Here is a 57,671-nt window from a genome sequence, read left to right as displayed (position 1 = left end):
GTTTAATGTGTTTAGGGTTTAAGATGTTTTATACATTCAAGGGCGCGGGGATTAAGATCATTTTAAAAGGTTAAGAGAGACAATCCTATTTAAAAATCATGGAATTATCCCTGCCAAACTTCCCAAACCTTCTAAACCTCCCAGCCTAACCTACCCTACCCCTCTTAAACTATTAAACCCTTAAACCCTTAAACTATTAAACTTTTTTCCTCCTTCCTCCAAACGTTAAAATTAGAAACCTCTAAGAGACTTTCCCGCCAGCTGCACCTTTTGACACCTTTAAGTTTTAATTTTGCACCTTTCTTTCATTTCCCCAAAGGACCACACCGAGGAGAAGACATAAACCAAACACGTGCATGTGATGCACAGATAATGGCTGCCAAATTCAAATTCATCCTGATCTATTTTATTAGCTGGGTCTTCTTTTTCGACCTCATGCGGGTGGTGTTCCTGTTATACCATTTCAGCAAAACCAAACAATTGCCTTTCCGTACCATTCTCGGCAGCCTTTGCTACGGATTAAAGATGGACATGTCCGTTGCAGCTTACGTTACGGCTCCGGTTTGCCTTTTTGTGCTTCTGAGTCTCTGGATCCGTTTTTTCAAACGGCTGCCCGTTTACAGGATCTATACGGTTATTGTACTGCTGATCGTCTGTGTCATCTGTTTGGCTGATCTCGAGATCTATTCCTCCTGGGGTGTCCGTTTGGATATGACGCCGCTCCGGTTCGTGGTTACCCCTAAAGAAGCTTACGCGTCGATCAGCCATATTCCGCTTGTATTTGTTGGTCTGACCTTCGCTGTGGCCTATGCATTGTTCTATTTCTGCTTTGTCTTTATCCTCAAGCGCGTCTTCTTCCAGGAGCAAAACAGATACAAGCCACATACTGCTGTAGCATTGCTGTTGTTTACCGGCGCACTGATCATCCCTATCAGAGGAGGACTGCAGCAAACGCCATTGAACCAAAGCAGTGTTTACTTCTCAACGCATAACTATGCGAACCAGGCGGCCATCAATCCGGTATGGAACCTGCTGCGTAGTGCGATGAGTAAAGCCGCCGCATCTCATAACCCTTACCTGTATCTGTCTGAAGAAACGGTAAAGAAGGTCACGGACAGTCTGTATCAGCAAGGACCGTTGACGGAATCTGTTCTTCGTTCATCCGATTCCGCTATTAACGTGTTGGTAGTTGTATGGGAAAGTTTTACTGAAAAAGCATTGCATGTATCGATCCGTGATCAGCAGGTAACACCTCGTTTCAATCAATTGAGAAAAGAAGGGATCTATTTTAATAACATGTACGCGAGTGGTGATCGTACCTACAAAGGCCTGCCTGCGATATTCAGTGGTTATCCCGCCATGCCAAATGGCACCATCATTCATTCGCCGGCGAAGTCGATCAAGCTGCAGGTGCTTGCACATTTGTTTTCAGAAAAAGGGTACACAACGCCTTTCTTTTATGGGGGAGAACCTGAGTTTGCCAACATTAAATCTTACCTGTTGCAGGGAGGGTTTAATCCCATCATCGGCAAAAGTGATTTCGATGCGAAGGACATGAACTCAAAATGGGGGGCTCATGATGGAGTTGTAATGAAAAGGGTATTGCACGACCTGGATAAGGAAAAGCAGCCGTTCTTCGCAGCGTGGCTTACGCTCACAAGCCATGAACCATTTGAAACGCCTGTTCCCGTTGTATTTCCGGGGATGGATACAAAAGCAAAATTCATGAACTCGCTGCATTATACAGATGCGGTGATTGGAGAGTTTATTGACTCATGTAAAACTCAGCCCTGGTGGAAGAATACGCTGGTCATTATTACGGGTGATCATGGACATATTCTTCCCGACTCAGATCATCGTGCAGATGATTTCCGCACGCCCATGTTATGGCTTGGTGGAGCATTGAACCGGGAAGGGGTGGTGATCGAAAAGAACGTTTCTCAGCTCGATATTGCCGCAACTATTTCTGCTCAGTTTGGATTAGATAAAACCAAATTCCCATTCAGCAAAAATGTATTTGACCCGGCTGTAAAACCCTGGGCATTTTTCACCTACAATGATGCATTCGGATTTGTGGACAGCACGGGAAGGCTGGTTTTTGACAATATCGGCAAACGCCCTATTGAACGGGAGGGTACGACGGGCGCCAAGCAGATCGAAGCAGGTAAGGCGATGATGCAATCCGTGTATGATGATTTTTTAAAGAAATGATCCTCTGGTTGTGAAGGGAACGACATTTTTCTACTACCGGCAATTGATCAATTTCAGGCCCACCCTGGTCATCTGCCGTTAGGTTACATCTTTTGAACGGACCTGCATAGGTTCAAAGAGGTATCCCAAAAGCGTTGCCCTGGATGTCTCCTCGCAACACGCAGCAAACCAGGTAGTTGCTATATCAAATACAGGTGCCTAAGATTTTTGCCCAAACTCTTCCGGAAATCCCTTAATCTACCTACCTTTGCAGCCCCAAAGAGTTCTTTAAGAGTACCCGGTAAAACGGGGAGACCCCGGATCAAGTCCGGGGGGACAATGGGAGACCCAGTAAGCCACCGAAGGTGGAAGAACAGTCGTTAACACCAAAAAGTATTTTAAAATGGCAAAAGAAATCTCAGGCTTTGTAAAGCTTCAGTGCAAAGGTGGCCAGGCCAACCCTGCACCTCCAATCGGTCCGGCATTGGGTTCCAAAGGTGTGAACATCATGGAATTCTGCAAACAATTCAATGCCCGCACACAAGACAAAATGGGAAAAGTACTCCCGGTCTTGATCACAGTTTATTCTGACAAGAGTTTTGAGTTTGTAATTAAAACTCCTCCTGCTGCTATCCAGCTGATGGAAGCTGCTAAAATCCAGAAAGGTTCAAAAGAGAGCAATCGCGCGAAAGTTGGTAAAGTATCCTGGGATCAGGTTGAAGCTATCGCGAAAGACAAGATGCCTGACCTGAACTGCTTTACTGTAGAAAGCGCTATGAAAATGGTTGCTGGTACAGCTCGCAGCATGGGCCTGAACGTGGACGGTAAAGCTCCATGGGAGAACTAATTAATCAAACCCAAATTCGGAACGTAAGCGGCTTGTCCGGCAAAGCGTAGCGAAGGAGGAAAACTAAACTCGAATCAAAATGGCATTCATCCCTAAAAAAAGAAAAGCTGTCAACGGTAAAGTCGATGGCAATAAACAATATAGCTTAAAAGACGCATCTGCACTGGTAAAATCAATCACTACCTGCAAATTCGATGCTTCTGTTGACCTGCACGTTCGTCTTGGTGTAGACCCTAAGAAGGCTGACCAGGCTATCCGTGGTACGGTTATTTTACCTCATGGTACTGGTAAAACTAAAAAAGTGTTGGTACTCTGTACTCCTGATAAAGAAGCTGAAGCAAAGAACGCCGGTGCTGACTATGTTGGTCTGGACGAATTCGTTGCTAAGATCGAAGGCGGCTGGGTAGACGTTGATGTGATCATCGCTACTCCGTCTGTAATGCCTAAGATCGGTAAGCTGGGTAAAGTGTTAGGCCCACGTAACCTGATGCCAAACCCTAAAACAGGTACGGTAACCAACGATGTGGCAACAGCTATCAATGATGTTAAAGGTGGTAAGATCGCTTTCAAAGTTGACAAAGTGGGTATCATCCACGCTTCTATCGGCCGTATCAGCTTTGCTCCTGAAAAAATTGCTGAAAACAGCCAGGAACTGCTTAATGCTATCATTAAAGCAAAACCTGCTACAGCAAAAGGAACTTACCTGAAAGGCATCAGCATGGCCAGCTCTATGAGCCCTGGTGTTGCGATCGATACAAAAGCATTTGTTCACTAATCTTAAGTGGTTTAAAAACTTATTATCATGACTAAAGATCAAAAAAACGAAGTGATTGAACTGCTGAAAGGTAAGTTCTCCCAATATAACAACTTCTATATCGCCGATACAGAATCACTGTCTGTTGAGCAGGTTGGCAAACTCCGCCGCGAATGCTTCAGCAAGCAAGTGGAAATGAAAGTAGCTAAGAACACCCTGATCAAAAAAGCACTGGAATCTCTGGATGCTGAAAAATATTCAGGTGTTTACGAAGCGCTGAATAAAGTAACTGCGCTGATGTTCTCTGAGAACCCTAAAGAACCAGCTCTGATCATCAGCTCTTTCCGTAAAGCAAACAATGGTGAAAAACCAGTATTGAAAGCTGCCTTCATCAATGGTGATGTGTACACTGGCGACAACCAACTGAAAGCACTGACTCAGATCAAAACGAAGAACGAGCTCATCGGCGAAGTTATCGGATTGCTGCAGTCTCCTGCAAAACGTGTACTGGCTGCTTTGTTGCACCATCACGAGCAGAAAGCTGGCGGAGCGGAAGCGACACCTGCTGCTGCAGAATAAGTAAAAATTCAAAAGTAAAAAGTAAAAAAAGCCTGTTTCTTTATTCAGCTTTTCCTTTTTATTCCGAGTTAATAACAGCACTCTCCGTAGTGTCTAAAAAACGGAAAAACAATTTTTTTAAACTCCGTCGGACTCCTTGTAAGGGGAATGAAGACGGGAAAAATTTCAAACAATGGCAGACATTAAAGCATTAGCAGAGAGCCTGGTGGCCCTGACTGTAAAAGACGTACAAGAATTAGCAGATTTCCTGAAATCTGAGTATGGCATCGAGCCAGCTGCAGCAGCAGTAGTAGTAGCTGCTGATGGCGGTGGTGCTGCAAAAGCAGAAGAGAAAACTGCTTTCGACGTTATCCTGAAAAGCGGTGGTGCTTCTAAACTGAACGTAGTTAAGATCGTTAAAGATCTGACTGGCCTCGGTCTGAAAGAAGCGAAAGACCTCGTTGACGGTGCTCCAAAACCAGTTAAAGAAGGTGTTTCTAAAGCAGAAGCTGACGAAATCGCTGCTAAACTGAAAGAAGCAGGTGCTGACGTAGAAGTTGCTTAATTCTTGTAATAAAGAATATTCTCCCGGTTCAGAGCCGGGATAAAGCCCCGGTTTTGAACCGGGGTTTTTTTGTGCTGCCAGAGCACGACATGCGGGCAAGCGACCGGATTCATTCATTGAAAAATCAATCGATTTGCACTTTCTGGTGGCGTTATTATATTTGTCATATCATGCCAATGAGCCAATTTACTCACCTGACACCGTTACTCCGTCTTTGCCTGTTTATCATTCTTGTACCAATATCTTTTTCATGTTCTGGTGATAATGATCTTCCACCACCGGTTTCCGACCCGCTATTAATGGATAAGGAGACAAAGTTGCTTGAGCTGGCAACGTCCTATTCAACTGCAGGAAGTTCAGCAAAGAATATATGCATTATTACAGAAGATGCAGCGAACAGAACAGTTACCGAATGGTTTAGCCTGTCTGATAAAAACTTCCGTCGACACCATTATGACAATGATGGAAACCTGGTGAAGATCGTGATCAGCTTTTCTGATGGAACATCACGGTCATTGGATTCTGTAATCATTAAAAGACCGGCAGCAGGTCAATTCGAGATCTGGAAAAATGATAAAATCCTTTTACAAAAAGCAAACAGGTCAGTATCTCCGGACGGAGGTGAGAAAATATTGGTTGAATCGACTGACAATTCCGCAGTATTCCTCACGCTTACTTTCAACCGGGATGCCTTGTTGGTTTCCCAGCGTGAGCAATTGATGAGCTTGGGTCTTGACGGGCATAACATTGCGTACACGTATGACGCCAGTCATAAACTGACGGGAATGAGCGATACTGTTCATTCCCTTGTCGCAGGCAACCGCTTAGTACATCATTATAACGTATCAACAGATAATGCTTCCAACAGTTATCTCATCTATGTTTTAGAAAAACTGGTCGGCAGGGATATGCGTTGGAGATTATATTATGCAGATCAGAGTCCGGGTTATTTTACACCATCGGTATTAAGCATTCCAGAGAGGTTTGAGCAAACCCTGATGCTAGCGAAAGGATCTGTAACTAAACTTAAGCTGCAGCATTTTACTGCGCAACCTGATGGATCATTTGTTGAATCTCCTGTTAATGGAGAAAATGCTCTTTTATATAACTGGCAGTATGACGACAGAGGCAGGGCGATAAATTGCAAAACTGCGAATACGAACAGTGCGGATTATCGCGGAGAGTTACAGATAAAATATTTCGACTAAATAAAAAGCAAGAAGACCGGACTGTAAAAGTACACCAGGATCAAAACAACGCCCCACTGTTGTCAGACTCAAAGCCGGGGGAAGCTGGGAGAAGTGAAGTTTCAGGTATCCCGACTGATCGGATACGCAACATAATAGTTTCCGTTAAGTTATTCGATAGTACAAATGTTTTGAAATGACCGTTAACCTGATTTGGGTATAATATTTGATCCATCAGCAGCACCAAAAACAAAACGTTTCTCAATGAAAAAATCACTCATTGTATTGTCATTGCTTCTGACAACATTCTTCGCCAAAGCAGATCAGCTTGCTGCGTTAACACGCGAACAGGCGGAAAAAGCAGTTGCTTATTTAAAGAAAGAGTCTACGATCATTTTATGGTGCAGCTGTTGCGAGAACGAAACAATGGCGAGGATAACTGTTAACGAGGTTTTCATGAAAGCAGATAAGAACGGCAAATATTATTCAGTAGTTGTTAAAGGCCGTAATGAAGAAGGTAAAGAAGTAGAGGAGTATGTTGACCTCGCTTATGTTTTCGTAAAGAAAGGTAAGAAAGCTCAGTCTCTTGGAAAAGTATTAAAATTCAAATGTGATCCCTGTACTGATCCGTTCAGCTGGGATCATTCAGCAGCTGGTTAAATTACAAAGGGCTTCGGCCCTTTTTTTATTGGACATCGTGCACCGGAAATGGTGGCCTGGAAGCGGGGCCTGGGTAAAGTTGAGTGGCGTAGGAGTATCGCAAAGGGCGCAGAGATCCCGCAAAGGCCGCTAAGTTCTTCTTTGCGCTCTTAGCGGAACCTTTGCGCTCTTTGCGTAGCTCCTTTGTCACTCAGGCACTCGGGGCAGTGGTTTATTTGGTATAGTCTTTAAAAAACTTGAATAAAATTTAAAAAATGTACTCCGTACGATATTTTATCTATTCTTTTAACATATGTTATGTTTTGTCAACGAATCCTATATCTTAGTCTCAGGTCAAGGCCAGATCATATCAATCTCCCCCAAGATCAAGTCATGCCCTCCTTCTTATCCCTGATGAAATTCCTTTTCGATTGCCTGCATAAGTGAGAATATACCTTATCCATTATTTCTTTCTAAACTTTCAAAACTAATTTTCGCATGAGAAAACTTCCTGTGATGTTTTCTTTGCTGCTGCTTTGCGCTTCAGGGATCATCGCTCAGCAAAGACAAATTACCGGTAAAGTCCCTGACAAAGCCGGATCTTCAATTAGTGGTACCACCATCACGATCAAAGGCACTTCTTCAGGTACTACTGCATGAACAGATGATTGCTTCTTACTTTCAGCCAAGGACAGGCGATATTCTTGAAATTTCAGTAGTGAACGATGTCTGCATATGATTTCAGCAAAACTGTGGCTCCGGCTCGTATAACAAATACCACCTACGGAAAATTAAGTGGTTTACCATGTGATGACCCAGGGAGATGCGGAAACCTCACGTACCTGCTTCCACGAGAAGTTCACTTATAAGAGAGCGGGTAATAAATTATGTAGTTCTTTTGTTGTTAATAATCAAGGGTCATCTCTTCATTGAGGTGGCCCTGTTTTATGATGATCTGTTACGGTTGATTTTTCTAGTTAGAAGAGGATTACCTGAGGTAAAAGCAGATTATTCACGTTTTGTTATAACCTACATTTTCCCGGATGCGTTTTTTTTGCAATACAGTAGCAGGTCGCTGATCCGTTTGGAATTGAGGCGGCCCGTTTCAAGAAACATGCTGTAGGCATCCGTTGTTTTTTCGCAGACAGTTATCGCACTCATCAGCCGGTCTTCGAATTGCGTACTCAGGTTGATGGTACGTTAGCACTATAGCGGAGATATAGTGACACTATACAGATGCTGGATATGTGTCTCGTTAAGGTCTCGTAAACATCAGGAGAAAGTCAGGTCAACATCAGGTCAACTTCAGGCCAACTTCAGGTAAACTTCAGGCCAACTTCAGGCCTTTATACTGACGATTGAGTAACCTCATACCCTGTGACTGGATGAACAGTACCAGCCGGATGATCCTGTTGCAATTTACAAAAATCATCGTTCATAAGGGGCTAAAATACTGCTAATAAACTTACCCGGGCTACAGGTAGTAGCCGTTAATTACAGTTCTTTTTTTACTATCAATGAGCACCTCTGATTGAGACAACTGATGTTCGCGCCGGGTGTAGCCAGAATCATTGACTGAAATTGAAATACGGGATAAGTTTTTCATACAACACTTCATCAATTGCAAGAACATGTTTTAGTTTTTCTGCTGAAGTGAACATTCCATGTTGTGTGCGATAATTAATAATAGCTGTTGCGACATCGTATTTTATATATGGATGTTTTCTCAGCCCGTTCAGATCAATTGAATTGATATCGATTTTTTGCAGGAGATCAAGTTCGCTTATCTGTAGATATGGTTTGATAACCGAGAATAAGGAATCACTGATCCCGAATGTTTCTCTCACCTGGACGATGGAGAAGAAACCTCCCAGTTTTTCCCTGAAACGGATGATGCGGGATGCCAGTACGGGGCCAATGCCTGGCAGGCTTTCAAAGGCAAGACTGTCACCTTTATTTATATCGACAGGTCTGATACTGCGTGAACCCCGGAAGTTGTCACGTTCCCGGCTTGTTTCTGCTCCGGGAAGAATGGGAGAGGGATGAGCGCTGCTGATCCGTATGTATGGGATCAGGCGCTCTATTTGGTCCGGCTGGAGGCCGTAGATCTTCCGCAGGTCGCCGGCCTGCCTGAATTTCCCGCCTTTCTCAAGATATTTATGGATCGTCCCGATCGTCTTTTCCCTGACACCCAGCCTTGCCCAGCCGGCTTTGTCGAGGGTGTTCGGGTCGAAAATGAACAATTCGGCTTGATGCCCGTTATTATACCTGTCTGCAAGCGGCTGCGCATTATACTTTCCATTTGAGTTTTCCTCGTTCCTTTCATACAGCCCGGTTACTGCTGCCGGCCTTTCCAGCTTTTTCAGGGCTGCGATCCAGGCGGTGTCTCTGGGAACTTTGCTTTCTGGCAGGGATGCGGAATGTTCAAGAAGGGAGGGCAGTAAGAAAGCGGTCAGGAGGATGGAGGCAATTATTATTATTGCGATCCGGTCTTTTTTTGAAAACTGCAGGTAGTCGCCAAAATTTTGTTTCGTTTTCATAATGAACTGATTTATCCCCAATTTATTTTTCCGTGGAAACATAACAGCGTGTTTTTCACAGCTTTTTGGCGGGGTTTTTGTCAGGTCATTTTTTTTGTAGGATGGTTATTTATCCTTACTTTTGCAGTCCTTTATTTTGGCCAAATATATTTTGACATCCCGAATCATGGTTAACTAGTTGAAAATCACAGTCTTTCGTTTTTTCTAAAATGAGAGCTGGGCGTGATTTGTATGTCATTACCTTTTTTAAACCGGTTATTATACATATGTCTTCAACAAAATTGAATCCAAGGGTAAGTTTTGGTAAGATCAAGCATCTGGCTGAGACTCCCGATCTTCTCGAAGTCCAGATTCAGTCTTTCAAAGAGTTTTTCCAATTAGAAACAACTCCGGACAAGCGTAATATAGAAGGTTTGTTCCGGGTGTTCAAAGACAATTTCCCGATCACTGATACGAGGAACATCTTTGTGCTGGAATTCCTGGATTACTTCATCGATCCGCCCCGTTACACCATCGAAGAGTGTATGGAGCGTGGTCTGACCTACGCTGTGCCCCTGAAAGCAAAGTTGCGCCTGAGCTGTAATGATGAGGAGCACGTGGATTTCCAAACTATCGTTCAGGACGTATTCCTGGGTAACATCCCTTACATGACTCCCCGTGGTACGTTTGTGATCAACGGTGCTGAGCGTGTGGTTGTTTCCCAGCTGCACCGTTCTCCCGGCGTATTCTTTGGACAGTCAGTTCACCCTAACGGAACCAAGATCTACTCCGCCCGTGTGATTCCTTTCAAAGGTGCCTGGATGGAGTTTGCTACTGATATCAATAACGTGATGTACGCTTACATCGATCGTAAGAAGAAATTCCCGGTAACCACCCTGCTTCGTTCTATCGGATACGAAACAGATAAGGACATCCTGGAACTCTTCGGTATGGCGGATGAAGTGAACACCGACAAGAAGACACTGGAAAAATACCTTGGACGCCGTCTGGCTGCACGTGTTCTCAGAACATGGGTGGAAGACTTCGTGGATGAGGATACCGGTGAGGTGGTTTCTATCGAGCGTAACGAGATCGTAATGGAGCGTGATACAGTTCTGGATGACGAAGCCGTTGAAACGATCTCAGAAATGGATGTGAAAAGCGTATTCATCCAGCGTGAAGACGTTGGCGGTGATTATGCGATCATCTATAACACGCTTAATAAAGATACTTCGAACTCCGAGCTGGAAGCGGTTCAGTTCATCTACCGCCAGTTGCGCGGTGCGGATGCTCCTGATAACGAAACAGCGCGTGGTATCATCGATAAATTATTCTTCAGCGACAAGCGTTATGATCTCGGCGAAGTAGGCCGTTACAAGATCAACCGCAAGCTGAACCGTGATGCTCCTCTGGATCAGAAAACACTGACCCGTGATGACATCATCCTGATCATTAAATACCTGGTCAAACTGACCAACGGTAAAGCAGAGATCGATGATATCGATCACCTGTCCAACCGTCGTGTACGTACCGTGGGCGAACAGCTCTATGCTCAGTTCGGTGTTGGTCTCGCGCGTATGGCGCGTACCATCCGTGAGCGTATGAACGTACGTGACAACGAGGTGTTTACTCCTGTTGACCTGATCAATGCAAGAACACTTTCTTCTGTGATCAACTCGTTCTTCGGAACCTCACAGTTGTCCCAGTTCCTTGATCAGACCAACCCACTTTCCGAGATCACCCACAAGCGTCGTATCTCCGCACTCGGACCAGGCGGTCTGAGCCGTGAGCGTGCGGGCTTTGAGGTTCGTGACGTACACTACTCCCACTACGGCCGTCTGTGTACGATCGAAACACCGGAAGGACCGAACATCGGTCTGATCTCTACTCTTTGCGTACACGCGAAGATCAATGACATGGGCTTTATCGAAACTCCTTACCGCAAGGTAACAGAAGGTAAAGTGAACATGAAAGAACTGGAATTCCTGAGTGCAGAAGAGGAAGATCTGGCGAAGATCGCGCAGGCGAATACGCCACTCGATGATAAAGGAAACTTCGTTGAAGAGAAGATCATCAGCCGCGAAACAGGCGACTTCCCGATCCTCGATAAAAGCGATGTGGAATTCATGGACGTTGCACCTAACCAGATCGTAGGTTTGAGTGCTTCCCTGATCCCGTTCCTTGAGCATGATGACGCCAACCGTGCGCTCATGGGATCAAACATGCAACGCCAGGCTGTGCCGCTGATCCGTCCTGACGAACCAATCGTTGGTACCGGTCTCGAAGGCAAAGCTGCGCGCGATGCACGTATCCAGATCCACGCAGAAGGTAATGGTATTGTTGAATTCGTTGATGCTAATGAGATCCATGTACGTTATGATCGTGATGAAGCAGAGAAACTGGTGAGCTTCGAAGAAGATCTGCGTGTGTACAGGCTCACTAAATTCATCAAAACGAACCAGGAAACCTGTATCAACCTGAAACCAGCCGTGAAGAAAGGCCAGAACGTTGTGAAAGGCGATTTCTTAACGGAAGGTTATGCTACACAGAATGGCGAACTCGCTCTTGGTAAGAACCTGAAAGTGGCATTCATGCCATGGAAAGGTTACAACTTCGAGGATGCGATCGTGATCAGCGAAAGGGTTGTAAAAGAAGATATGTATACTTCCGTTCACATCTCTGAATATGAACTGGAAGTGCGTGATACAAAACTGGGTGAAGAAGAACTGACCCCGGATATCCCGAACGTTTCGGAAGAAGCGACCAAAGATCTGGATGAGAACGGTATTATCCGTATCGGCGCCACGATCAAGGAAGGTGATATCCTGATCGGTAAGATCACTCCGAAAGGTGAAAGCGATCCTACTCCGGAAGAGAAACTGCTCCGCGCGATCTTCGGTGATAAAGCCGGTGACGCTAAAGACGCTTCTCTGAAAGCACCAAATGGTGTGGAAGGTATCGTGATCGGTAAGAAACTTTTCCAACGCGCGAAGAAAGACAAGAATGCAAAAGTACGCGAGAAAGCTGCGATCGAGAAACTCGAGAAAGTTCACGAAAAGAACGAAGCAGACCTGCTCGAAGTATTGCTGGAGAAACTGACCACACTGCTGAGAGACCACGTTTCTACAGGTGTAAGCAACAACTTCGGTGAAGTGCAGATCGGTAAAGGCGCGAAATTCACCAATAAGAACCTTGCAGGTCTTGATTATGCAAATATCAACCCGCTTGGCTGGACTGGTGATGCGAAAGTGGACGACCAGATCAACATCCTGTTGCACAACTATAACATCAAATACAACGAAGAACTCGGACGTTACAAACGCGAGAAGTTCAATATTTCTATCGGTGACGAACTGCCTGCCGGTGTACTGAAACTGGCAAAAGTTTATCTCGCTGTTAAGCGTAAGCTGAAAGTGGGTGATAAAATGGCGGGACGCCACGGTAATAAAGGTATCGTTGCGAAGATCGTTCGTGCTGAAGACATGCCATTCCTCGAAGACGGAACGCCGGTTGACGTGGTATTGAACCCACTCGGTGTACCTTCCCGTATGAACCTTGGACAGATCTATGAGACTGTACTGGGTTGGGCTGGTGAGAAGTTGAAACTGAAGTTCGCAACGCCGATCTTCGATGGAGCTTCTACGGAAGAGATCGAGAATTACTGTGCTGAAGCAGGCATTCCGAAATTTGGTCACACTTACCTGTATGATGGTGAGACCGGTGAACGTTTCCACCAGAGAGCAACGGTGGGTATCATCTATGTGATCAAACTGCACCACATGGTGGATGATAAAATGCACGCACGTTCTATCGGGCCATACAGCTTGATCACTCAGCAGCCGCTTGGTGGTAAAGCCCAGTTCGGTGGTCAGCGTTTCGGTGAGATGGAGGTTTGGGCACTGGAAGCATATGGTGCATCCAACATCCTGCAGGAATTGCTTACGATCAAATCGGATGATATCATCGGCCGTGCGAAAACATACGAATCGATCGTGAAAGGTGATAACGTTCCAAGAGCGGGCATCCCTGAATCGTTCAACGTATTGGTGCATGAGCTGCGTGGACTCGGTCTGGACTTGAAGTTTGAATAAGTTTAAAAGTTTAAAGGTTTAAAAGTTTGAAAGTTGGTTCCGGCGAAAGCCCACAGCTTTTAAACTTTTAAACTCTTAAACTTTAAAACGTTTAAACTTCTGACTCATTCAACTTTAAAATTTAGAAACTCAAATATGGCTATCAAAAAAGACAATCGTCCCCGGCCAGCATTCTCCAAGATCACTATTGGTCTGGCTTCTCCGGATACCATCCTGGAAAGAAGTTATGGTGAGGTGTTGAAGCCTGAAACGATTAACTACCGGACTTACAAACCGGAGCGTGATGGTTTATTCTGCGAAAGGATCTTCGGTCCTGTAAAAGATTACGAGTGTGCTTGCGGTAAATACAAACGTATCCGTTACAAGGGTATCGTGTGTGACCGTTGCGGTGTGGAAGTAACAGAGAAAAAAGTTCGTCGTGAAAGAATGGGCCACATCAAACTGGTGGTGCCTGTTGTACATATCTGGTATTTTAAATCTCTTCCTAACAAAATCGGTTATCTGCTTGGGGTAAGCTCCAAGAAACTGGAAACGATCATCTACTATGAAAGATTCGTGGTGATCCAGACTGGTATCCGTGCAGAGAAAGGTCAGAATGTAGGTGATCTTCTTACGGAAGAAGAATATCTTGACATTCTTGACGCATTGCCAAAAGACAACCAGTATCTGCCTGATGATGATCCGAACAAGTTCATCGCGAAGATGGGTGCTGAAGCGGTACATGACATGCTGCAACGCATCGATCTTGACCAGTTGTCATTCGATCTGCGTAATGCTGCTGCTACAGAAACATCACAGCAACGTAAAGCGGATGCCCTGAAACGTCTTTCAGTGGTAGAAGCTTTCCGTGATGCAAATACACGTATCACGAACCGCCCTGAGTGGATGGTGATGCAATATATTCCTGTTATTCCACCGGAACTGCGTCCGCTCGTTCCACTGGATGGTGGCCGTTTCGCGTCTTCTGACCTGAATGACCTCTATCGCCGTGTGATCATCCGTAACAACCGTCTGAAACGTTTGTTGGAGATCAAAGCGCCTGAGGTGATCCTGCGTAACGAAAAACGTATGCTGCAGGAAGCGATCGACAGCTTGTTTGACAATAGCCGTAAATCGAATGCTGTTAAAGCAGAAGGTGGACGTGCATTGAAATCACTGTCTGATGTACTGAAAGGTAAACAAGGGCGTTTCCGTCAGAACCTCCTCGGTAAACGTGTTGACTACTCTGGTCGTTCTGTAATCGTTGTAGGACCTGAAATGAAACTGCATGAGTGCGGTCTGCCAAAAGATATGGCTGCCGAGCTCTTCAAGCCGTTCATCATCCGTAAATTGATTGAAAGAGGTATCGTTAAAACCGTGAAGTCTGCACGTAAACTGGTAGACAAGAAGGAAGCGGTGGTTTGGGATATCCTCGAGAACATATTGAAAGGGCACCCGATCATGCTGAACCGTGCCCCAACGCTTCACCGTCTTTCTATCCAGGCATTCCAGCCTAAACTGATCGAAGGTAAAGCGATCCAGCTGCACCCGCTTGTAACCTCTGCGTTCAACGCCGACTTTGACGGTGACCAGATGGCGGTGCACGTACCGCTCAGCAATGCGGCCGTTCTGGAAGCGCAATTGCTGATGCTCGCTTCTCATAACATTTTGAACCCGCAGAATGGTACGCCGATCACCCTGCCTTCACAGGACATGGTACTCGGTCTGTATTACATCACCAAGGGTAAGAAAACAAACGATAAGGAAACCATCCGTGGAGAAGGCAAAGCTTTCTATTCAGCGGAGGAGGTTATTATCGCTTATAATGAAAAAGTAATTGACCTGCATGCATGGATCAAGGTGAAAGCCAATATCCGTAACAATGATGGTCTGCTGGAACATAAACTGATCGAGACTACGGTTGGTCGTGTGATCTTCAACCAGCACGTTCCTGCGGAAGTAGGTTTCGTGAATGCATTGCTGACTAAAAAGAACCTGCGTGATATCATCGGTGACATCATCGAGATCACCAACGTTCCTAAAACGGCGAAGTTCCTGGATGATATCAAACAGCTTGGTTTCCGCACAGCCTTCCAGGGTGGTCTGTCGTTCAACATCAATGACCTGATCATCCCTGATGTGAAGGAAGAGTTGCTTGACAACGCCAAAGTGGAAGTAGAGGAGGTGTGGGAGAACTACAACATGGGTCTGATCACCAATAACGAACGTTATAACCAGATCGTTGACATCTGGAGCCGTGTCGATACCCGTATCACAGAAACATTGATCCGCGAGCTGGCCAGCGATAAGCAGGGCTTTAACTCGGTATATATGATGCTTGATTCAGGTGCGCGTGGTTCAAAACAGCAGATCAAACAGCTGGCAGGTATCAGGGGTCTGATGGCGAAGCCAAGGAAATCAGGTTCTACAGGATCTGAGATCATTGAGAACCCGATCCTTTCCAACTTTAAAGGTGGTCTGAACGTACTTGACTACTTCATCTCAACGCACGGTGCGCGTAAAGGTCTTGCGGATACCGCCCTTAAAACGGCAGATGCGGGTTACCTGACCCGTCGTCTTGTAGACGTTGCCCAGGATGTGGTGATCACTGAAGAAGATTGCGGAACACTCCGTGGTATTGCAACTTCTGCATTGAAAGATAATGAAGACATTATCGAGCCATTATCAGACCGTATCATGGGGCGTACTTCATTGCACGATATCTACAATCCTGCAACAGAAGAACTGATCATTGCTGCTGGTGATGAGATCTCTGAAATACTGGCTAAGCGTATTGAAGATGCAGGTATCGAAACGGTAGAGATCCGTTCTGTACTGACCTGCGAAAGCAAACGCGGATGCTGCGTGAAGTGTTATGGTAAGAACCTTGCTTCCGGTATACTTGCACAAAGAGGTGATGCTGTAGGTATCATCGCTGCACAGTCGATCGGTGAGCCTGGTACACAGCTTACACTCCGTACCTTCCACGTGGGTGGTGTGGCTGGTTCTGCTTCGGTTGACTCAACATTGCTGGCTAAATTCGAAGGAACTATCCAGTTCGATGGTCTGCGTACTGTAACAACTGAAAATAACGAAGGCGATAAAGTTCAGATCGTAATCGGCCGTACAGGTGAGGTTCGTATCATTGATACGAAGAATGACCGTCTGCTGATCACAAACAACATTCCTTACGGTTCTACCCTGATGGTGAAAGACGGTCAGAAGATCAATAAAGGTGATGTGATCTGTACATGGGATCCGTTCAACAACGTTATCGTTGCTGAGATCAACGGTGAACTGAAATTCGAGAACGTGATCGAGGGTGTAACTTATCGTGAGGAATCCGATGAGCAAACCGGTCACCGTGAGAAAGTGGTTATTGAAACCCGTGATAAAACGAAGATCCCTTCAATCGTTGTAGAAGGCAAAGAGCTGAAATCATATAACCTTCCTACCGGTTCACATATCATCCCGGATGCGGGCGATCAGGTGAAAGCCGGCCAGGTCCTGGTGAAGATCCCACGTGTACTCGGAAAGCTGCGTGATATCACCGGTGGTCTGCCTCGTGTAACGGAGTTGTTCGAGGCTCGTAACCCAAGCAATCCTGCTGTGGTTTCAGAGATCGATGGTGTGGTGTCTATGGGAGCTGTTAAACGTGGTAACCGTGAGATCGTGATCGAAGCAAAAGATGGTGTAACCAAGAAATACCTGGTTCCGTTGACACGCCAGATCCTGGCGCAGGACGGTGACTTCGTAAAAGCTGGTTCTCCGCTTTCTGATGGTCAGACATCTCCGCAGGATATCCTTTCTATCCAGGGACCATTCGCTGTACAACAGTACGTTGTGAATGAGATCCAGGAAGTATACCGTTTGCAGGGTGTAAAGATCAACGATAAACACATCGAGGTGATCGTTCGCCAGATGATGCGTAAAGTAAACATCGTTGACCCAGGTGATACCAAGTTCCTCGAAGATGATTCAACTGATAAATTTGAATTCATCGAAGAGAACGATTACATCTTTGATAAGAAAGTTGTAACAGAGCCGGGAGAATCTTCCAAACTGCGTGCTGGCCAGATCGTAAGCCTGCGTGACGTTCGCGAAGAGAACTCTATCCTGCGCCGTTCAGATAAAGCACTGGTTGAATATCGTGATGCGAAACCTGCTACATCAGCACCAACGCTCCTCGGTATCACTAAAGCTTCTCTGGGTGTACAAAGCTGGATCTCTGCTGCATCATTCCAGGAAACAACCAAAGTACTGTCTTCAGCAGCCATTCATGGTAAAACTGATGACATGCTCGGTCTGAAAGAGAACGTAATCACTGGTCACCCGATCCCTGCTGGTACAGGTCTGCGTGAGTTCGAGAACATGATCGTAGGTAGCAAGGAAGAATATGAATTGCTGCAGACGACACGTGAGGCGATGACTTTCGATGACGACGAGTAATAGTATTTGAAAACTCTATATAAGGAGTCCGCGATCTGCGGACTCCTTTTTTATTTAATTGCGACACTTTTTGCACTGCTTGGCGTAGGAGTATCGCAAAGAGCGCGAAGAAAACGCAAAGTGCGCAAAGGATCTTTGCGTTCTTTGCGTCATCTCAGCGTTCTTTGCGATACTCTTACGCCAGTGAAAGTGCAGATGGGTTAAGAGTTTCATAAAGTACCCGTATTCCTTATATTTGCCCGGCCAAGACTATTCGGTTTTCCAGAAATAAGTCCTTGTTTTGCAAAAGGACGATTTACTAAAACAAAAGCAGACACTCATGAAAAATGGTATCGTGATATGGAATGTAGTTTTAACGCTTCTTGCAGGCTATCTTCTTTTTGCTCAGTTCAATAAGAAAGAAGGTGGTTCAGCTGCTAAACGAGCGACTACAGATTCCCTTTCATCCGGAGCGCCATTCCGTATTGCATATTTTGAAATGGATTCCATAGAAGCTCATTTTGATATGGTAAGAGATGTAAAATCAGAGATCGAAGGAAAAGAAAAGGAATACAGCAACAATCTTTCCCAGCTTGATCTTACTTACCGTAAAAAGATCCAGGAGTATCAGGCAAAACAATCGACCATGACGCAAGCCGATTATGAAAAGGCTCAAATGGATCTAAAACAGCTGGAAGATGTTCTGAAAGGCCGCAAGCAGGACCTCGATCAGCGTTACCAGGAATTTGTGACCCATCAGAATCTCTCGCTGAAAAAGGAGATTGAGAAGTTCATCGCAGATTATAATAAGGACCGGGCATATGCATATATTGTAGCAAATGATCCGGGGGTGTTCTATTACAAAGACACTGCATACGATGTCACACAGGATGTGATCAAAGGGCTCAATGAAAGCTATAAAAAAGGAAAGAAGTAAGCAATATTCCAGCGAAGCTGACATAGCTTCTCACAGGATCAGGGAGAGAAAGGAAAGCAGGGAAAGTTCACGGGAAAAAGCGTGACTTTCCCTGTTTTCCTTTCTCTCTTTTTTGTCCCTTTTTTCTCTTAGCTTTAGTCCAAATCACAAACTGCATGAGTCAGGAACAATCTTCCTTCAAACCAACACTGGGATTATTCGACGGTACTATGATCGTTGCCGGGTCCATGATCGGGTCCGGTATTTTTATTGTCAGCGCTGACATTACACGTAATACGGGCAGTGCCGGCTGGCTGATCGTTGTATGGCTGCTGACAGGGTTTATGACCCTTACCGCAGCGCTGAGCTATGGTGAGCTGAGCGGCATGTTTCCCAAAGCCGGTGGTCAGTATGTTTATCTCAAAGAAGCTTATAACCCGCTGATGGCCTTCCTGTACGGCTGGAGCTTTTTTGCCGTGATACAAACAGCCACGATCGCTGCGGTTGGTGTGGCATTTTCCAAGTTCCTGGCCTATATGGTTCCGGAATTAGGTAATGAGTATTTACTTTTTAATGTTGCAGGGCTTAACATTTATTCCGGGCAGCTGGTAGCGATAGCGATCGTGATCCTGCTGACCTATATCAATTCACGCGGGGTGAAAGAGGGAAAGTTCATCCAGACTGTTTTTACCTCAGCAAAGCTTCTTGCCTTATTCGGTCTGATCGTTTTTGGATTTGTACTGGTGAAAGAAAGTTTCTGGGCTGAGAATTGGGAAACCGGTTTTACCGCACGCACGCTGACACAGGGGGCTGATGGCGGCTTTATTCCCGGCGCATGGGAAGGGATTGCGGGTGCTGCATTGCTGGGGGCTATAGCATCATCGATGGTGGGCTCAATATTCAGCAGCGATGCATGGAATAACGTGACGTTTATCGCAGGTGAAATGAAGAACCCGAAGCGTAATATCGGATTGAGCTTGTTTCTCGGCACATTGATCGTTACGGTCATTTATGTATGTGCAAATCTGATGTATCTGAATGCGCTTCCTTTGAATGAGCTGGCTTTGCCGCAGGACGATCGTGTAGCGGTAGCTGCCGCGAACAGGATCTTTCCTTCATTTGGCACGATCCTGATCGCCGTACTGATCATGGTATCGACGTTCGGCTGCAATAACGGTCTGATCCTGGCGGGTGCGCGCGTTTACTACACGATGGCAAAAGACGGGTTGTTCTTCAGAAAAGTAGGAACGCTAAATCAGCATTCCGTTCCGCAGTTCGCACTGTGGATCCAATGCCTGGTAGCCTCTGCATGGTGTTTGAGCGGTAAATACGGTCAGCTGTTGGATATGATCTCCTTTGTTGTCGTTTTATTCTATATCCTTACGATCATTGGCATATTTATCCTTCGTAAGAAACGTCCGGACGCAGACCGCCCTTATAAAGCATTCGGGTACCCGTTTCTGCCATTGCTTTATATTTTGATGGGATCGGCATTTTGTTTGTTGCTGATCATCTATAAACCTCAATTTACCTGGCCGGGTCTGATCATAGTATTGTTGGGAGTACCGCTCTATTACATCGCGATCTCATCCAATAAGAAAGCTGCCAGGGAACAATAGTTCAAATACGAGACTGATGAATAAACAGACACTGGTAATACATGGCGGGGCGGGAACAATTCTGCGGGAGAATATGACACCGGAGATGGAGCAGGCATACCGCCAGGGCCTTGAAGACGCATTGAAAGCCGGGTATCAGTTATTGGAAAAAGGCGGCACCGCAATAGATGCTGTAAAGGCTGCGGTTGTTTCCCTGGAAGATAATGTCCTGTTCAATGCCGGTCGCGGATCTGTTTTTGCCAGCGATGGCAGCCAGGAAATGGATGCGTCGATCATGGATGGAAGTAATCTCATGGCTGGTGCCGTAAGCGGAGTGAAGAATATCCGCAACCCGGTTGAACTGGCGCATGTGGTAATGGTGAACAGTGGCCACGTAATGCTTACCGGCGATGGTGCGAATGCGTTTGCCGCATCCAGCGGAATTCAAACAGAGCCGGATGAATATTTCTTTTCACAACTACGGTATGATCAATGGATGCAGGTACGCGGTACAACGAACGCGGCACTCGATCATAACGTGCAGGTAAAGGATAAAAAGTTCGGAACAGTTGGCGCCGCGGCCTGTGATCAGTTTGGCAATATCGCTGCCGCAACCAGCACTGGAGGGATGACAAACAAACAATGGGGAAGAGTAGGGGATAGTCCCATTATCGGAGCTGGTACCTATGCTAACAATAACACCTGCGCGATCAGTTGTACCGGTCATGGAGAAATATTTATCCGCGCCGTTGCTGCTTATGATGTAAGCTGTCTGATGGAATACCGCGGTATGTCATTACAGGAAGCGATGGACAAAGTTGTATTGGACAAGTTGGTGAAGATGGAAGGCGAGGGTGGTATGATCGGCGTAGACGCGAAAGGAAACGCGGCACTGGTATTCAATAGCGCGGGAATGTATCGCGGCATCTGGAATAATGCGGGAGTAAAGCAAGTGAACATTTATAAGTCATGAAGAATATTTTCGTACTGTTTTTACTGATTTGCAGCAGCCAGCTATGTTTTGCCCAGGCCGGGGAAGATTCCTGCGGTATTACTCCAAAATATGCTGCAGGCTTTGACGGCATTACGGCAAAAGGAATGTTGTCTCCGGAAGATGTGCTGAAGATCAAAAAACTGAAGTCAGAAGATTCCGGTGTAAAGATCATCCGCTTCACTTATCTCATTGATTGCGGCGAAGACTGTGAAGGTGGGGAACGAACGGTTGAAGGGGATACATTTTCAGAAGAGGACCTGAAACTCCTTCAGGGAATGAAGAGCCGGAATGTGTTGTCATTGTACTGTCTTCTTGGAAAAGATAAGAAAGGAGAATTGGTCGCATTCAAACCGTTTTTATATTATATCCGCTGATTCAATTACGGCGGTATCTGATGGCTTCCGTTATGATCCCCGCAAAGGCAGAACGCAGTGATATTTTAAAGGGGAAGGATGCTATTCGTGCTAATTCGAACTCTCATTCGTGTTACATTTGTGTCTATGAAAAAATATGCAATAATCGTGGCTGGTGGATCCGGCAGCAGGATGGGAGGAAGTGTTCCAAAGCAGTTCATGCTTCTTAAAGACAAGCCCGTTCTGTATTACTCCATAAAAACTTTTCTGGAAACTTATATAGATCTCCAGGTGATACTGGTATTGCCCGTGGAGTATACTGATATGGGACAGGAGATCATTGATGCATACTTTGATAAAGACCGCATCCGTATCACGGCTGGTGGCGATTCACGTTTTCAGTCTGTAAAAAACGGACTCAGCCTGGTTGAAGAAGATTCCGTTGTATTTGTGCATGATGGCGTTCGTTGCCTGATCTCGTCTGATCTTATTCGCCGCTGCTATGCCATGGCGACAGAAACAGGCAGTGCTGTGCCTGTTGTGCCGAGCAAAGACAGCATTCGTGTGCTGACCGAAGATGGGAATGAAGCAGCTGACAGGAATACGATCATGCTTGTGCAAACGCCACAGGTTTTTCATAGCAAAATACTGATCCCTGCGTTTCAGATCGACTATAAAGATAAATTTACTGATGAGGCAACGGTTGTGGAGGCTTTCGGCTTAAAGATCTCGCTGGTAGAAGGTGAAGAACGGAATATTAAAATTACAAAGCCCGTGGATATGCTCGTGGCGGAAAAGTTATTGGTTGAGGGGGCATAGAAGTGTTAGGTTCAATAATTTCAATGTTTAATGTTCCGTAGCGATAAATAAAACTGAAGGGTATCGTTCTTGAAAGCTGCAGAGAGTGCAGCTTTTTTGTGTTTAATTGGGAGGAGATGAATGGATAGAATTGTCATTCTGAAAATACCTCATTGATTAACTATGGATCTGAAGCAAAGTTGAGAGGACGAGTTTCTTCCCCTTATATTGCCGGTTGTCTATTCACCGTTATACTCCCGTTATTTTCCCCGGAGATGTTGTGTTTTTCCCATGGATTCACTTTTGCGTACAGCGATATTTACAACAGAGAAATTTCTTAGTCACCGTCATTTTCAGGACTGGTGGAGGAGGGCAGTCCTGAAAAGGGCGGTGCGTTTTTTTTATTGCATCTATGATCAAAAAAAGGAAGAATGAGATAGGAAATGTGGAATGATACAATTGAAAAGTGGGCGACGACAGTCAAACGCAGCAATGCGATTGCTGTCGTATGCCCATTTCTGGCCTGCGCGCGCGGCGAATGAATCTGCGCGTGGGGAAGTGAACGTGTTGTGGCGTGCGCAGCGGCCAAAGGATCGTAGCGAACGACGGGTATATTAACCCGCCCCAGGGAAAGTATAGAGCCCCGGGACTTATTAAACCTTCTGCGATGTACTACCCTTTGTAACCTTTAAACTTTCAAACTTTTACTTACTAAACCTACCAAACCTTCCCATCCCTCCATTCCCACCTCTTCCTCCTGATCCCACACTACTCCTTCTTTGCCCATCTAAGATAGAAAGGCAGCCTGTTTAACCGTAGAGCTGAATAATTTTCTTCTACGGCTCCGAAGCTGCTATAGAAAAAAGCAAGATTTCTTACATCTGAGCCTTCGAAATCAAGTAGCAGATCCCTGCCCGCGTGGTCCTGTATAAATGCGTCGATCAGGGCATGGGATGCTCCAAGGGTTCTTCCGTCAGGATGATTACCAACGAGGATGTAATAAGCCCGGTTGTGCGAAAAGAAAAAAATGCATGATGCGATCAATATATCTTTTGCGGAAAGGATCCCGTAGCAAATAGCCTGCTTCCGCTGATGAAGCTGATCATACAGCATTTTAAAACGCTCTATATTGTCCGTTGATTCTTTGGTATAATGACGCATTTGCGCAACGGCCAGTTCAATCACACGGTCGGCTTCGATATCCTTTATAGCTCTGCAACCAAACTGTTTGGATTTCTTTATGTTCCGTTGTGTATTCTCCCGGTATGCATTGTACAGTTGTTCATAAGATTGATTCAAGGGCAATACGAAGTTTTTGCGGATGTATAGGGGGTAGTTCTCTACCGGAAGTAGATTGTGGTGATTGAGGTAAATGTCCCAGTGACGGAATCTCGAAGGAACGGCATCGAAAAAAGATCTAAGGAGATCACTGCTCAGATCATTCCCAAATACACCCAGCTGTGCGGCAAGGAATGGCTGATACAGGTAAGCGATACCATATTTCTTATTCCAGGTAAGCGGCATTACTGCGTCGTAGTCGCCGAATACAAGGCCGTCCCAGTGAATGGCCATCTGGTTTAAATAGTAGGAGTAACCATATATCACTCCATTCTTCGCACCGGCAATACACCGGTCCCACTTCTGCTGGTCAATCTCTTTATTCGTAAGATATTTTATCGGGTAATGTCTGCTCATTCAAGCGCTAAGTTACGGTTGATCTTGCGCAGACTGAAATGAGAAATATCGATGGAGAAGGAGATCTTTTTCCAGAATTTCTTATCTGCGATCGTTGAATTGATATAATCCTTGTATACGGAGCTGTACAGGAGGGGAATGTAGATATTCACGGTCTCATTCAGCAAAGGGATCTGTAAACCCGCATCGTAAAGAAAACGGTCTTCATTGGAATTTCTTTTCCAGGCATCTGCATAGGTTCCGATGTCAAGAAAGAACTTCAGCGGGATCTTAATGGGTAGCAGGCTGAGAGGATTGATAGATGACGGTATACTCGAGCTCAGATTGATCGCGGCAAGCCAGTTATCTGTTTTACCTATCTTATCAGCAAGCAGATCTGTTCTGACTTTGAAAGCACCGTCCCTCACCATGATCTGCTGACTGGCTGTTCCTTCGAAGGCATTGCGTCCGGCGAAGTAATCGCTATAGGTATAGTCTTCTCTTCCGTTAGCGCCAGTCATGTTAAGATGGTAGCGGTCCGTCTGAATTTGTTTGGAAAACGTTTTTGAGGAAGTATAGAAAAACTTACCGGCAAACAAGCGAAGATCCAGGCCTCCGCCTTTTGCATAGTTAAAGAAGTAATTTCCGGTAAATCCGGCGCGAACAAAATCTGTTCCCTGCTCGATCTTTAATTCTCCCCGGTAGGGATATAATGCCCGGTTGTTTTCCCAAACAAGCATCAGCTGGTTGAGCGTTCTGTTATTGTTTATGACCCGATACTTGCTGGCAACAGAGGTATCTGTACCGACGATCGTAGTATCATTATAGAACTGTAAAGCATCTTCCGAGATCATAAAGGTTTTGAACTGTATGTAACGGTTCATGGTGCTTTTAGGATTCTTTTCCGTCAGTACAAATCTTACCGAAGGAACGATCTTGTGAAAAGACAGGGAAGTCGTTTTCCCGCTGTCTTTAAATTCATTTATACCAAATGCGGAAGCACTAACACCAATCCTGATCTTTCTGAATGCTCCATTATCCGGGTGAAAGGAGTAATTAACAAGGCCCGTACCGGCCAGCTTTTTAATACCTGTGCTGTACATTGGGGCTACAAAGAACTGAAGGGGAGAGGGAGGGAATTTATAATTGGTAAAAAATAATCCAAGAGCGATATTATCATATTTGTTTGTTCCGATAGCCGGACCGATACTGATGAGATTTTTTACGGGAGACGAAATGTAATTTGCGATAGATCGTGGGCTGGTAAATACAACGCGCGTACCTCCCGGAATAGAATTAGGTAATGGCCCTGTCTTATCAAGGTAAGAAAATAAACTATCCTGGGGAACCCCCAAACTTTTTGAGATGCTTTCTTTCAGATCCGCTGGTTGAGGATGCCTGAATTTCCACTGTTCGTAATATGCCTGTATTGCATTATCCAATTTGTCACGACCGTATTTTGCTTCGAGATAAGATAACCAATCTGCGGTTTTGAGATAAGCCATTAACGCATAATTGATCTCCGATAAGCTGTCGCTTGGCGTATTGATGGGTTGGTCTTTTTTTAGTGCGACAACAGTATTTACGAAAAGTGTTGCCATGTCTTTCGAATGATAAGATGTATTCCCGAATTTAGCATCTCCGGCAGGGTACTTCAATTGGCTATGCCGGTTTTCATAGTAGGAATTCAGTCCCTCATCCATCCATGGATATTGCCTTTCATTGCTGCCGAGGATCCCATAGAACCAGTTGTGGCCAATTTCGTGTTCGATCACTTTGTCAAGTGCGATCTCACTTTCTGCAGGGGGGATCAGTGTGATTGTCGGGTATTCCATTCCGGCGCCATATCCCTTCGGCCCCTGTACCACGCTGACATTTTTGTAAGGATATTCGCCGATCCAGCGGCTCCTGTTCCTTACAGCAGTTTTTGCATAGGCTACACTATGCTGCCACTGGGATTTTTCCTCCGGAAGATAATAGCTCGCCACATCCACAAGTTTTCCTGAAGGGAGGCGACACGTGTCCATATCAACAATAAAACGTTTATCAGCAAACCATGCGAAATCATGAATACGGCTTTCTTTGAACGTAAGCGTTTTTGTTTTTACTGCTGAGGAGGGATATTGCTGGTACGTAGTCTTATAAGATCCTGCTTTTGTTTTGATCTTTATCTTTTCAGGTTTCCAGTCAAAAGAAGATCTTGTACGCAGCCAGTTCTTCTCAGCGTCATCCTGAAGTTCTCCCGTTGCTGCAACAACATAGTTTTCAGGAACCGTTACGCGGACTTCAAAGCTTCCGAATTCGCTGTAGAATTCTCCCTGATCGAGGTAAGGCATCGGATGCCATCCCTGGCGGTCATATACCGCCGGCTTGGGGTACCATTGCGTTGCCTGGTAGCTTTCACCAATATGTCCGCCTCTTGAAAAGTTGTAGGGTAGCTGAACATGAAATGGGGTAGTGATGACTATTTTCTTTCCGGGCAACAATGGGGATGGAAGAACTAACTGGACGATGTCTATATAATTAGGATGATCAACGGTTTCAGCTGTCTCATTGTCCACTTTGAAATTCAGCTTATTGATATAGCCTTTGTCATCGCTACCGGAGAAATAAAATGCGGTGTTACCATTTTGCAATTGCTGATCTGTAAAAGCTGTGCGGTCGTTTTTATAAGCGTTTGGCCAAAGATGTATCCAGATGAACCGGAGTGTGTCAGGCGAATGGTTAATGTATTCCATTCTTTCAAAACCTTCCAGCGAATGTTGTTTGTCATTCAGTGATACATCAATGGAATAATTTACTTCCTGCTGCCAGTAAGATTGTGCGCCGGCGATTCTTGCAGAGCACAGGGCAACGACTAAAATTGTAAACCTTACAAGCAGCATGAGAATTGAATTTGCAATAAAATATTAAAACCCTTCTTTTCTATTGAGAAGCATAAACAGGTTATCAACGCTTTTATTAAGAACTTTTTCAAACGCTGCTTTAAAATCTTCCGGGTAAGGATGTTTGAACTTCCAGTCAGAATAATACTTTTGGAGAGCTTCGTCTACCTTTTCACGTCCGATGGAGCTTTCAACAATAAACATCCAGATGGCGGTTTTCAGATAAATGACGGCGGCATATTTGTCTTTATCGGGGAAGTCAGCCGATGGTGTTTCGATCGCACCGTCCATAGGGATCTGTATCATTGCGCCATAGATCGCATCCTGGAATTCGCCCACGCTCTTTTTCTTTACTTCTTCGGGAATGGCATCGCCAAAAATGCTGCTGCTTCTGTATTTCTCCGCTTCATAGCGAAACTGGTAATAGGAATTGATGCCTTCGTCCATCCATGCATGATCGCGTTCATTGCTGCCGATGATGCCGTAGAACCAGTTGTGACCTACTTCGTGTGTGATCACTCCATCGAGGCCTTCTCCATTGGCTTCAGGGCTGGTGATCAATGTGATCATCGGGTATTCCATGCCTCCTGAAGCGACATTCTTGGGACCTTCCACTGCCTGAACCACAGGATAGGGATATTCACCGATCCAGCCGGAATAACGACGTACAGCATCTTCCACATAGCCTACGCTTTTATCCCAGTTCTTGTTTCCCTGCTCGTAGCTGTAGGTTAATACATCTATGACCTTTCCGCTTGCGAGAGCAGCTGTATCGTATCGAATGATAAAATCTTTATCGGCAAACCAGGCAAAGTCGTGGATATTCTCGCCTTTGAAAGAAAGTGTTTTTTCTTTTTTCTCTTTGGTGCTGTACTTCTTCAGTTTTGCCCCGGTTTTGTTATTGGCTTCCCCGAGAGCTTTATATGTTTTGAATTCTTCTTCATTCTGCATCGTTCCGGTTGCTCCTACTACATAGGCTGATGGAACGGTAATGTTTACGGCAAAGCTTCCGAATTCGCTATAGAACTCACCATGGTCGAGGTACGGGATGGGATGCCATCCTTTGCGGTCGTAGACGGCGGGTTTAGGATACCACTGACAGATGATATAGGATTGATCAAGATGACCGGAGCGGGAAGAATAAGTGGGGATCTTAACAGAGAACGGGGTGGTAATGGTCACCTGTTGTTTGGGCAAAAGTTCTTTTGGCAACAATACTTTGATGATGTCTATATTTTCCGGATCGGGTTCTGTTGTTGCTTTTTGTCCATTGACATTGAAGTCAAGCTGATCAATATAACCGTTCTCTTTCATTGCGTCCCATCTTTTACGGCCGTCTGCTTCTTTCAGGATCTGTTTTGCATAAGCGGTGTTTTCATTTTTATAGGCATTGGGCCACAGGTGGAACCAGATATAGCGGAGTGTGTCTGGGGAATTATTAATGTATTCGAGCCTGAGATCTCCTTTTAATGTATGCGCTTTATCATTAAGAGCAACGTTGATGGAGTAATTGACTTCCTGCTGCCAGTACTGGGCAAAGGAAGCAAAGCATAATAGCTGGGCAATAGTCAGGAAAAGGATGTTTTTTTTCACCGGATTCGTTTTTCCAAAAATACGCGAATGCGCACGAATGGCCGCTAATTATCACGAATACAGTTTTCGGACATGGAGATTTTTTTAGAACGAGGATCGGAGCGATGTTGTCTTTGTAGGAGACCAACCAGTCGCGTGTGTCCGCGGCTAATCCAGAGGATCTGTGAACTATTTACCCTTTCCTTTGAAGATGATCCGCACTGTATGTATCATGATCTTAAAATCCAGTGCGAGGGAGGTGTTTTCGATATAGAGCAGGTCGAATTTGCTGCGTTCTATCATCTGGTCTACGTTTTCAGCGTAGCCGAACTGCAGCATTCCCCAGCTGGTGAGCCCTGGTTTTACCTTCAGCAGGTATTTGTAATAGGGGTGTTGGCGGATGATCTGGTCGATAAAATAGCGTCGTTCCGGGCGAGGGCCTACAAGGCTCATATCGCCTTTCAGGATATTCCACAGTTGCGGCAGTTCATCGATCCTCCATTTTCGCATAACCTTTCCCCAGCGTGTGATCCGGGGATCGTTATCTGATGATAATGCGGGTCCACCGGTTTCTGCCTCCACGATCATTGATCTGAACTTGTACATTCTGAACGGGCGGCCTTTGTATCCGATCCTTTCCTGTGAGTAGAAGACAGGACCTTTGGAGGATAAGGTAACGCGGATCATGGCCAGGATCATCAGCGGGGACAAAAAAATCAGCCCGGTAATAGAAGCGACCACATCGATCAGCCGCTTTACATGTTCCTGCCACAGCGGCATCAGTCCTGTATTGAGATCGATCAGTACCGGTCCCATTACATTGTTCGTTTTTACTGATCCTGAAAGAATATCCATCATATCCGGCTGGATCTTGATGCGCACATCCTTTTCGCTGAGCCGGCCCAGGAGATCTTCCAGCAGATCACTTTGTGTTTTATCCAACGCCAGAACGATAAGCCTGATATCATTTCTGTCGATCACGCGTTCGAGGTCGGCGAAGTCTCCGGCCACCGGGAGTTGCGGATTTCCAGAAAGGTGATCCCCGTCTATAGTTGGAATGAAGCCCGTATAACGGTAGCCTCCGTTCTGCAGATGCTTTTGTGTTTTCTGATAAATAACGGATGCATTGCTACTGCGGCCAACAATAAGTGTATTAAAGAAAACGTCTCCACCAAGCAATTGCGTTTTTACTTTCCGGAGGATCAGCCAGCGTCCAAAAAAGATGAGAAAGAAATGAGTAAAAAATAAAGCAGGCAACGCCCGGTTATAATAGCCGGCGGCCGATGATGTTTGTACGTCGTCCATCACAAAAATGAAAAACAGCAAGGTTGTGCCAACAATGCAGCAAAAGAGAGTGGAGCTGAATTCGTTCAATCTGGATTTCGGATACAGGGAATGATAGGAGCCGGCTATGGTAAACAGGGCAAGCCATCCCAATGGGATCAGGAGTGTGGCGGTTATGAAGTACTTATCCAGTACCTGAAATTCAGTATCGGCAGATGGGTCATTCAGTAACGATCTGCGGATGAAATAGCAAACAGCCCAGGCCAGGCCAGCCATCAGGTAATCCGATACAACATACCAGGCGATGGATATTTGTTTGCCTGTACTCATTTATTTCAACGGGTGATAATGTTGTTGCCTATCTTTCCAAGGATCTTGTGTGCAACATCCATGGCCATGAACCCATCGATCTCGGACACGATTGGTTTTGTATTGTTCTGGATGGCTGCTTTGAATTCTTCCAGCTCACGTTTGATCGCGTTCACTTCGGGAACAGCCGGGTTTGCCACTGCGATCGTTTTTACACCGGAAGGGGTTTCGATATCGAATGCAAATACGTTGGAATCCTGCGCTTCTTTCAGTTTAATGATCTCTGTTTTCTTATTAAGAAAATCTATCCCGATATAAGCATCTTTCTGGAATAAACGCATTTTTCTCATCTTCTTCATCGAGATGCGGCTGCTGGTGAGGTTTGCCACGCAGCCATTGTGGAATTCTATACGTACGTTAGCGATATCCGGCGTTTCTGTCATCACACCAACACCGCTTGCTGAAATATTTTTTACATCGCTTTTGACAATACTTAATACGATATCGATATCATGGATCATCAGGTCCAGGATCACGCTTACTTCTGTGCCGCGCGGATTGAATTGTGCAAGACGATGTACTTCAATGAACATCGGGCTCAGGGCGGCATCTTTCAGTGCGAGGAAGGCCGGGTTGAATCTTTCCACATGACCTACCTGAACTTTACTCCCTGATTCCTTGGCAAGAGCTACCAGTTGACGGGCTTCCTCCATTGTATGGGCCAGCGGTTTTTCCACGAAAACATGCTTCCCTTTTTTGATAGCTTTCTCACACCACTGAAAATGGTGGTTCGTCGGAGTAACTACATCGATGGCATCGCAGGCATCCATCAGGGCGTCCGGATCAAGAAAACGGACGAGCTGATATTTTTCAGACACTTCCTTCGCCGTATCATCATGCGGATCGTAGAATCCGACGATCTCCACATCGGGAATTTCCTTCCAGTTATTCAAATGAAATTTGCCCAGATGACCCACGCCATACACTCCGATCTTTAGCATAGAAAAGAATTAATATTCAAAGATAAAGATTGAGAAGCAATTAGTAAGAGAGATGTTATTTGAAGGGAAGGCTATAGTGACCGGAAATAAAAAAACCTTCCATCAGGAAGGTTCTGCTCTTTCAGTTTGTTATTCGATCGGCTGAACGATCTTCTTTCAATAATTGAATCGTCAGCAGCCCGACGCCTAATTCAACATCGCTGACCTGCTGGTGTAGCTCTTTCCCGGTTCGTAAATGAAAAAGCAGGTATTGTTCTTGATCGTATTAATGATTGGTTGAGCTTCCCTTTCAGGTACTGCTGGGCAGCCCTGGCTGCGGCCGATATACCCCTGGTTAGCGACATATGATTCGTCTACATAATCGGCTCCATGCACCACGATCGCGCGGTTATACGCATTGTCATTGATCCCTTTCTCAACACCATTCAGTTTTAATGAATAGCCGTGTTTGCCGTTGTATGTTTCGCCGGTAACATAAAAACCGGGACTGCTTTTATAGGAAGAAGAACTGTTTGAGAAGGAGGTAGCAACCTCTTTGCCTGAATTACGGCCGTGCGCTACCAGCGTATTGAAAAGAACTTTGTATTCCTTCAAGTCGAGGATGTACAAACGTTTCTGGCTGCTTGGCTGACTGAAATCAGCGATCGCCAGGATGGAATCATTGCTCAGCTTTCCTTCGCGAAACAATTTGTTCCAGCCTTTCTGTGCATAGTCAAATGCCTGACGGCTCAGCCCAATTGTTTCAAGATGCAGGCTGTCGTACACAGACATTACCGGCATCCCTGTACCGGTGGAATCTTCACCAGTGGTGGCGAAAGCCGAAAACGTCCGGGAGCCAAAAACGTTCTTCCCGAACGCAAATGGCAGATGTAAGATCGCAATAATAATGGAGGATAGCAGGAGGTAGACTCCTTTCAATTTGTTTTTCATAGACATTGTTTAACCATCTGCCTTTTGGGCAGGACATTAAATTTAAAGAAAAATATAAAACGCAATAAAATTTCTCAGAGTTGATATGCTATTGATATCCTTCCCAAAAGACAAAGACGGTTATGGTTTTGATACGCCGGAAGCGTATTCGAAGAGATGCAATATTAGCAATTAGTATGCCGCAAGTATCGTTTTTCTTATAGTTTTCTAATAAAAAAATTATCTTCTCTTAATATGATTAATAGAATACTCTTATTTGTAATATTATAATAGCAGTTTCTTTGTATAAATTATCTAATGGGATCTTCTCCCGGAAAATGTTCTAATTTTCATAGATTATCCATAAAAGCATCCCCGAGATGAAAGCAGCCATATATCATATTTTTTTCCTTTTTATAACTACTATTTTTTCCCAATTGCTCAATGCTGCTCCAGGCGACCAACGATTCCGTCTGGTGGATGATGGTGTGCTGATCTTCCCCGACCAGCGATTTTCTCCCGGGATCAGAACGGTGAAGGTGCAGGTTGTAACAGACCGGATACTCAGGGTCATTGCTTCACCACAGGAGATCGTGGCGGGTAATAACCTCGTGGTGACCCTTGCTATCCCTGCCGGGAAATTTAACACTTCTGTGACGGACAGTTCGATCACTATAAAAACCGCCGGAATAAGTGCTACCGCAAACCTGTTTTCCGGCGCCGTCTACTTTAGTGATGCCAGCGGCAGAACCCTGTTTGAAGAAAGAAAATCCGGAGGGCGGAATATCACCCCTGTCATCTGGGAAGGCCAATCGCTGTACCGCCTTCAGCAGTCCTTCGAACTCGCCGGCGATGATGCCATCTATGGCCTGGGTCAGCACCAGGAAGATGCATTTAATTACAGGGGGCAACAGGTCATTTTATTTCAGAATAATACAGAAGTTGCCGTCCCATTTATACTATCATCGAAAAATTATGGCGTATTGTGGGATAACGGCTCTTATTCCAAAGTTGGGGATACCAGGTCATTTCTTCCGTTATCTTCCTTACAGCTCTTTGACAGGAACAACAATGCCGGATGGCTTACAGCTATCTACCGGAATGATAAAAATAAGCAACAGGAGATTGCATTTGAAAAGGCAGAGTCGGTCATCGACTATGCCTATCTCGGCGACACCAAAATGAAGTTGCCTGCAGATTTTGCGATCCAGAAGGGAAGCGTCACCTGGGAAGGTGCAATTGCGGGTCCGCGTACCGGTGAGTATAAACTCCGCTTTACATACGCGGGATATCTGAAAGTCTGGATCGATGGAAAACTTCTGTTCGATAAATGGAGGCAGGCATGGAATCCTGGGGCGGGTGTGATCAATCTTCCAATGGAGAAGGACAAGAAGAAAAATATAAAGATCGAGTGGATACCGGATGGAGGTGAATCATACCTGACCGCCAACTGGCTTCCACCCGCGGATCCGGGCTGGGAAAATGCATTCAGCTTTGATTCCGAAGCAGGCCGGCAGATCGATTACTATGTGGTTGCGGGTAATAACATGGATGAAGTGATCAGCGGTTACCGGGAACTTACCGGCAAAGCTCAGATCGTTCCGAAATGGGCGATGGGCTTCTGGCAGAGCCGGGAGCGATATAAAACACAGGCCGAATTACTGAATACAGCGGCGGAATTCAGGAAAAGAAAGATCCCGCTGGACAATATTGTGCTGGACTGGAGTTACTGGAAACAGGATGACTGGGGTAGCCAGGACTTTGACAGCACCCGTTTCCCAAACCCAACCGCCATGATCGATCAGTTGCATAAGGACTATAAAATGCAACTGATGATCTCTGTTTGGCCAAAATTTTATGAAGGCATTGAGGCATATAAAAAGTTTGATGCAAATGGATGGTTGTATAAAAGAAATATTGCTGACCGCCAGCGCGACTGGATCGCGCAGGGCTACACGTCCACTTTTTATGATGCATTCAATGAAAACGCGCGTAAAGGCTTTTGGGATCTGATCCATTACAAACTTTATGTGAGGGGTATTGATGCATGGTGGATGGATGCCAGTGAGCCGGATATCCTGTCCAATGTATCCCCGCAAAAGCGGAAAGAGCAGATGACGCCTAACGCATTCGGAACAGCAGCGGAGTCGCTCAACATGTACCCTCTTCAGAATGCGAAAGGCATTTATGAAGGGCAGCGAAGTGTTGATCCAAATAAAAGGGTGTTCCTTCTTACCCGTTCAGGCTTTGCCGGCTCACAACGATACGCCGCTACCATCTGGAGCGGAGACATTGCGTCCCGCTGGGAGGATATGAAATCACAGATCAGCGCCGGTTTGAATTTTTCTATGTCGGGACTTCCTTACTGGACCATGGATATTGGTGGCTTTTCTGTCGAGCCGAGGTTTGAAAAGCCGAATGACGCAGATCTTGCTGAATGGCGGGAGCTGATGACAAGGTGGTATCAGTTTGGTGCGTTTGTTCCATTGTTCCGCTCTCACGGGCAGTTTCCTTTCCGCGAGATCTATAATATTGCACCGGAAGAACATCCTGCTTACAAGAGCATGCTGTATTATAACAAACTCCGCTACCGGCTGATGCCTTACATCTATACTCTTGCCGGCAATGCGTATCATCATAATGCGACCATCATGCGCGGGCTGGTAATGGATTTCGGAAAAGATCCTGTGGTGAAGAATATTGGGGATCAGTTCATGTTTGGCCCTTCGTTACTGATCAATCCGGTGTATACGTATCAGCAAACACAGCGGAAATTGTACCTGCCAGCAGGTGTCGACTGGTATGATCTGTATACGGGCGGTCACTTTGCCGGTGGGCAGACCATTGCTGCCGAATCTCCTTACGGGGTCATACCTGTGTACGTAAAAGCAGGATCGATCATTCCGACCGGGCCGGAAATTGAATATACAGCGCAACGTTCAGCAGATCCACTGATCGTGTATGTGTACGCGGGAAGCAATGGCTCATTCGATCTGTATGAAGATGAGGGGCTTAATTATAACTATGAGAAAGGGGCTTTTTCCGGGATAAGATTTGAATATAATGATGCGGCGCGCACATTAACCATTGGTGACCGGAAAGGAAGTTTTAGCGGAATGTTGCAGAGCCGGACGTTATACATCCAACTGGTCAAACCAGGAAAGCCTTCGGGGATGGATTTCAAACCTTCCGGAAGGAAGGTCTTATACAGGGGCAAAAAGCTTGTAGTGGATCTTGAAGCATCGCGTTAGTACCGGTCATGACCCGCAACATTGAGCTTGCTTTAAAAGAATTATGATTTCTTAAATAGCTAAGGGCCTGTCTTTTACGGGAAGCTTACCCATGTACCGTCCAAATAAATCCCTGAAACGGCTTTAAATAGACTACCTTCATTGAAAGTGATTTAAGCTACTTCAACAATCAGTCCGGATCGGTTTAATTTTTTACTCTTAGAATCAAGTAATTAATCGTAATTTCCTCTTTGCTCCTTGCTGGCGTCCCTTTATCACTATTTATCACAAAAAAATAGTAGTGTATGAACATGTATGTATCAAATCTAGGGTACCACGTTACCGGAGATGATCTGAAAGCTTTATTTGAACAATTTGGAGCAGTTTCTTCAGCAAAAATAGTGACCGACAGGGAAACTGGTAGAAGCAGGGGGTTTGGTTTTGTCGAAATGGACTCTGAAGATGAATCCAGGCAGGCAATGGAAAAGTTGAATGGCAAAGATGTGGAAGGCAGAGCTATTTCTGTTACGCAGGCAAGGGATAAGGCTCCAAGATCAAATAGCAAATGGTAATGTTGATTTTGAATAGTAGAAATTGAAACGTTGGTTTCTGCGGGTAGGATTTCTTCATTTATTATCAAACATTACAGATGCAGTATCAGAAAGAAGATATGATCGGCGAGTTCTATCAATGGGAAAGCGATAAAATGTCTGATGCGGTTGACAGGGCGCCGAGCCGCCGCGCATTTGACCGTTTCAATGGTCATCATGTGCTCTATATTATCAATTATTACGTAACACTGACCAATAAATTTTCGAAAGAATATTGTCAGGTGCTTGAAAGAAAGATCTCACAGGATCTTCCGATAGACCTCAGGAGTGAATTGTCCGTTTTTAACTGGATCAATATATCTTCTGAAAATGACGCAAACATTGGCTCAGTATTAAATACAAGAATATGAACAACGAGGATATAGAAAAGTTTCTTAAAACGAAGATGAAAAAAAATACACCTGTGCGTATCAATTTCAAGACAAGGAAGCCATTCCTCGGCTTGTTCATCGAAGAACCTGATTATGGTGAACTGAGCCGCAAAAATCTTTGGAGGATCGTCAGTGAAACCAAGTTTGATGAGTTCAGCTCTTCAGGCAATACTGATCTTGCCAGGATCTTTAATGGCGCGGAATTCACAAAGCTTGAAGCAACCGGCACCAAATAATATTTGCAATCGATTTTAAACCATCTTATATAACAATAATCGGAAACTTAAAGTAAACTATGGCGAAATCAAAAGAATCATTCAACAAAAAAGAAAAGGAAAAAAAGAAGCAAAAACAAAGACAGGAGAAAGAGGAAAGAAAGGAAGAACGTAAAGCAGGGGCGAAGAAAGGCAAAAGTCTCGAGGAGATGATGGCCTATATTGATGAGAATGGAAACATCTCTTCAACACCTCCTGACCCAAGCAAAGCAAAAGTGTTCAACACCGAGGATATTGAAATTGGTGTTCCAAAGCGTTTGCATGTAGATGACCCGATACTTACAGGAACAGTATCCTTTTTTAATTTGGCGAAAGGTTTTGGTTTCATCATGGCCAAAGAAACCGGTCAGCGTATATTCGTACACATCAACAACTTGAAAGAGCCGCTGAATGAGGGCGATAAAGTGAGTTTTGAAGTGGAGATGGGAGATCGTGGACCTTCAGCGATCAACGTTAGCAAAATCTGATTTTTCTTATAAAGAAATTAGCCCCGTCCAGTTTCTGGCGGGGCAATTTATTATCAATAACCCCGTTTTGAGGACATGGCATTTATAGACAATATCCTGCAGAAACCTTCTTATGGTTGGAGTGATGAAAAGGGCGAACTGATCGTTCCTTCGACACGTCAGCTTTGGGCAGAAGCATTTTCCAGGATCAATATTTTTAAGTCCAGGAAAAACTGGATCTCCCTTATCAGCTGGGCGATGGCTGTCTGTATGTTGCCATTTCTTATTTTTTTCTTCTGGTTTTATTTTTCCTGGTGGCTGGTGGGAGCAATCGTGCTATACACGATGATCATCATGGGAACCCACGGTACCATTTGGTTTCACCGTTTCTGTACCCATAAAGCCTACCAGTTCCGTCATCCAATCTGGCGGTTGATGACCCAGAATCTTGTGATCAAGACATTCCCGGAAGAGATCTATGTGGTCTCTCACCATGTGCATCATGCAAAATCCGACCAGCCGGGTGATCCCTACAATCCACAGGGTGGATTTATGTACTGCATGCTTTCCGATGTAAACCATCAAAGCATTTCGAAAGACCTTAATGAAGCGGACTATGGCCGTGTTGCGAAATTCCTTAAGCATACCGGTGTCAGCATCAATACCTATAAGCAGTACCAGAAATGGGGCTCTGTTGCCACTCCCTTATACACGATCACTTTATGGATCCTGAACTGGGCTTTCTGGTATGCTGCCTTTTTCCTGATCGGCGGACATGGTCTTGCCTGTGCAATGTTTTCCGCAGCGATGATCTGGTTTGTTGGAGTACGCGGATTCAATTACACCGGCCATGGAAAAGGGAAGGAAATGCACGTTGACGGGATAGACTTTGACAGAAGCAACTTATCCATCAATCAGACAAGACCTGGCCTATTTGCCGGAGAATGGCATAATAATCACCACCTGTATCCCGGAAGCGCAAGAGCCGGATTCTTACCTAACCAGATAGACCTCGCGTGGATCTATATTTACTGTATGTACAAAATAGGGGTGGTAGCTTCCTATCACGATTCCAAAAAAGATTTCTTACGTAAGTATGGACCTAAGCCTGAACTGAAGGAAGCCTGAGTTCAGGACTCTCCTTCTTTTTTTGCCGCTGCTTTTTTTTCCGCCCGGATGAGGCTGGTCCATACAGACATGTACTTTTTTTGATACTTAGGGTCAGGCTCGGATTCAATCAGATCAATTGATATTTTTCTGACATTCTCGTTCTTCTGACTGTTATATATTTTCCGAAGTACTTCGGTTATATCATAACGGATCAGTGTATAGTTTTTTTCGCTTTTGCACGACCTGAACCGTTCAGAAAGTTTGGAGACGACCAGGTCCCGCATGACGGGAGAAACAAGTGCAGGTTTCCATAGTGATTGCAGCGTATGTCTTGCAGTTACAAATTTTTCATCCTTCGTGCCTTCCATCAGTTTATCAAGATCCGTTTTCATCCGCTCTTCTGGATCGCTCTTAGCCAGGTTGCTGAGGAGTTGAGCAGCGATCGATCGCTGGTGATTATCTCCCTCTTTCAGCATTTTCAGCAGATCATTCCATACATCATAAGCCCAATCCACGGGTTGCTGGGTTTCCTTGATCAGATATTGAAAAGACTCATATCTTGAATTGGCATCTGTATTATGAAGATTCTCAAGATGTTTTTTTGTCAATGCGTCCATCGGAAATTATTTTTACGGCTGGCAACAAATTATTTCTGGTCACAAAAGTAATAATAGCGGGACGAATGATCTCTAACTGGTAAGGCTTTTGTACTTATTAATTTAAAAGGTATTGGATTCTTTAACGCATATCGTTCTTGGTGCCTGTATCGGCGAAGCTGTTGCCGGAAGGCAGTTGGGTAAAAAAGCCATGCTGATCGGTGCTATTGCTCAAAGTATTCCGGATATTGATTTTATTGCGGCATTTTTTCTGAGCGATACAAAAGATATCGTGGCTCACCGCGGCATTACGCATTCACTGCTGTTTGTGATCGTTGTTTCTTTACTGCTTGCGCAGTTAGGGGCGAGGATGTTCCGCGACCGGTCGATGAGTTTAAAGCGGTGGATCCTGCTGTTTGGTGTGAATATGTTCGTTCATGTATTCATAGACAGTTTCAATGCGTATGGTACAGGCTGGTTTGAGCCATTTTCTTCAGCCAGGTTTTCCTTTAATGTGTTATACGTTGCTGATCCGTTATTCTCGGTCTGGCCTTTTTTTGCTGCGTTGCTATTGCTCATCATCCGGAGAAACAATCTCCGGCGGCCGCTTTTTTGGAAGATAGGTATTGGGCTGAGCGTGATCTATCTTTTCTATGCACTTTATAACAAATGGGATACAGATAAAGCTGTTCGCAGAAACCTGGAGGCGCAGCATTTGCCGGCAGATGAATACTTCACCACTCCAACACTTTTTAATACGTTGCTGTGGCAGGTTACCGTTCGTGATGGGAATGGGTATCACATCGCCTATCGTTCCGTGTTTGACAGGAATGATAAAATGGATTTTGCCTGGTTCCCCCGCCAGGATTCGCTACTCGATCTTGTTGAAAATAAGGATGAAGTGCGCGACCTCGAACAATTTGCCGCAGGTTATTATACCGTCGACAAGCGGAATGACACACTTCTTTTCAATGTGATCCGCTTTGGCCAGATAGCCGGCTGGGACAATCCGCATGCGCGCTTTGCCTTCTATTATTACTGTGACCGGCCCGGGGCCAATAATATGGTTGTTCAGCGCGGCCGTTTTGAAGCCTGGGACAGGAATACGACTAAATCTTTTTTGACGCGAATATTCGCAAATGGCCGCTGATAGGCGCGAATACTTTTCGTGGCATTGAATAGTTCCGGCGTTTAGAACAACCGCAGCGAAGATCCAATTATAACGGAATATGTTCTTGGGTCACCCCTTTCCGTTCAGTGCCTTTACTCGCGTTGCCTGAAGTAGAACGTACTTACCGTCATCATCATCCTTACCATTTGAAATGCACTCCATTGGAAAAATTGTTTTACGGAGAATAATTTCGTTTTGTACGTCGATGATGTAACGGCAATGCATTTTTCTGTAATGATCTGCTCTATTTCTTTGCTTACAGAATTGACAAAATGGTTGTCCTTAACATCGAGGTTTAATTCAATGCTGGCATAACGGCTGATGTTATTGATGTTGTAGGAACCAATGGTAAGGAATTCATCATCGGCAATGGCCATTTTCGCATGAAGAACAGTTGGTTGGTATTCGTACAGTTCAAAATGATGACGGAGCATCCAGCGATACAGGTATCGTTCGGCATATTTTGAAACAGGTACATCCGATATAGATGCCATCACCACGCGAATCTTAACGCCTCTTGCTGCTGCTTTCTTTAAAAGCTGCCGGAATTTGGTTCCGGGCAAAAAGTAAGCGCAGACAATAGTGATTGAATGTTGTGCTGATCTAAAGACCTCCGTATAGGTTCTGGTGATCTCCTGCTTTCGTTTGACCCAGTCATTCCTCCTTACCCTGACAGAAATATGATGCTGTGTGTCTGTTTCCGTGTAGCTGTGTTTATCAGGCTTCCTTTTGCGGGAGCGTCTTTTCTTCGCCCACAATTCTTCGCAGATCTTGTGCAATTCAGCAGAAACGGATCCATCCGTAAAGAGCGCGACGTCGAGCCACGCAGGTGTATCCGGCAGATCGTTGTAACGGTCTGCAATATTCAGCCCTCCTACAAGAGAAAACCGGGCATCTGTTACGATGATCTTATGGTGAAGGCGCCGGCCAAAATAAAGATGCCTGCTTTGGATCAGCGGCTCGAAAAACCGGAAATTGATCCCGGCGTCTTTCATTTCCAGTTGGGTCTTCTCAGAAAGATCCTGCGATGCATACCCATCCGCGAGAACATATACCTGGACATTTCTTTTTGCCGCAGCTATCAGGCAGTTAACGATCCTGGTGCCGGTTGTGTCATCACCAAGAATATATGTCTGCAGATGGATGGTATGCCGCGCTGAATCTACCATCCTGCACACAGTATCAAAAAAATCACTGCCGCTATGTACGAGTTTTATGTTGTTGTTCGGTGTATATCTGGTGGACATATCATCATTCGTCTTTTTCTTTCTCCTGATCATCATTCGTCATCGATGCCATGCTGGAGGCAGCGCTTTCTCTCCGGATCTTTATCTTGTTATCGATCTTCCTGACTCCTTTTACGGTAAATACAACCAGAACTGTTTGTTCCGCTGCTTTCGTATCCGCGACGGTGCCTGATAATACCACTGAACTGTCCTGCACCGTTGTTTGAACATCTGATGTATCCCACCCCATCACCGCAGACAGTTTGCGGTGAATTTCCTGCTCAATTTTCTGGTCTTCATATGTACGCAGGCGTGCAGCGTCATTTTCGTCGAGCTTTGCCATCACAGAGTTTTTCTTTTTGTATCAAAAACTGAACCTTATTGGTCTGGCTCCGAAATCGCGGTAGCTCCTATGGTCGATGGCGGTCAGGAAGGGGCGCAGTTATTTCCTGTAGACAGTCGCTGTGTAATTAGATTCCCGGGTGAGGATCGTTTTACACAGTCGGATGCAGCGTACGTCCATGGTATTTGTCAGACCGGCAGGCAGCGTTATCTTTAAAGCTGTTAAAAGACACAAATGGTATACCGCCAAACACGTCTGGCCCCAACTCCAAGTGGTTTTCTGCATCTCGGCAATGTTTTATCGTTCGCCGTTACTGCATACCTCGCAAGGCGATCCGGTGCAGGCATCCTGCTACGGATAGATGATATGGACAGGGAGCGCGTACAGCCAGGATACATACAGGATGTCTTTGATACACTGGCATATCTCGACATACCTTTTGATAAGGGGCCTGTCAATGCAGCCTCGTTCGAAGTTTCTTTTTCACAAAGACAACGGATGAGCCTATATGAAAAAGCTTTATCTGAGCTGAGGAGCATGAATGCACTATTTGCCTGCACCTGCTCACGAACGCAGCTTGCCTCAGATGGGATTGACAGTATATATCCCGGAACCTGCCGTCATAAGAATATTCCTTTAGATACACCTGGCGCTGCCTGGCGTTTATATACCGATGAGCGGCCATTAACGATCATCGGGGTTTCGGGTGATCAGATAAGCCAGCAATTGCCGAAGAATATGTATGACTTTATAGTCCGGAAGAGAGATGGATATCCCGCTTACCAGCTGACTTCGTTGATGGATGACCTGTTCTGGAAGGTCGATCTGATCGTACGGGGAGCTGACCTGCTGCCGTCCACCCTCGCGCAACTCTTTCTCGCCCAGATCATGAACAGGCCAGCATTTTCAGAGACGCATTTTTTCCATCATCTTTTATTATCCTCATCTGACGGACAGAAATTTTCCAAGTCGGCCGGTGCGACGTCGATCAATTTCCTGAGAAATGAAGGGAGAACCTCGAAAGATATTTTCTCGTTAATAGGAGAGAAGGCCGGCTTTAAAGGGATAACCGATTGGAGAGCGTTAGGGCAAGCGGTAACGGGGTTGTAATGATCGTGGTGTTCGGTCGTTTAGCAATGACGAATTTGCCGCATACCCGCGAGGGCTAACTTTTAGCGTTTTTAACTATTCAACATTGAAACTTTTAGATACTTTTGGCTTATGAGACTGATCCTTCATCTCCTCGTCATTGCGGCGATCGCTTATATACTTTCGCAGGTATTGCCGGGCGTTCATATCAAAAGTTATGGTACGGCCATCATATTTGCAATCGTACTTGGTCTGTTGAACGTATTTCTCCGCCCGTTACTGATCCTGGTCACCCTGCCTCTGACCATATTCACCTTCGGCTTATTCATTTTTGTCATCAACACCCTGATGGTACTAATCGCCGGCGAGTGGATCAAAAATTTCCAGGTGGATAGTTTCTGGCATGGACTACTCTTCAGCCTGATCCTTTCCTTTACAACCTCAACTTTGTTCCGTGAGGAGCGCAGGCAAAGGGAGAAAGGAACAAAAAAGGCCTGAGATATCTATTCCTTTTAGCATCCGGTTGACTTCCTTTTGATCAATACTGATTTCAGGATCGAGTAATGATTTTTAATATTTTTCATTTTGATTGCTTCGAACAAAATAGAAGCAGCTTGTTTACCTATTTCAAATGCAGGCTGAGTGATCGTTGTAAGTGACGGGTTAAGAAATGCAGCTGTTTCAAGGTTTGCAAAGCTGATCACTTTTACTTCTTCAGGAATAGGTATGTGAAGCTCCGCGCAAGCCTGGTATGTATTGATAGCAAGTTTTTCGACTGATGCAAAAATTCCATCCGGCCGGTCTTTTCTTTCCATCAGCTCACGGATAAATGCATAATTCATTTGCTGATTATCTGTACAGGCGATGATAAGATCTTCCTGAACAGGGATCTGATGATCATTCAATGCCTGCATATATCCCTGCATTCTCTTTTTGCCAATGGAAAGATCCTTTGGTATGGCGAGATGGGCAATACGGCGACACCCCTGTTCTATCAGGTGAGCAGTTGCCTTATACCCACTTTCATAATCATCCGTTGTCACTTTAGCTGCTTCAAGGTCTTCAAACACCCGGTCAAAGAACACAAGGGGCAGCATTTTCTTATGCAGATCATAAAGATGTTCATTCTCATTGTTATTGGAAGAAAGGGACATCAATACTCCGTCTACGCGTCCGTTCTGAAGCAGTTGTGTGATCTCTACTTCCTTTTGATAGTCTTCATGCGTGAGATAGATCAGCACGTGATAGCCGTGTTGCCGGGCAATGGACTCAATACCATTAATAGCTAACGTAAAAAAGTTATTGGCGATCTCGGGAATGATCACTGCGATCGTTTTGCTCTTTTGCTTGCGCAAACTGCGGGCATACGGGTTGGGTTGATAGTGCAGCGCATCTGCAAGTTCCTGTACGCGCCTTTTTGTTTCGGGTGTGATCTCATAGCTATCGTTAAGTGCTTTTGAGACGGTTGAGATAGATAAATTCAGTTGCAGGGCAAGCTCTTTCAGGTTCACTGATTTCATGATAAAGGTTCAACTTTCGGCCAAGGTATTGTTTTTTTCTTCGTTTTAGAAAACGTTTTCGTAAAAAAAGCGGACGTTTTCGTTCCCTGTGTAATAAAATTTAGACAACTTAACAGCGGAATTACAATTGTCCGACTGAGAAAAGAACAAGCTGGATGTTGGTAGTGTCTGTTTTTAGAACGTCTCGTTTTAAAAACGGAGTTGCCGATAGCGGCTTAATCTTTTTCTTGTTTGTATAATAAGGTCTGTGATTTTCGACACAGGCCATCATTGAAAAATGATATTCCTGCCGGTACCGGGTAGCAAATGGGTACACTGTAACTTTTTTAGAATCTAACTGTAAACAAAAACGATTGCTGTATGAGAGTCGAATCCTCCTCAGGCATTCAGCCTTTCCGTGTGCGGAAATGGCTAGTATGTTTTTTCCTTCTATCTATTGTACAACTGCACAATTCCCTTCTTTTCGCACAGGCGAAGACTGTATCCGGCATCGTGAATGATGCAAAGGGTGCACCAATGCCGGGGGTGAACGTAACAGTGAAAGGAACCAACAATGGTGTGGTAACTGACACGAAAGGTGCGTATTCGATCAGCGCTGAAGTAGGCGCCGTACTTACCTTCTCTTTTGCCGGGTATAACAGTGTCGATCAGACTGTTGATGGACGTGAAACCTTTAATGTAAATCTTACCGAGAATCCTCAGTCGCTAGAGAATGTTGTCGTGATCGGTTATGGAACACAACGTAAGGCAAATCTTAGCGGTGCAGTGGCCCAGGTTGGTGGTAAAGATCTGATCAACCGTCCTGTTCCTAACGTTACCGGTGCATTGCAGGGAGTACTTCCTGGCGTAACTGTTGTGAGAGGAAGCGGAAAGCCTGGTGGTGAAGGCTTAGGTGTCCGGATCCGTGGTTTCACCTCTGCGAATGGCGCTGATGCGCTGGTTCTTGTCGATGGAGTAGAGCAGGATATGAACCTGATCGATGCGAATGATGTTGAGTCGATCTCTGTTTTGAAAGACGCCTCTGCTTCCGCTATCTACGGTGCACGTGCGGCCGCGGGTGTAATCCTGATCACAACTAAAAAAGGTGCACCAGGAAAAACGCGTATTGGTTTCAACAGCTATTATGGTGTTAATATCACAGCACGTCAGCCACAAAGATTGAATTCATGGGACGAGCAGATCCTGATCAACGAATCACGGGTAAACGCAACCGGTAGCCCTGAGTTCAACGCAGAGCAGATCGAATGGTTGATGAACCCTAACTTCTCCGTTCGTCCAAACCCGACACAAGACAGATGGGAGTATTTTGGAAATAATGATTGGATCAAAGAAGGGATGGATAAGATCAACCACATGCAAAACTATTCCATGAATGTTAGCGGTGGCGAACAGAAACTGAACTATCTCCTTTCGGGAAGCTATTACAAACGCGATGGCGTATTGAGATACGGGCCTGATGATAACTTCCGTACAAACCTGAAGCTGAACGTAAATGCAGAAGTGAGCAAGTATGTCAGCGTTTCAGTGACTACAAACTATATCGGTTCTGTCACCAGGGAGAATTCATTTGGTACAGACCAGATCATTAACCGGCTTTACCGCAGCCGCGCCAGGCAAACGCTTTATGCGCCTGAAATGGTAAACGGCCAGATCTACAATGGTGACCTGCAGATCAATGCGGTTGATATTGAAAAGAATGCCGGCATGGAAAAGCGCGACTACGAGACCTTTACAGGTCGTGTGGGTGTCCAGATAAAGAATGTCGTAAAGGGTTTGACATTTGATGTGATCGGGTGGAGAAACCAGAACACATACAATATGGAAAACAACAGCCGCAGTTTATTCTGGTACGGACGTACTGCAGGAACTGTTCGTTTCAGCGTCAATGATCCAAACTCGATCACGCTTACAAAAAACAAGGCTTATCAGAATAACCTGCAGGGCTACTTAACCTATTCGCTGAAAAAGGGCGATCATGACTTTAAGATCATGCAGGGAGCTTCTTATGAAGAATACCGGAAGGATGAATTCACCGCCAATGCGAAGAAGATGATCACGAATGATTTCTTTGCAATAGGCCTGGGTGATCCTTTGCTTACAACGAGCAATGACAGAGTTGAAACATGGGCGCTTGGTTCCATGTTCGGACGATTCAATTATAACTTCCGCAGCAAATACTTCTTTGAAGCATCGTATCGTTATGACGGAAGCTCACGTCTTGCTCCGCAAAACCGTTGGGATCTTTTCCCTTCCATGTCAGCCGCCTGGAGGATCAGCGAAGAAAATTTCATTAAGGATAATTTAAGTTTTATTGACAATCTGAAACTGAGAGCTTCATGGGGTAACCTGGGTAATGGCTCTCCTTTGGGACTGTATCCTTATATTCCTTTGCTGACAAGCGGTCTTTCTACTTCGAATAATCTCGTGTTCAATGGTCAACGCACACAATATTTTTACCAGGGTGTGCTTGCTTCACCGGATGTGACCTGGGAAACTGTTCGTCAGACAAACGTGGGCCTTGATATCGGTTTGCTGAAAAACAGGCTGAGCATTACCGCTGAATATTATGTGAAGCGTAACATTGACATGCTTGCGCCTTTGAACCTGCCTAATATCATTGGTATCGCTACTCCTTCGTTTAACGTAGGTGAGTTGAAAAGCTGGGGTACCGAACTTGAAGTGAAATGGAGAGACAGGGTTGGTAAAGACTTTGAATACCGCGTAGGATTCAATATCGCAGACAACCAGAATGAACTCGTTAAATATAATGCAGCAAATACGATCAATGGACCTGGCGTTGTTGGCTTCCTTGAGGGATATCCAATGAATACAGTTTGGGGTTATCGTACAGCTCCCGGATATTTTAATTCAGTGGATGAAGTAAATGCCTACAAATCAAAAGTTACTCCACTCTTTCCTGGTATCGGGCCTGGCGATATACAATACCTGGATCTGAACGGCAATGGCAGGATCGATGCGGGTGAGAATAACCCTTCTAATCCTGGCGATCTTATTTTCCTTGGCACAACGAATGCACGTTATACATATGGATTCGATGTTGGATTCACCTGGAAACGTTTTGACTTCTCTGCATTTTTCCAGGGGGCATTGAAAAGAACTTTTCTTGTGGACCAGGGAACGCTTGCTCCGATGTTTGGAACGGCGGATATGCCATGGACAATTCATATGGATCGCTGGACTCCGGAAAACAACAATGCCTATTTCCCGCGTATGTACCAGACAAGTGCACATAACTACCTGGCGTCAGACAGATGGGCCCAGAATGGGAACTATCTGCGTTTAAAAAACATCCAGGTAGGATACGTGCTGCCGATCAACAAGAAATATGTACGCGATATGAAAGTGTACGTATCTGGCCAGGATCTCTGGGAGTCAACAAAAGTGCTGAGCGTATTTGACCCTGAAGTGGGTAACAACGTAAGCGCAACTTCTTATCCATTCTATCGTACGATTTCTTTTGGTCTCAGCTTCACCCTTTAATTCAAGGAGGAATTTATTATGAAAAAGATTAACCGATATTTTTATATACTGATTGTTGCGGGTTTTACACTCTCTGCCTGCTCAATTAACCGCACACCGGAAACAAATTTTTCCGATACGGATTTCTGGAATACAGAGACAGATCTGCAGAATGCGGCGAACCGTCTATATCAGCAACTGGCGGCCAACTGGATCGATAACCGTGGCGATGATAATGTCAGCCAGGGCGGACCTAATAACATCAGCAATGGTACCCGCAATATTCCCGGAACCAGTGGTGACTGGAGCGGGCGGTATGACGAGATCTTCACAGCCAACAATATCCTTGAGAAAGGATTGAAAGCCTCTGTTACTGACGCGATCCGGAACCGTTATTTTGGAGAAGCACGTTTTTTCAGGGCATATGCTTACCTCGACCTGGTAATGAAATACGGAGATGTGCCGTTAGTATTGAAAACACTGAGCTATAATTCTGAAGATCTGTTTGTACCGCGTACATCACGTAATGATGTGATGAATGCTATTTATGAAGATCTTGATTTCGCTGCGCAATGGTTGCCTACCCGTGCAGCGTTACCCGCAGCTCAATTTGGCCGCGTAACCAAAAGCACTGCATGGGCTTTGAAAGCACGTGCGGGATTATTCGCAGGTACCTGGAATAAGTTTCACAACGCCGGTGACGCGCAGGCTCATCTGGCGGTAGCAGTTGCTGCTGCGGAGCAAGTTCTCTCCCAGGGACATACCTTGTATCCAAACTATGGTAACCTGTTCCTGCAGGCAGGAGAGGGGCCGGCCAATACAGAGAACATTCTGGTGAAGATATTTGGTGTAAGCAATTCCAATCTCTTCCTGGGGCATAATAACTCAAGAGATCTTGAGAATGGACGTATCGCACCTACACGTAATTTACTTCGTCAATACCTGTATACAGATGGACTGCCTGCATTCAACACGGATAACACCCCGTCCGCAACCAGGTCAACGTTGTTCGTAGCAGAAGGCGCAGAGCCATCTTATAACACGATCCTTCAGAACCGTGATCCACGTTTAGGCTTTACCGTATATCTTTCCGGCGAAACGGCATATAAAGGCCCATGGCTTCCAACTACCACGTTAGGATCGCGTTCGGGCTATGCTGCTAAAAAAGGCTTCAATATCGAAGATCAAACCATCAACGGAGCTGCAACAGTTGATAAGATCCTGATCCGTTATGGCGAAGTATTGATCACCCTCGCTGAAGCGCTTTATGAAAGAGATGGTTCGATAAGTGATGCTGATCTGAATCGTACTGTCAATGCGTTGCGTACGAGAGCAGGGCTGGCAGCGAAGCTGACAAATGCTTTTGCAACAGCAAATAATCTCAGCATGCGCGAAGAGATCCGTCGTGAACGATCAGTAGAACTCGCACTTGAAGGTTTCAGGTATAATGATATCCGCCGTTGGAAAACTGCAGAAACAGTCCTGCCACAATCACTCCTCGGGGCAAAATTTGTGGAGGCAGATTGGCCAGGTACCAATGCAAATACGCTTAATCTGAACGCTGATCGGGTGATCGTTGCAGAAACCGCTGCGACACGGTTCTTCCGGGCGGATCGCGACTATCTCTATCCCGTACCGGTAAATGAGATCAATCTCAGCAAGGGAAATGTTACCCAGAATCCTAATTGGCAATAATCATTAAAAGAAAGATCATGAAGTTTATCAAATATATCGCCTCACTCGTTGTCGGTGGCATTCTCTTAAGTTCCTGCGAAAAGAAAGATTATCCGGCAGGCTTACCTGAATACGAACATCATTACTACGCCATTTTTGTTCCGAATAATAATACCGGCGTTAGCGTGACCCGTAACCAGGCTGCGTTGATCAAGTTCCCTGTTCAGTTTTATTCTACGTTCACACGTAATTATGATGCAGTAGCGAAATATGCTATTGTGAATCCGGCTACAGGTGCAGCTGTACTTGACCAGGATTATTCTATCGTTGATAAGAACGGCAATAAGATCACTCCGGACGGAAATGGTGCTTATTCAATTACATTTCCCAAAGCAGTGCAGGCCACTGATACGGTGTATATCAAGCTGCTGAACAGCGCTGTTGCTGGTACAAGAAGAATGGAAGTGCAGATACAGGAGAATAAAACTGATCAATTCTATGTAGATATTTTCTCAACAGCATTCAGAAGGCCGGTTGAGATCAAGTAAGATCGTGTTGTAAGGGAAAACATACTGATAGTAGCTTCTAAAAAAGGGCAGGGGGATTTCCTCTGCCCTTTTTGCTGCCGGCGGCACCTTCTATCTTAAGCTATTTCACTGTAACAATAAAATATCAGTACAAGTACTTCTCGATTCCAAAACAATTTAAGCCTTCCAGCGGCTTAAAAGAATCCGTACTGTAGATCTCATCCACCGATTCAATTTTTGTACCCTTGCTGAAGATCCCGTGAGAAACAACGAGTATTACTTTTGATGCACCCTTCTCTTTCAGCATTTTCGCAGTACCTGCAAACGTGCCTCCGCCATCGCAGATATCATCGATGATGAAGCAGATCTGCCCGGAAAGGTTTTCTGTCGTCGTCTTGAAACTTGTCAGTGCGCCGGTACGCACATCACGTTCTTTCATGCATTCAACCACATTTTCGACATTCAGGTAATGTGCCAGCTTATGTATCTTTTTTAATGCGCCTCCATCCGGAGAAACCAGTGCATAATCACCACCTTTGTTCTTTGCAAAATAGTCGGTAAGTACATCACTTACATACTCATGGTTTGTGATGGCATAAGAACGGTCGATCAATGCGGTGGAAACTTCAGAGTGAGGATCAAAGATCTTCACCTTCCTGAAATTTGCCTGGTTGATTATTCCGGCCATTACCCTGAGTGAAAAGGGCTCTCCGTCCAGCATTACACGATCCATACGGGCGGCCAGAAGGTAGGAGATATGAAGCTCCACTTTTTCAAACTCCCAGTAATCCAGCGTATTTTTGATAAACAGTGCAAGCAGCAGATCATTCGCGTTGGATACACGGGTGAGAATACGTAATGGCTCTGTTTTATCAAGTATGTTGGCGCTGGCGGTGTCTATCTTTATATGCGGCTGACTATCGGGAAACGTCATAACGCTATACCGGATGTCAGAACGGTCTGGGTTGATCAGGTTGAATGTTTTCATGTCGTTTATTTATGTCTCCCTTTTTCGGAGGGGTAAAGTTTTTGAACAATATCGCTTTGCCAGTATTCTTTTGTATCTGCATCGATAGCTGTAACTGCTCCGGTGAAAGCTGCTCCGGTATCGATATTCCACACATTGGCATAATGCATGGGTGTGTTTACATCATAGTTTGTGGTAGGAGTATGACCAATAAAGATCTCTTTGAAAAGCTTCAGACGTCTTGGATATAATTTACTTTCAGGCATAAGCTCCTTATCCAGGGCCAAAGCAGTTTCCCAAAGTGTGCGATCCCAGAAATATGTGGTTTCATACCGTTCCTTTTCCGGTCCGTGCATGGAGCTGAAACCAGCGTGAATAAAAAGCCGGTTATGTTCATCTGCATAATAAGAGCGCATGCTGTTAAAGAATATAGCGTGCTGTTCTTTCTCTTCCGGAGTATGGTCTTTATATGAATCGACAGTGCTTTGTCCGCTGCCATTGTTGAGCCATTCTTTATCCAAACGTTCATAAGAAAGCCATGCCTCGCACCAGGCGTCATGATTTCCTTTTATAAAAATGCAGAACTGCCTTTTTGAAAGGGCGATCAGGTAGTCGATCACCTGTGCTGATTGTGACCAGCCGTCAACATAGTCGCCGAGAAAGATCAGCAGATCCTCGTCAGTCGGTTTAACCAGATCGATGACCTGCTGAAGAGCTTTAAGCCCACCGTGTATGTCTCCTATAGCGATCGTTCTGCTCATGATTAGTTCGTTTTTACAGAAAGTCTTTCTGCGAGGTCTATGATCGCGTCTTTCCTTGCCAGTATGTTGAGCCATTCCGGCGGAATGCTCTCCCAGCCATATAATAATGCGGCAAGACCTCCCGTTACGGCACCGGTTGTATCTGTGTCATTTCCAAGGTTGACAGCTTTCAATACTGCATCTCTGAAGTTGTCAGTGTTTAACAGACACCAGATGGATGCTTCCAATGTACTTACAACATATCCTGAAGAGGGTATCTGTGATTCTTCAAGAACTCGAAGTTGATCATTCAGGATGCGAACCAGCACCGTTCTTTCTTTTATGGTGCATGTTGCCGTTTCATCGAGGTACTTATTTACCGTGCTGCAGGCAGTTCGCAGCGCATCGCTCATATTCATTCCCTCGAGGATCGCTGATGCGATCTGCAAATAGATAAAGCAGCATAACACCGAGCGGATATGGCCATGCGTAAGGGAAGATACTTCTTTTGTCAGCTGAAATTGCTGATCGACATTTTTTCCTTTGAAAGCGAGAGCAAGTGGAAGGATCCGCATAAGCGAGCCATTCCCATTATCCCCTTCTGTATCTCCACCAGCATTAACAGGATGTGTGCCCCGCGAAAGTCTGTCGATTGCGTAGTTAGTACTGATACCAATATCAAATACTTCACCATGTGCACTCCAGTAGCCATGATTTTTCCAGTTCACAAACGTCTCTGCCAGTTTTGTAAGATCGAATTTCCCTGCAAGTGTTTCGGCCAGGCAGAAGGTCAACGAGCTGTCATCAGACCAGGTGCCGGCAGGTTGATGATGTGTACCGTATCCGATCATTGCCTGAACAGGTTCACGTTTCAGGTATTCCCTCGATTTGAATTCAACAGGTACACCTAATGCATCACCGACTGCGACACCCAGCAGAATATTTTTAGCATTATTATTATTTTCCATCATTATTTATTTTGCATCAGCAGATCACGTACCTCCATCAAAGCATAACCCAGAAGGTTTTCACCTTTCCATTTTGATGGCTTTAATACATCTGGATGGTCCGCTGCCAGTCCGATTCCCCAGATGCTGTCAACCGGGCTGGCTTCTGCAATAACTATGTCTCCTGTACCAACCAGAAAGTTCTCCAAAAGCGGATTTGAAGAGAATTTTGCAAGATTTCCCTTTACCACCAATGGATATTTTTCTTCGTCCCATTTTTGGGGATCAAAGCCAGACACTTCTCTTCCCAGTTTTTTCGCTTCAGGCGCGCTGCCGGCACTGATAATTTTTGTCAGCGTCTGTTCATCATTGAACATACGGGCTTTGCCTGCCATCATCCAATGCTCAGCGGTATGGTAGGTGATCCCATCAACGGTGAAAGAAGATTCCCACCACTGGCTAAAACAGGTTTTAGTGATTTCGCCATTTTTTGAAGGCTGATGTCCCCAAAAAAAGAGAAACCTGATCTGCTCAGATGATTCGGCCTTTTTGATGAGCCATTCATTATGGTATTTCATTTCAAAGAAATTTTATAAGTTCCAGGCTCAATGCCCGATGTTCAGGCATCACAAATTTTTCTCCGAAAAAAGCGTTGACGATAGTGATCGTACCTGATATATGGCGATTGAACTCTTTCAGATCCTCTGCCGGAACCCAAAGTTCATTGTGAATTTCTCCGCCAACGTTTTGCGTTTCATACAACCTGTAGTGTTTCTCTGCGAGGTCGAAACGTGTCACGATGCCACAATAGCCGGAAGATTCATCCTGTGTGTTCCAGTCATTGGCGATCTGCTCAGCATATGGCTGATTGAGGACCGGGTAAAAGATAGGTTGCCAGAAAAGCCGCGGAGGGAATTCCTTCCACCCGGATCCTTCGATCAGTTGCAGCTCTTTTATGCCTACAGGTCTATAAAGCGTTACTGTTTTCATTGATGATGCCTACTTTTCTTTCAATTAAAGGATGGCCTATATTCCACACCGTTTCAACCGGTATCCTAAGCTGATGGAGCTGTTCTTTTTTTAAGAATTGTCTTTGCTCTTCAACGAATGGAGTGATATCATCTATTTGCAGAATATCACGTTGTCCGAAGTTCTTTAACGATGTTCCCTTTAAGCCAAGCTGGATCGCACGTCTTGTGAGTTTGTTTCCAAACGGGTCATGATCCGGATCCCATTGGAGCCTTACTTCTTTGTCAGCAAGTTCATTTTTCCACGCGTCAAAGCTTTCGTGATGACCAGTTCTGAAACTGGAAATAGCAGCATTCTCCAATATCTCAAGAAAGCTTTTCTTTCTGATGCGGATAGCTAGCACTCTTTCCTGGTTTTCTTTAGCCGCCCATCCGCATCTGTACATCATCCAGAGGAAATTCGGTTTGATCCAGGACATGCGGTTGTAACTGAAAGCATTTCCTCCTAAACGTTGTTCCTTTACGGCGTAATCTGCAATAGATGGATTATACGCCTGATAGACAATAATGTCGTTTTCTGTATGCTGGGCAACTATCTGTTGTCCCGAGCGTGGAAGTGAACTGTTTATTGTTTCATAATTCCCAATCTCAATATTCCTCATGATCAAATCTGTCTTTAATTCTGCTCCGGCCGTCAGTGCTGATTTCCGTCCATTCGTGAGTGTTTTTGTCCATTCGCGTTAAAGTTGTGCTTTGACCCGTTTACGTATTTCCTCCAAAGTCAGATCAACTACCAGCTTGCCGTCTTTAAATACGGTTTTCAATTCTCCCTGGGCTTCTTCTTCCCATGTGCATTGATCTTTTAATGCTAATTTTCCATTGTGATCACGATACACCTGCATCAGACCTTTGGCCGATTTTTTTGTGCCGTCATCGGTTTTAGGGTCTTTGTATATATCGCGGCCATCTCCATTTACTTCGCCATACGTAGCTTTCATGGCAAAGCCGAATGTATCACGGGTTACATATTCATAGGTAAAAGAGCCAATTCCCAGAACGACATTATAACTTGCAAATCCTTTTTCTTTTAATCCCGCGAGGATGGACTCCTGTCTTTCTGTTGTGATGCTGTCACCATAGATAAGGCCAATGTGTCCATCAAGCAACTTAAATCCTTTGTCTGTAATGGTGCCGCCAAATGTTTCCCACATGCATTCGATCGCTCCTTTGAATTCAGGAGTTCCTGGTTTTGCGTCTTTATCTCCAATAATGATTTTTACAGGATCACCACTGTCGGGGCGGATCACCACTTTACCGTCTCTTGCAAGGATCTTTTCTTTCAGTTGCGGCAGGAATTCAGTGATCACCTGCCAGAAATCCCATGTATCGCTTACAATAGAAACGATACCGGCAGGATATACTTTAGAGATCAGGCGATCGAAAGTGTTGATCTCATCTCCTTGTGTTCCCATACACATCACGCTATGCTCGGTAGCGGGAACAGACCCGCCGACCAGTTCCTTTTCGCAATCAGCATTGTAGTACTGTTCAAGGAAGTCAATTGCCGGAATTGTGTCTGTACCGGCGAAAGAAAGCAGGTGGCCCGCACCACTCATAATTGCATCTTCGATCCCGCTCATACCCCGGAAAGAGAAATCATGTCCCTGCCATGGGATAAAGCCTTTGTCTTCACCCACTGTTTCATTTGCATATTTGGTGAAGGTTCTCAAATACTGGAATGCAGTTGTTGCAGATGTACAGGGCTTCCAGATGATAGCACTCAATACCGTCTCCAGCATATTGGTTACCCAGAAGAATTCAGGCTTTGTATTTCTGATCGTAAAAATCGGCACTTTCATGGGTACAAGCGTTCCTTCTGGTAGTGCTTTTATTTCAAGAGGGAGATACCCGAGGTCATGAAGCTTTTCAATATGATCATAAGAGATGCTGTCCTTGCCAAGATAATTATCTAATCTTCTTGCGTATGCTTTTATCACGTCATCCTTCGGTTGTTTGAAAAACAATTCATCAAATTGTTTGATCAGGTATTCTTTGATAAAGTATTGCAGACCGAAAAAAACGATCTCATCCACTTCCGGATTGCGGGCCTTTCTTGGTGTAAGGTTAGAGTAAACAAGTGTAGTGCCTTCGGGGTACTGGAATTTGTGCCCGACTTTATAGCCGTCTTTCAGAATAATAGGTGATACTTTCATGACAGGTCAATATTGATTTGAAATTTATTTGGTTTAAGTGCTTTATTGAATTGATACAGATCAGGAGGTCTGTTCTGTAACCCTTCTCGTTTGGATCCCGAGCTTACGAGGTAGTCTGAATCGAGGATCTTCCTACGGAAATTCCTTCGATCGATACTTGTTTGCAGGATCGTTTCATATAACCGGTGCAGTTCCGGCATCGTGAATTCATCATTCAGTAATTCAAATCCTACCGGGTTGTAGAGGATCTTTGCACGAAGGCGCTTAACGGCTGCATCAAGAATGTCTTTGTGATCGAACCCGAGCTTTGGTAATTCATCGATGGAAAACCACTGCACATCATTTGCCATATTTCCTGCAACGATCTCAAATTTCGAGGGATTGATCAATGCATAGTACGCTACCGCGATCACTCTCCCGCGTGGGTCACGTTCCGGGGCATCAAATGAATAAAGCTGTTCGAGGAAAAAGTTATCCATTCCTAATTTGGTATTCAGTACCCTGTTGCAGGTGTCAAGAAATGTTTCTTCCATTTGAAGGAAAGCGCCTGGCAATGTCCACCGGTTTTTAAATGGCTCTTCCTTCCTGTTCAGCAGTAACACATTCAGGCTGTTCTCATAATAGCCAAATACCACAAGGTCCACAGCAAGTGCAGGATTTCGGTATTGATCAAATGCTTTCATCTGTTTGCGTTAATTTGACACAAAGTAGAACTTATTCCTGGAATGTCAAAGTTTTTTTTGATGAAATGCTTTTTGGCAGTGTTTGAATGGATTTGCGCGGAGATGCTAAATAAGTGCAAATGAGCGGGGTTCAACGTCTTTTTCCAGTAAACCGGTAGAAATCCTGAGTGCAATGCAAATACCTGCAGGATCATCCCTGTCTTTGTCGCATCCGGCCCTGCTCCCCCGGTGCGGTATTTGATACCTTGTATCAATAAACAGATATTTTTTTATGGAAACAAGAAAAGTGGATAAAGACATTGTTGTCTTTTATGTGAACGCAGCATCTTTCCCTGATGGCGTGCTGGCTGCACATCAGCAACTTCATTCAATGGTGCCTTTCAGCCGGGAACGAAAGTATTTTGGTGTTTCCCGCCCGGATGATGGTATCATCCGGTATAAAGCAGCTGCGGAGGAATTGACTCCGAATGAGGGCGCGTCGCTTGGTTGTGAGACGCTGGTACTGCGCAAAGGAGATTATTACAGTATCACGATCGTCAATTTTATGAAAAATGTTTCCGCGATCGGGGAAGCATTTCAACAGATCCTGGAGCTGGAAGATATAGATCAGGAAGGGTATTGTGTGGAGTGGTATTATAATGACAATGATGTCCATTGTATGGTACGAAAGGCAGATTGAGGAATCATGCCTTTGTCGTATCGGCACATCAGAGTAACGTTTCGTCAAAAACAGCTTTGCATAACAACAAAAATAGAAACTCATGGCAACTTTCAAACGGTTTACCAACAGCCTCTGGTTTGATACCCGGGCTGAAGAAGCGGCGAACTTTTATGTAGGAATTTTTAAGAATTCTTCTGTCGGGCGTATTGCTCATTACACGGAAGCCGGTAAAGAAATTCATGGCAAAGAGCCGGGGTCTGTTCTTACCGTGGAATTTGAACTGGATGGTCACCGTTTCCTTGCTCTGAATGGCGGCCCCATCTTCAAATTCAATGAGGCGATATCATTTGTAGTCAACTGTAAGGATCAGGAGGAGATCGATTATTACTGGGACAAGCTTAAGGAAGGCGGTGATCCAAAAGCGCAGCAATGCGGCTGGTTAAAAGACAAGTTTGGCGTTTCCTGGCAGGTGTCTCCCATTGCGATTGAAGAGATGGCGGTGGATCCGGACAAAGAGAAGGTAAACCGCATGATGGCCGCACTGATGCAAATGAAGAAGCTTGACCTGGCGGAATTGGAAAAGGCATTCAATGGTAAGTAGGTGTTTTGAGCCACCTGTTTCACTTTCGCAAATGGAAATTTTGTTTCATTCCAGGGCTATCGTGCCTTATATTATTTCCACCTTCCCGGTTTATTGTACCGGGAAAGTGGAAATAATATAAGGTTGAGCCTTCAGGCAGTTTAAGTGGCCATACCGAAGTTTGTCAACTTGA

At 45.1% G+C, this 57,671-nt stretch carries 48 protein-coding genes; 29 read left to right on the top strand and 19 right to left on the bottom strand.

The window, feature by feature from the left end:
- Positions 1–372: 372 nt before the first annotated feature.
- From LZZ85_RS16025 to LZZ85_RS15990, 8 genes are all read left to right on the top strand, one after another.
- A complete protein-coding gene (locus tag LZZ85_RS16025) occupies positions 373–2,211 on the top strand; it encodes an LTA synthase family protein (RefSeq protein ID WP_237873990.1) in 1,839 nt (612 codons plus the stop codon).
- 382 nt (positions 2,212–2,593) lie between these two features.
- Entirely contained in the window at positions 2,594–3,037 is a 444-nt protein-coding gene (rplK, locus tag LZZ85_RS16020) for a 50S ribosomal protein L11 (protein WP_237873986.1), read from the top strand.
- Between the two features lie 79 nt (positions 3,038–3,116).
- Entirely contained in the window at positions 3,117–3,812 is a 696-nt protein-coding gene (gene rplA, locus LZZ85_RS16015; RefSeq protein ID WP_237873985.1) for a 50S ribosomal protein L1, read from the top strand.
- A 27-nt stretch (positions 3,813–3,839) separates the two neighbouring features.
- On the top strand, positions 3,840–4,370 hold the full coding sequence (rplJ, locus tag LZZ85_RS16010) for a 50S ribosomal protein L10 (RefSeq protein WP_237873983.1): 531 nt from the start codon (positions 3,840–3,842) through the stop codon (positions 4,368–4,370).
- 172 nt (positions 4,371–4,542) lie between these two features.
- Positions 4,543–4,914 (top strand): 50S ribosomal protein L7/L12, encoded by a 372-nt coding sequence (gene rplL / locus LZZ85_RS16005; RefSeq protein ID WP_237873977.1) that lies wholly within the window; start codon positions 4,543–4,545, stop codon positions 4,912–4,914.
- A 176-nt stretch (positions 4,915–5,090) separates the two neighbouring features.
- Positions 5,091–6,122: a hypothetical protein gene (locus tag LZZ85_RS16000; RefSeq protein WP_237873976.1), complete on the top strand. Its 1,032-nt coding sequence runs from the start codon at positions 5,091–5,093 to the stop codon at positions 6,120–6,122.
- 243 nt (positions 6,123–6,365) lie between these two features.
- A complete protein-coding gene (locus tag LZZ85_RS15995) occupies positions 6,366–6,761 on the top strand; it encodes a hypothetical protein (protein WP_237873975.1) in 396 nt (131 codons plus the stop codon).
- 477 nt (positions 6,762–7,238) lie between these two features.
- A complete protein-coding gene (locus tag LZZ85_RS15990; RefSeq protein ID WP_237873974.1) occupies positions 7,239–7,400 on the top strand; it encodes a hypothetical protein in 162 nt (53 codons plus the stop codon).
- Positions 7,401–8,308: 908 nt separating this feature from the next.
- On the opposite strand, the gene LZZ85_RS15985 is transcribed toward LZZ85_RS15990, so the two are convergent.
- Entirely contained in the window at positions 8,309–9,280 is a 972-nt protein-coding gene (locus tag LZZ85_RS15985) for a ComEA family DNA-binding protein (protein ID WP_237873973.1), read from the bottom strand.
- 266 nt (positions 9,281–9,546) lie between these two features.
- Here LZZ85_RS15985 and rpoB point away from each other — a divergent pair, with 266 nt between their 5' ends.
- The 7 genes from rpoB (at position 9,547) to LZZ85_RS15950 (ending at position 22,437) form a co-directional block, all read left to right on the top strand.
- Positions 9,547–13,350 carry a DNA-directed RNA polymerase subunit beta gene (gene rpoB, locus LZZ85_RS15980; protein ID WP_237873966.1) on the top strand — a complete coding sequence of 1,268 codons (3,804 nt, stop codon included), beginning with the start codon at positions 9,547–9,549 and terminating at the stop codon, positions 13,348–13,350.
- Between the two features lie 135 nt (positions 13,351–13,485).
- Positions 13,486–17,778 carry a DNA-directed RNA polymerase subunit beta' gene (rpoC, locus tag LZZ85_RS15975; protein ID WP_237873964.1) on the top strand — a complete coding sequence of 1,431 codons (4,293 nt, stop codon included), beginning with the start codon at positions 13,486–13,488 and terminating at the stop codon, positions 17,776–17,778.
- Between the two features lie 319 nt (positions 17,779–18,097).
- Positions 18,098–18,694: an OmpH/Skp family outer membrane protein gene (locus tag LZZ85_RS15970; protein ID WP_237873962.1), complete on the top strand. Its 597-nt coding sequence runs from the start codon at positions 18,098–18,100 to the stop codon at positions 18,692–18,694.
- Positions 18,695–18,849: 155 nt separating this feature from the next.
- Complete coding sequence (locus LZZ85_RS15965) at positions 18,850–20,292, top strand: APC family permease (RefSeq protein WP_237873960.1); 1,443 nt, start codon at positions 18,850–18,852, stop codon at positions 20,290–20,292.
- A 16-nt stretch (positions 20,293–20,308) separates the two neighbouring features.
- Positions 20,309–21,244: an isoaspartyl peptidase/L-asparaginase family protein gene (locus LZZ85_RS15960; protein ID WP_237873958.1), complete on the top strand. Its 936-nt coding sequence runs from the start codon at positions 20,309–20,311 to the stop codon at positions 21,242–21,244.
- The gene (locus LZZ85_RS15955; protein ID WP_237873956.1) at positions 21,241–21,639 is read left to right on the top strand and encodes a hypothetical protein; all 399 of its coding nucleotides are present in this window, start codon (positions 21,241–21,243) and stop codon (positions 21,637–21,639) included. The genes LZZ85_RS15960 and LZZ85_RS15955 overlap by 4 nt, the downstream gene beginning before the upstream one ends.
- A gap of 126 nt (positions 21,640–21,765) precedes the next feature.
- Positions 21,766–22,437 (top strand): 2-C-methyl-D-erythritol 4-phosphate cytidylyltransferase, encoded by a 672-nt coding sequence (locus LZZ85_RS15950; protein WP_237873955.1) that lies wholly within the window; start codon positions 21,766–21,768, stop codon positions 22,435–22,437.
- Between the two features lie 747 nt (positions 22,438–23,184).
- Here LZZ85_RS15950 and LZZ85_RS15945 read toward each other — a convergent pair.
- The 6 genes from LZZ85_RS15945 to LZZ85_RS15920 all read right to left on the bottom strand — a co-directional run bounded on the left by LZZ85_RS15945 (position 23,185) and on the right by LZZ85_RS15920 (position 32,071).
- Positions 23,185–24,111 (bottom strand): GNAT family N-acetyltransferase, encoded by a 927-nt coding sequence (locus LZZ85_RS15945; RefSeq protein WP_237873953.1) that lies wholly within the window; start codon positions 24,109–24,111, stop codon positions 23,185–23,187.
- Positions 24,108–26,975 carry a M1 family metallopeptidase gene (locus tag LZZ85_RS15940; RefSeq protein WP_237873951.1) on the bottom strand — a complete coding sequence of 956 codons (2,868 nt, stop codon included), beginning with the start codon at positions 26,973–26,975 and terminating at the stop codon, positions 24,108–24,110. Before LZZ85_RS15940 ends, LZZ85_RS15945 begins: the two co-directional genes overlap by 4 nt.
- Before the next feature lie 24 nt (positions 26,976–26,999).
- Entirely contained in the window at positions 27,000–28,568 is a 1,569-nt protein-coding gene (locus tag LZZ85_RS15935) for a M1 family metallopeptidase (protein ID WP_237873949.1), read from the bottom strand.
- Between the two features lie 168 nt (positions 28,569–28,736).
- Positions 28,737–30,161 carry a sugar transferase gene (locus tag LZZ85_RS15930; protein ID WP_237873947.1) on the bottom strand — a complete coding sequence of 475 codons (1,425 nt, stop codon included), beginning with the start codon at positions 30,159–30,161 and terminating at the stop codon, positions 28,737–28,739.
- Between the two features lie 5 nt (positions 30,162–30,166).
- Complete coding sequence (locus LZZ85_RS15925; RefSeq protein WP_237873945.1) at positions 30,167–31,141, bottom strand: Gfo/Idh/MocA family oxidoreductase; 975 nt, start codon at positions 31,139–31,141, stop codon at positions 30,167–30,169.
- A gap of 186 nt (positions 31,142–31,327) precedes the next feature.
- Positions 31,328–32,071, bottom strand: coding sequence for a murein L,D-transpeptidase catalytic domain family protein (locus LZZ85_RS15920; RefSeq protein WP_237873943.1), 744 nt, complete (start codon positions 32,069–32,071; stop codon positions 31,328–31,330).
- 359 nt (positions 32,072–32,430) lie between these two features.
- Here LZZ85_RS15920 and LZZ85_RS15915 point away from each other — a divergent pair, with 359 nt between their 5' ends.
- The 6 genes from LZZ85_RS15915 to LZZ85_RS15890 all read left to right on the top strand — a co-directional run bounded on the left by LZZ85_RS15915 (position 32,431) and on the right by LZZ85_RS15890 (position 38,111).
- Positions 32,431–35,301, top strand: a complete 2,871-nt coding sequence (locus tag LZZ85_RS15915) for a glycoside hydrolase family 31 protein (RefSeq protein ID WP_237873941.1) — start codon at positions 32,431–32,433, stop codon at positions 35,299–35,301.
- Between the two features lie 284 nt (positions 35,302–35,585).
- Entirely contained in the window at positions 35,586–35,852 is a 267-nt protein-coding gene (gene rbp, locus LZZ85_RS15910) for an RNA-binding regulator (protein ID WP_237873939.1), read from the top strand.
- Between the two features lie 77 nt (positions 35,853–35,929).
- Positions 35,930–36,241 (top strand): hypothetical protein, encoded by a 312-nt coding sequence (locus LZZ85_RS15905; RefSeq protein WP_237873937.1) that lies wholly within the window; start codon positions 35,930–35,932, stop codon positions 36,239–36,241.
- The gene (locus LZZ85_RS15900; RefSeq protein ID WP_237873935.1) at positions 36,238–36,498 is read left to right on the top strand and encodes a short-chain dehydrogenase; all 261 of its coding nucleotides are present in this window, start codon (positions 36,238–36,240) and stop codon (positions 36,496–36,498) included. The genes LZZ85_RS15905 and LZZ85_RS15900 overlap by 4 nt, the downstream gene beginning before the upstream one ends.
- Positions 36,499–36,557: 59 nt before the next feature.
- Entirely contained in the window at positions 36,558–37,004 is a 447-nt protein-coding gene (locus tag LZZ85_RS28600; RefSeq protein ID WP_284698429.1) for a cold-shock protein, read from the top strand.
- A 75-nt stretch (positions 37,005–37,079) separates the two neighbouring features.
- Positions 37,080–38,111 carry a fatty acid desaturase gene (locus LZZ85_RS15890; protein WP_237873933.1) on the top strand — a complete coding sequence of 344 codons (1,032 nt, stop codon included), beginning with the start codon at positions 37,080–37,082 and terminating at the stop codon, positions 38,109–38,111.
- A gap of 2 nt (positions 38,112–38,113) precedes the next feature.
- Here the strand turns inward: LZZ85_RS15890 and LZZ85_RS15885 are convergent, their stop codons facing one another.
- Positions 38,114–38,710: a hypothetical protein gene (locus LZZ85_RS15885; protein ID WP_237873925.1), complete on the bottom strand. Its 597-nt coding sequence runs from the start codon at positions 38,708–38,710 to the stop codon at positions 38,114–38,116.
- Positions 38,711–38,822: 112 nt separating this feature from the next.
- On the opposite strand from LZZ85_RS15885, the gene LZZ85_RS15880 reads away from it, so the two are divergent.
- Positions 38,823–39,839, top strand: a complete 1,017-nt coding sequence (locus LZZ85_RS15880; RefSeq protein ID WP_237873924.1) for a metal-dependent hydrolase — start codon at positions 38,823–38,825, stop codon at positions 39,837–39,839.
- Between the two features lie 113 nt (positions 39,840–39,952).
- Here the strand turns inward: LZZ85_RS15880 and LZZ85_RS15875 are convergent, their stop codons facing one another.
- Together LZZ85_RS15875 and LZZ85_RS15870 are read right to left on the bottom strand one after the other, a co-directional pair.
- Positions 39,953–41,107, bottom strand: coding sequence for a phospholipase D-like domain-containing protein (locus LZZ85_RS15875; protein WP_237873923.1), 1,155 nt, complete (start codon positions 41,105–41,107; stop codon positions 39,953–39,955).
- Between the two features lie 4 nt (positions 41,108–41,111).
- Positions 41,112–41,429, bottom strand: coding sequence for a BON domain-containing protein (locus LZZ85_RS15870; protein ID WP_237873921.1), 318 nt, complete (start codon positions 41,427–41,429; stop codon positions 41,112–41,114).
- 234 nt (positions 41,430–41,663) lie between these two features.
- On the opposite strand from LZZ85_RS15870, the gene LZZ85_RS15865 reads away from it, so the two are divergent.
- Together LZZ85_RS15865 and LZZ85_RS15860 are read left to right on the top strand one after the other, a co-directional pair.
- Entirely contained in the window at positions 41,664–42,539 is an 876-nt protein-coding gene (locus tag LZZ85_RS15865) for a glutamate--tRNA ligase family protein (protein ID WP_237873919.1), read from the top strand.
- Between the two features lie 111 nt (positions 42,540–42,650).
- A complete protein-coding gene (locus tag LZZ85_RS15860) occupies positions 42,651–43,016 on the top strand; it encodes a phage holin family protein (RefSeq protein WP_237873917.1) in 366 nt (121 codons plus the stop codon).
- Between the two features lie 14 nt (positions 43,017–43,030).
- Here the strand turns inward: LZZ85_RS15860 and LZZ85_RS15855 are convergent, their stop codons facing one another.
- The gene (locus LZZ85_RS15855) at positions 43,031–44,038 is read right to left on the bottom strand and encodes a LacI family DNA-binding transcriptional regulator (protein WP_237873916.1); all 1,008 of its coding nucleotides are present in this window, start codon (positions 44,036–44,038) and stop codon (positions 43,031–43,033) included.
- 360 nt (positions 44,039–44,398) lie between these two features.
- Here LZZ85_RS15855 and LZZ85_RS15850 point away from each other — a divergent pair, with 360 nt between their 5' ends.
- From LZZ85_RS15850 to LZZ85_RS15840, 3 genes are read left to right on the top strand one after another with little or no spacing between them, the layout of a single operon-like run.
- Positions 44,399–47,539 carry a SusC/RagA family TonB-linked outer membrane protein gene (locus LZZ85_RS15850; protein WP_237873915.1) on the top strand — a complete coding sequence of 1,047 codons (3,141 nt, stop codon included), beginning with the start codon at positions 44,399–44,401 and terminating at the stop codon, positions 47,537–47,539.
- A gap of 18 nt (positions 47,540–47,557) precedes the next feature.
- Positions 47,558–49,213, top strand: coding sequence for a RagB/SusD family nutrient uptake outer membrane protein (locus tag LZZ85_RS15845; RefSeq protein ID WP_237873914.1), 1,656 nt, complete (start codon positions 47,558–47,560; stop codon positions 49,211–49,213).
- Between the two features lie 17 nt (positions 49,214–49,230).
- A complete protein-coding gene (locus LZZ85_RS15840) occupies positions 49,231–49,740 on the top strand; it encodes a hypothetical protein (protein ID WP_237873910.1) in 510 nt (169 codons plus the stop codon).
- Positions 49,741–49,864: 124 nt separating this feature from the next.
- Here the strand turns inward: LZZ85_RS15840 and LZZ85_RS15835 are convergent, their stop codons facing one another.
- The 8 genes from LZZ85_RS15835 to LZZ85_RS15800 all read right to left on the bottom strand — a co-directional run bounded on the left by LZZ85_RS15835 (position 49,865) and on the right by LZZ85_RS15800 (position 56,237).
- Positions 49,865–50,707, bottom strand: coding sequence for a phosphoribosyltransferase family protein (locus tag LZZ85_RS15835; RefSeq protein WP_237873909.1), 843 nt, complete (start codon positions 50,705–50,707; stop codon positions 49,865–49,867).
- 5 nt (positions 50,708–50,712) lie between these two features.
- Positions 50,713–51,447, bottom strand: a complete 735-nt coding sequence (locus tag LZZ85_RS15830) for a metallophosphoesterase family protein (RefSeq protein ID WP_237873908.1) — start codon at positions 51,445–51,447, stop codon at positions 50,713–50,715.
- A gap of 2 nt (positions 51,448–51,449) precedes the next feature.
- On the bottom strand, positions 51,450–52,394 hold the full coding sequence (locus LZZ85_RS15825) for an ADP-ribosylglycohydrolase family protein (protein ID WP_237873907.1): 945 nt from the start codon (positions 52,392–52,394) through the stop codon (positions 51,450–51,452).
- Between the two features lie 2 nt (positions 52,395–52,396).
- The gene (gene ybiA / locus LZZ85_RS15820) at positions 52,397–52,951 is read right to left on the bottom strand and encodes a riboflavin biosynthesis intermediates N-glycosidase (protein ID WP_237873901.1); all 555 of its coding nucleotides are present in this window, start codon (positions 52,949–52,951) and stop codon (positions 52,397–52,399) included.
- A 1-nt stretch (position 52,952) separates the two neighbouring features.
- Complete coding sequence (locus tag LZZ85_RS15815) at positions 52,953–53,363, bottom strand: ADP-ribosylation/crystallin J1 (RefSeq protein WP_237873900.1); 411 nt, start codon at positions 53,361–53,363, stop codon at positions 52,953–52,955.
- Entirely contained in the window at positions 53,341–54,003 is a 663-nt protein-coding gene (locus LZZ85_RS15810; protein ID WP_237873898.1) for a DUF4291 domain-containing protein, read from the bottom strand. Before LZZ85_RS15810 ends, LZZ85_RS15815 begins: the two co-directional genes overlap by 23 nt.
- Before the next feature lie 78 nt (positions 54,004–54,081).
- Complete coding sequence (locus LZZ85_RS15805; RefSeq protein WP_237873896.1) at positions 54,082–55,554, bottom strand: nicotinate phosphoribosyltransferase; 1,473 nt, start codon at positions 55,552–55,554, stop codon at positions 54,082–54,084.
- Complete coding sequence (locus LZZ85_RS15800; protein ID WP_237873892.1) at positions 55,551–56,237, bottom strand: NUDIX hydrolase; 687 nt, start codon at positions 56,235–56,237, stop codon at positions 55,551–55,553. The genes LZZ85_RS15805 and LZZ85_RS15800 overlap by 4 nt, the downstream gene beginning before the upstream one ends.
- A gap of 271 nt (positions 56,238–56,508) precedes the next feature.
- Here LZZ85_RS15800 and LZZ85_RS15795 point away from each other — a divergent pair, with 271 nt between their 5' ends.
- Positions 56,509–56,916: a hypothetical protein gene (locus tag LZZ85_RS15795; RefSeq protein WP_237873890.1), complete on the top strand. Its 408-nt coding sequence runs from the start codon at positions 56,509–56,511 to the stop codon at positions 56,914–56,916.
- Between the two features lie 82 nt (positions 56,917–56,998).
- A complete protein-coding gene (locus LZZ85_RS15790; RefSeq protein ID WP_237873888.1) occupies positions 56,999–57,499 on the top strand; it encodes a VOC family protein in 501 nt (166 codons plus the stop codon).
- The last annotated feature ends 172 nt before the right edge of the window (positions 57,500–57,671 follow it).

It is taken from the genome of Terrimonas ginsenosidimutans (genome assembly GCF_022012415.1).
Taxonomy (GTDB): Bacteria; Bacteroidota; Bacteroidia; order Chitinophagales; family Chitinophagaceae; genus Terrimonas_A; species Terrimonas_A ginsenosidimutans.
Note: the sequence above shows the minus strand (reverse complement) of the source record. Positions and strands in the feature narration are given on the sequence as shown.

Excerpts from the sequence above, each read along its gene's own strand:
- LZZ85_RS15995 (WP_237873975.1), top strand. The coding sequence starts at position 6,366 with ATGAAAAAATCACTCATTGTATTGTCATTGCTTCTGACAACATTCTTC.
- LZZ85_RS15985 (WP_237873973.1), bottom strand. The coding sequence starts at position 9,280 with ATGAAAACGAAACAAAATTTTGGCGACTACCTGCAGTTTTCAAAAAAA.
- LZZ85_RS15875 (WP_237873923.1), bottom strand. The coding sequence starts at position 41,107 with ATGTCCACCAGATATACACCGAACAACAACATAAAACTCGTACATAGC.
- rplL (WP_237873977.1), top strand. The coding sequence starts at position 4,543 with ATGGCAGACATTAAAGCATTAGCAGAGAGCCTGGTGGCCCTGACTGTA.
- rpoB (WP_237873966.1), top strand. The coding sequence starts at position 9,547 with ATGTCTTCAACAAAATTGAATCCAAGGGTAAGTTTTGGTAAGATCAAG.
- LZZ85_RS15850 (WP_237873915.1), top strand. The coding sequence starts at position 44,399 with ATGAGAGTCGAATCCTCCTCAGGCATTCAGCCTTTCCGTGTGCGGAAA.
- LZZ85_RS15925 (WP_237873945.1), bottom strand. The coding sequence starts at position 31,141 with ATGCTAAAGATCGGAGTGTATGGCGTGGGTCATCTGGGCAAATTTCAT.
- LZZ85_RS28600 (WP_284698429.1), top strand. The coding sequence starts at position 36,558 with ATGGCGAAATCAAAAGAATCATTCAACAAAAAAGAAAAGGAAAAAAAG.
- LZZ85_RS15815 (WP_237873900.1), bottom strand. The coding sequence starts at position 53,363 with ATGAAAACAGTAACGCTTTATAGACCTGTAGGCATAAAAGAGCTGCAA.
- LZZ85_RS15805 (WP_237873896.1), bottom strand. The coding sequence starts at position 55,554 with ATGAAAGTATCACCTATTATTCTGAAAGACGGCTATAAAGTCGGGCAC.
- LZZ85_RS15890 (WP_237873933.1), top strand. The coding sequence starts at position 37,080 with ATGGCATTTATAGACAATATCCTGCAGAAACCTTCTTATGGTTGGAGT.
- LZZ85_RS15940 (WP_237873951.1), bottom strand. The coding sequence starts at position 26,975 with ATGCTGCTTGTAAGGTTTACAATTTTAGTCGTTGCCCTGTGCTCTGCA.
- LZZ85_RS15825 (WP_237873907.1), bottom strand. The coding sequence starts at position 52,394 with ATGGAAAATAATAATAATGCTAAAAATATTCTGCTGGGTGTCGCAGTC.
- ybiA (WP_237873901.1), bottom strand. The coding sequence starts at position 52,951 with ATGAAATACCATAATGAATGGCTCATCAAAAAGGCCGAATCATCTGAG.
- LZZ85_RS15900 (WP_237873935.1), top strand. The coding sequence starts at position 36,238 with ATGAACAACGAGGATATAGAAAAGTTTCTTAAAACGAAGATGAAAAAA.
- LZZ85_RS15930 (WP_237873947.1), bottom strand. The coding sequence starts at position 30,161 with ATGAGTACAGGCAAACAAATATCCATCGCCTGGTATGTTGTATCGGAT.
- LZZ85_RS15885 (WP_237873925.1), bottom strand. The coding sequence starts at position 38,710 with ATGGACGCATTGACAAAAAAACATCTTGAGAATCTTCATAATACAGAT.
- LZZ85_RS15840 (WP_237873910.1), top strand. The coding sequence starts at position 49,231 with ATGAAGTTTATCAAATATATCGCCTCACTCGTTGTCGGTGGCATTCTC.
- LZZ85_RS15990 (WP_237873974.1), top strand. The coding sequence starts at position 7,239 with ATGAGAAAACTTCCTGTGATGTTTTCTTTGCTGCTGCTTTGCGCTTCA.
- rpoC (WP_237873964.1), top strand. The coding sequence starts at position 13,486 with ATGGCTATCAAAAAAGACAATCGTCCCCGGCCAGCATTCTCCAAGATC.
- LZZ85_RS15870 (WP_237873921.1), bottom strand. The coding sequence starts at position 41,429 with ATGGCAAAGCTCGACGAAAATGACGCTGCACGCCTGCGTACATATGAA.
- LZZ85_RS16025 (WP_237873990.1), top strand. The coding sequence starts at position 373 with ATGGCTGCCAAATTCAAATTCATCCTGATCTATTTTATTAGCTGGGTC.
- LZZ85_RS15855 (WP_237873916.1), bottom strand. The coding sequence starts at position 44,038 with ATGAAATCAGTGAACCTGAAAGAGCTTGCCCTGCAACTGAATTTATCT.
- rplK (WP_237873986.1), top strand. The coding sequence starts at position 2,594 with ATGGCAAAAGAAATCTCAGGCTTTGTAAAGCTTCAGTGCAAAGGTGGC.
- LZZ85_RS15905 (WP_237873937.1), top strand. The coding sequence starts at position 35,930 with ATGCAGTATCAGAAAGAAGATATGATCGGCGAGTTCTATCAATGGGAA.
- LZZ85_RS15860 (WP_237873917.1), top strand. The coding sequence starts at position 42,651 with ATGAGACTGATCCTTCATCTCCTCGTCATTGCGGCGATCGCTTATATA.
- LZZ85_RS15865 (WP_237873919.1), top strand. The coding sequence starts at position 41,664 with ATGGTATACCGCCAAACACGTCTGGCCCCAACTCCAAGTGGTTTTCTG.
- rbp (WP_237873939.1), top strand. The coding sequence starts at position 35,586 with ATGAACATGTATGTATCAAATCTAGGGTACCACGTTACCGGAGATGAT.
- rplJ (WP_237873983.1), top strand. The coding sequence starts at position 3,840 with ATGACTAAAGATCAAAAAAACGAAGTGATTGAACTGCTGAAAGGTAAG.
- LZZ85_RS15790 (WP_237873888.1), top strand. The coding sequence starts at position 56,999 with ATGGCAACTTTCAAACGGTTTACCAACAGCCTCTGGTTTGATACCCGG.
- LZZ85_RS15965 (WP_237873960.1), top strand. The coding sequence starts at position 18,850 with ATGAGTCAGGAACAATCTTCCTTCAAACCAACACTGGGATTATTCGAC.
- LZZ85_RS15920 (WP_237873943.1), bottom strand. The coding sequence starts at position 32,071 with ATGAAAAACAAATTGAAAGGAGTCTACCTCCTGCTATCCTCCATTATT.
- LZZ85_RS15955 (WP_237873956.1), top strand. The coding sequence starts at position 21,241 with ATGAAGAATATTTTCGTACTGTTTTTACTGATTTGCAGCAGCCAGCTA.
- LZZ85_RS15830 (WP_237873908.1), bottom strand. The coding sequence starts at position 51,447 with ATGAGCAGAACGATCGCTATAGGAGACATACACGGTGGGCTTAAAGCT.
- rplA (WP_237873985.1), top strand. The coding sequence starts at position 3,117 with ATGGCATTCATCCCTAAAAAAAGAAAAGCTGTCAACGGTAAAGTCGAT.
- LZZ85_RS15845 (WP_237873914.1), top strand. The coding sequence starts at position 47,558 with ATGAAAAAGATTAACCGATATTTTTATATACTGATTGTTGCGGGTTTT.
- LZZ85_RS15945 (WP_237873953.1), bottom strand. The coding sequence starts at position 24,111 with ATGAGCAGACATTACCCGATAAAATATCTTACGAATAAAGAGATTGAC.
- LZZ85_RS16000 (WP_237873976.1), top strand. The coding sequence starts at position 5,091 with ATGAGCCAATTTACTCACCTGACACCGTTACTCCGTCTTTGCCTGTTT.
- LZZ85_RS15835 (WP_237873909.1), bottom strand. The coding sequence starts at position 50,707 with ATGAAAACATTCAACCTGATCAACCCAGACCGTTCTGACATCCGGTAT.
- LZZ85_RS15970 (WP_237873962.1), top strand. The coding sequence starts at position 18,098 with ATGAAAAATGGTATCGTGATATGGAATGTAGTTTTAACGCTTCTTGCA.
- LZZ85_RS15800 (WP_237873892.1), bottom strand. The coding sequence starts at position 56,237 with ATGAAAGCATTTGATCAATACCGAAATCCTGCACTTGCTGTGGACCTT.
- LZZ85_RS15960 (WP_237873958.1), top strand. The coding sequence starts at position 20,309 with ATGAATAAACAGACACTGGTAATACATGGCGGGGCGGGAACAATTCTG.
- LZZ85_RS15810 (WP_237873898.1), bottom strand. The coding sequence starts at position 54,003 with ATGAGGAATATTGAGATTGGGAATTATGAAACAATAAACAGTTCACTT.
- LZZ85_RS15915 (WP_237873941.1), top strand. The coding sequence starts at position 32,431 with ATGAAAGCAGCCATATATCATATTTTTTTCCTTTTTATAACTACTATT.
- LZZ85_RS15950 (WP_237873955.1), top strand. The coding sequence starts at position 21,766 with ATGAAAAAATATGCAATAATCGTGGCTGGTGGATCCGGCAGCAGGATG.
- LZZ85_RS15795 (WP_237873890.1), top strand. The coding sequence starts at position 56,509 with ATGGAAACAAGAAAAGTGGATAAAGACATTGTTGTCTTTTATGTGAAC.